At 42.7% G+C, this 57,671-nt stretch carries 56 protein-coding genes and 1 tRNA gene (1 of these 57 cut by a window edge); 54 read left to right on the top strand and 3 right to left on the bottom strand.

Translation table 11 applies throughout. The features are described from left to right. The 32 genes from PHV77_02520 to PHV77_02365 form a co-directional block, all read left to right on the top strand. On the top strand, positions 1 to 110 hold the 3' end of the coding sequence (locus PHV77_02520) for a PhoH family protein (protein MDD5504172.1). The gene continues 886 nt to the left of window position 1, outside the view; 110 of the gene's 996 nt are visible here — the last part of the coding sequence; its start codon lies beyond the left edge, outside the window; its stop codon occupies positions 108 to 110. Beyond that, complete coding sequence (locus PHV77_02515) at positions 107 to 2,362, top strand: HDIG domain-containing protein (GenBank protein ID MDD5504171.1); 2,256 nt, start codon at positions 107 to 109, stop codon at positions 2,360 to 2,362. The genes PHV77_02520 and PHV77_02515 overlap by 4 nt, the downstream gene beginning before the upstream one ends. Further along, positions 2,359 to 2,796, top strand: coding sequence for an rRNA maturation RNase YbeY (ybeY, locus tag PHV77_02510; protein ID MDD5504170.1), 438 nt, complete (start codon positions 2,359 to 2,361; stop codon positions 2,794 to 2,796). The genes PHV77_02515 and ybeY overlap by 4 nt, the downstream gene beginning before the upstream one ends. Further along, a complete protein-coding gene (locus PHV77_02505) occupies positions 2,793 to 3,524 on the top strand; it encodes a diacylglycerol kinase (protein ID MDD5504169.1) in 732 nt (243 codons plus the stop codon). The genes ybeY and PHV77_02505 overlap by 4 nt, the downstream gene beginning before the upstream one ends. A 34-nt stretch (positions 3,525 to 3,558) precedes the next feature. After that, positions 3,559 to 4,221, top strand: a complete 663-nt coding sequence (locus PHV77_02500) for a DUF502 domain-containing protein (GenBank protein MDD5504168.1) — start codon at positions 3,559 to 3,561, stop codon at positions 4,219 to 4,221. Next, positions 4,218 to 4,973, top strand: a complete 756-nt coding sequence (recO, locus tag PHV77_02495; GenBank protein ID MDD5504167.1) for a DNA repair protein RecO — start codon at positions 4,218 to 4,220, stop codon at positions 4,971 to 4,973. The genes PHV77_02500 and recO overlap by 4 nt, the downstream gene beginning before the upstream one ends. A 504-nt stretch (positions 4,974 to 5,477) precedes the next feature. Beyond that, complete coding sequence (locus tag PHV77_02490; protein MDD5504166.1) at positions 5,478 to 5,948, top strand: hypothetical protein; 471 nt, start codon at positions 5,478 to 5,480, stop codon at positions 5,946 to 5,948. Beyond that, positions 5,945 to 6,541 (top strand): hypothetical protein, encoded by a 597-nt coding sequence (locus tag PHV77_02485; GenBank protein MDD5504165.1) that lies wholly within the window; start codon positions 5,945 to 5,947, stop codon positions 6,539 to 6,541. The genes PHV77_02490 and PHV77_02485 overlap by 4 nt, the downstream gene beginning before the upstream one ends. Then, entirely contained in the window at positions 6,538 to 7,110 is a 573-nt protein-coding gene (locus tag PHV77_02480) for a hypothetical protein (protein ID MDD5504164.1), read from the top strand. Before PHV77_02485 ends, PHV77_02480 begins: the two co-directional genes overlap by 4 nt. 365 nt (positions 7,111 to 7,475) lie before the next feature. Then, positions 7,476 to 8,336 carry a glycine--tRNA ligase subunit alpha gene (locus PHV77_02475; protein MDD5504163.1) on the top strand — a complete coding sequence of 287 codons (861 nt, stop codon included), beginning with the start codon at positions 7,476 to 7,478 and terminating at the stop codon, positions 8,334 to 8,336. Continuing rightward, a complete protein-coding gene (glyS, locus tag PHV77_02470; protein ID MDD5504162.1) occupies positions 8,311 to 10,431 on the top strand; it encodes a glycine--tRNA ligase subunit beta in 2,121 nt (706 codons plus the stop codon). Before PHV77_02475 ends, glyS begins: the two co-directional genes overlap by 26 nt. A 54-nt stretch (positions 10,432 to 10,485) precedes the next feature. After that, positions 10,486 to 13,155, top strand: a complete 2,670-nt coding sequence (gene ppdK, locus PHV77_02465; protein MDD5504161.1) for a pyruvate, phosphate dikinase — start codon at positions 10,486 to 10,488, stop codon at positions 13,153 to 13,155. Positions 13,156 to 13,294: 139 nt separating this feature from the next. After that, a complete protein-coding gene (locus tag PHV77_02460) occupies positions 13,295 to 14,143 on the top strand; it encodes an RNA polymerase sigma factor RpoD/SigA (protein ID MDD5504160.1) in 849 nt (282 codons plus the stop codon). Further along, on the top strand, positions 14,140 to 14,658 hold the full coding sequence (locus PHV77_02455) for an adenine phosphoribosyltransferase (GenBank protein MDD5504159.1): 519 nt from the start codon (positions 14,140 to 14,142) through the stop codon (positions 14,656 to 14,658). The genes PHV77_02460 and PHV77_02455 overlap by 4 nt, the downstream gene beginning before the upstream one ends. 16 nt (positions 14,659 to 14,674) lie before the next feature. Next, a tRNA-Arg gene (locus PHV77_02450) sits at positions 14,675 to 14,750 on the top strand. A 576-nt stretch (positions 14,751 to 15,326) separates the two neighbouring features. Next, complete coding sequence (locus PHV77_02445) at positions 15,327 to 16,094, top strand: glycosyltransferase family 2 protein (protein ID MDD5504158.1); 768 nt, start codon at positions 15,327 to 15,329, stop codon at positions 16,092 to 16,094. Further along, positions 16,088 to 16,744, top strand: coding sequence for a histidinol phosphate phosphatase domain-containing protein (locus PHV77_02440; protein MDD5504157.1), 657 nt, complete (start codon positions 16,088 to 16,090; stop codon positions 16,742 to 16,744). The genes PHV77_02445 and PHV77_02440 overlap by 7 nt, the downstream gene beginning before the upstream one ends. A gap of 18 nt (positions 16,745 to 16,762) precedes the next feature. Further along, positions 16,763 to 17,140 carry a hypothetical protein gene (locus PHV77_02435; GenBank protein ID MDD5504156.1) on the top strand — a complete coding sequence of 126 codons (378 nt, stop codon included), beginning with the start codon at positions 16,763 to 16,765 and terminating at the stop codon, positions 17,138 to 17,140. 21 nt (positions 17,141 to 17,161) lie between these two features. Continuing rightward, on the top strand, positions 17,162 to 17,617 hold the full coding sequence (locus tag PHV77_02430; GenBank protein MDD5504155.1) for a hypothetical protein: 456 nt from the start codon (positions 17,162 to 17,164) through the stop codon (positions 17,615 to 17,617). Between the two features lie 256 nt (positions 17,618 to 17,873). Then, a complete protein-coding gene (locus PHV77_02425) occupies positions 17,874 to 19,184 on the top strand; it encodes a porin (protein MDD5504154.1) in 1,311 nt (436 codons plus the stop codon). Positions 19,185 to 19,777: 593 nt separating this feature from the next. After that, complete coding sequence (locus tag PHV77_02420; GenBank protein MDD5504153.1) at positions 19,778 to 20,116, top strand: hypothetical protein; 339 nt, start codon at positions 19,778 to 19,780, stop codon at positions 20,114 to 20,116. Further along, positions 20,113 to 20,586 (top strand): PilZ domain-containing protein, encoded by a 474-nt coding sequence (locus PHV77_02415; GenBank protein MDD5504152.1) that lies wholly within the window; start codon positions 20,113 to 20,115, stop codon positions 20,584 to 20,586. The genes PHV77_02420 and PHV77_02415 overlap by 4 nt, the downstream gene beginning before the upstream one ends. A gap of 22 nt (positions 20,587 to 20,608) precedes the next feature. Continuing rightward, positions 20,609 to 20,848: a transcriptional coactivator p15/PC4 family protein gene (locus tag PHV77_02410; protein ID MDD5504151.1), complete on the top strand. Its 240-nt coding sequence runs from the start codon at positions 20,609 to 20,611 to the stop codon at positions 20,846 to 20,848. Between the two features lie 35 nt (positions 20,849 to 20,883). Further along, positions 20,884 to 21,477: a sigma-70 family RNA polymerase sigma factor gene (locus PHV77_02405; protein ID MDD5504150.1), complete on the top strand. Its 594-nt coding sequence runs from the start codon at positions 20,884 to 20,886 to the stop codon at positions 21,475 to 21,477. Then, on the top strand, positions 21,467 to 22,054 hold the full coding sequence (locus PHV77_02400) for a hypothetical protein (protein MDD5504149.1): 588 nt from the start codon (positions 21,467 to 21,469) through the stop codon (positions 22,052 to 22,054). The genes PHV77_02405 and PHV77_02400 overlap by 11 nt, the downstream gene beginning before the upstream one ends. Before the next feature lie 17 nt (positions 22,055 to 22,071). Continuing rightward, positions 22,072 to 22,809: a glycosyltransferase family 2 protein gene (locus PHV77_02395; protein MDD5504148.1), complete on the top strand. Its 738-nt coding sequence runs from the start codon at positions 22,072 to 22,074 to the stop codon at positions 22,807 to 22,809. Then, complete coding sequence (locus tag PHV77_02390) at positions 22,796 to 23,983, top strand: glycosyltransferase family 87 protein (GenBank protein MDD5504147.1); 1,188 nt, start codon at positions 22,796 to 22,798, stop codon at positions 23,981 to 23,983. The genes PHV77_02395 and PHV77_02390 overlap by 14 nt, the downstream gene beginning before the upstream one ends. Then, complete coding sequence (locus tag PHV77_02385) at positions 23,980 to 24,924, top strand: radical SAM protein (GenBank protein ID MDD5504146.1); 945 nt, start codon at positions 23,980 to 23,982, stop codon at positions 24,922 to 24,924. Before PHV77_02390 ends, PHV77_02385 begins: the two co-directional genes overlap by 4 nt. A gap of 6 nt (positions 24,925 to 24,930) precedes the next feature. After that, the gene (locus PHV77_02380) at positions 24,931 to 25,932 is read left to right on the top strand and encodes a glycosyltransferase family 9 protein (protein ID MDD5504145.1); all 1,002 of its coding nucleotides are present in this window, start codon (positions 24,931 to 24,933) and stop codon (positions 25,930 to 25,932) included. Position 25,933: 1 nt separating this feature from the next. After that, complete coding sequence (locus PHV77_02375; GenBank protein ID MDD5504144.1) at positions 25,934 to 26,257, top strand: hypothetical protein; 324 nt, start codon at positions 25,934 to 25,936, stop codon at positions 26,255 to 26,257. A gap of 305 nt (positions 26,258 to 26,562) precedes the next feature. After that, positions 26,563 to 27,141, top strand: coding sequence for a nucleotidyltransferase domain-containing protein (locus PHV77_02370; GenBank protein MDD5504143.1), 579 nt, complete (start codon positions 26,563 to 26,565; stop codon positions 27,139 to 27,141). An 886-nt stretch (positions 27,142 to 28,027) separates the two neighbouring features. Further along, positions 28,028 to 28,276, top strand: a complete 249-nt coding sequence (locus PHV77_02365; GenBank protein ID MDD5504142.1) for a hypothetical protein — start codon at positions 28,028 to 28,030, stop codon at positions 28,274 to 28,276. A 461-nt stretch (positions 28,277 to 28,737) separates the two neighbouring features. On the opposite strand, the gene PHV77_02360 is transcribed toward PHV77_02365, so the two are convergent. From PHV77_02360 to PHV77_02350, 3 genes are read right to left on the bottom strand one after another with little or no spacing between them, the layout of a single operon-like run. Beyond that, positions 28,738 to 30,300, bottom strand: a complete 1,563-nt coding sequence (locus tag PHV77_02360) for a YifB family Mg chelatase-like AAA ATPase (protein MDD5504141.1) — start codon at positions 30,298 to 30,300, stop codon at positions 28,738 to 28,740. Positions 30,301 to 30,341: 41 nt separating this feature from the next. After that, the gene (locus PHV77_02355; protein ID MDD5504140.1) at positions 30,342 to 30,722 is read right to left on the bottom strand and encodes a YraN family protein; all 381 of its coding nucleotides are present in this window, start codon (positions 30,720 to 30,722) and stop codon (positions 30,342 to 30,344) included. Next, positions 30,715 to 30,978 carry a septation protein SpoVG family protein gene (locus PHV77_02350; protein ID MDD5504139.1) on the bottom strand — a complete coding sequence of 88 codons (264 nt, stop codon included), beginning with the start codon at positions 30,976 to 30,978 and terminating at the stop codon, positions 30,715 to 30,717. The genes PHV77_02355 and PHV77_02350 overlap by 8 nt, the downstream gene beginning before the upstream one ends. 243 nt (positions 30,979 to 31,221) lie before the next feature. On the opposite strand from PHV77_02350, the gene PHV77_02345 reads away from it, so the two are divergent. From PHV77_02345 to PHV77_02240, 22 genes are all read left to right on the top strand, one after another. Continuing rightward, on the top strand, positions 31,222 to 32,241 hold the full coding sequence (locus PHV77_02345) for a hypothetical protein (GenBank protein ID MDD5504138.1): 1,020 nt from the start codon (positions 31,222 to 31,224) through the stop codon (positions 32,239 to 32,241). A gap of 370 nt (positions 32,242 to 32,611) precedes the next feature. Next, positions 32,612 to 32,890 carry a GIY-YIG nuclease family protein gene (locus PHV77_02340; protein MDD5504137.1) on the top strand — a complete coding sequence of 93 codons (279 nt, stop codon included), beginning with the start codon at positions 32,612 to 32,614 and terminating at the stop codon, positions 32,888 to 32,890. Positions 32,891 to 32,941: 51 nt separating this feature from the next. Beyond that, positions 32,942 to 33,187, top strand: coding sequence for a hypothetical protein (locus PHV77_02335; GenBank protein MDD5504136.1), 246 nt, complete (start codon positions 32,942 to 32,944; stop codon positions 33,185 to 33,187). 84 nt (positions 33,188 to 33,271) lie between these two features. Next, a complete protein-coding gene (locus tag PHV77_02330) occupies positions 33,272 to 34,501 on the top strand; it encodes an outer membrane beta-barrel protein (GenBank protein MDD5504135.1) in 1,230 nt (409 codons plus the stop codon). A gap of 3 nt (positions 34,502 to 34,504) precedes the next feature. Then, positions 34,505 to 35,338, top strand: coding sequence for a polysaccharide export protein (locus PHV77_02325; protein MDD5504134.1), 834 nt, complete (start codon positions 34,505 to 34,507; stop codon positions 35,336 to 35,338). A 64-nt stretch (positions 35,339 to 35,402) separates the two neighbouring features. Beyond that, a complete protein-coding gene (locus tag PHV77_02320; protein ID MDD5504133.1) occupies positions 35,403 to 35,609 on the top strand; it encodes a hypothetical protein in 207 nt (68 codons plus the stop codon). A 175-nt stretch (positions 35,610 to 35,784) separates the two neighbouring features. Then, positions 35,785 to 37,440 (top strand): polysaccharide biosynthesis tyrosine autokinase, encoded by a 1,656-nt coding sequence (locus tag PHV77_02315; GenBank protein ID MDD5504132.1) that lies wholly within the window; start codon positions 35,785 to 35,787, stop codon positions 37,438 to 37,440. 403 nt (positions 37,441 to 37,843) lie between these two features. Continuing rightward, on the top strand, positions 37,844 to 39,118 hold the full coding sequence (locus PHV77_02310) for a hypothetical protein (GenBank protein MDD5504131.1): 1,275 nt from the start codon (positions 37,844 to 37,846) through the stop codon (positions 39,116 to 39,118). 56 nt (positions 39,119 to 39,174) lie between these two features. Then, positions 39,175 to 40,506: a polysaccharide biosynthesis C-terminal domain-containing protein gene (locus tag PHV77_02305; GenBank protein MDD5504130.1), complete on the top strand. Its 1,332-nt coding sequence runs from the start codon at positions 39,175 to 39,177 to the stop codon at positions 40,504 to 40,506. Continuing rightward, complete coding sequence (locus PHV77_02300) at positions 40,490 to 41,338, top strand: FAD-binding protein (GenBank protein ID MDD5504129.1); 849 nt, start codon at positions 40,490 to 40,492, stop codon at positions 41,336 to 41,338. The genes PHV77_02305 and PHV77_02300 overlap by 17 nt, the downstream gene beginning before the upstream one ends. Positions 41,339 to 41,346: 8 nt before the next feature. Continuing rightward, positions 41,347 to 42,501: a polysaccharide pyruvyl transferase family protein gene (locus tag PHV77_02295; protein ID MDD5504128.1), complete on the top strand. Its 1,155-nt coding sequence runs from the start codon at positions 41,347 to 41,349 to the stop codon at positions 42,499 to 42,501. A 638-nt stretch (positions 42,502 to 43,139) separates the two neighbouring features. Then, complete coding sequence (locus tag PHV77_02290; GenBank protein MDD5504127.1) at positions 43,140 to 43,289, top strand: hypothetical protein; 150 nt, start codon at positions 43,140 to 43,142, stop codon at positions 43,287 to 43,289. A gap of 194 nt (positions 43,290 to 43,483) precedes the next feature. Continuing rightward, a complete protein-coding gene (locus PHV77_02285; protein ID MDD5504126.1) occupies positions 43,484 to 44,662 on the top strand; it encodes a glycosyltransferase family 4 protein in 1,179 nt (392 codons plus the stop codon). A 250-nt stretch (positions 44,663 to 44,912) separates the two neighbouring features. Beyond that, positions 44,913 to 46,169: a hypothetical protein gene (locus PHV77_02280; GenBank protein ID MDD5504125.1), complete on the top strand. Its 1,257-nt coding sequence runs from the start codon at positions 44,913 to 44,915 to the stop codon at positions 46,167 to 46,169. Then, complete coding sequence (locus PHV77_02275; protein MDD5504124.1) at positions 46,166 to 47,284, top strand: glycosyltransferase family 4 protein; 1,119 nt, start codon at positions 46,166 to 46,168, stop codon at positions 47,282 to 47,284. Before PHV77_02280 ends, PHV77_02275 begins: the two co-directional genes overlap by 4 nt. A gap of 521 nt (positions 47,285 to 47,805) precedes the next feature. Continuing rightward, complete coding sequence (locus tag PHV77_02270; GenBank protein ID MDD5504123.1) at positions 47,806 to 48,378, top strand: WecB/TagA/CpsF family glycosyltransferase; 573 nt, start codon at positions 47,806 to 47,808, stop codon at positions 48,376 to 48,378. Beyond that, complete coding sequence (locus tag PHV77_02265) at positions 48,378 to 49,592, top strand: carbohydrate-binding domain-containing protein (GenBank protein MDD5504122.1); 1,215 nt, start codon at positions 48,378 to 48,380, stop codon at positions 49,590 to 49,592. The genes PHV77_02270 and PHV77_02265 overlap by 1 nt, the downstream gene beginning before the upstream one ends. A gap of 156 nt (positions 49,593 to 49,748) precedes the next feature. Next, entirely contained in the window at positions 49,749 to 51,443 is a 1,695-nt protein-coding gene (locus PHV77_02260) for an O-antigen ligase family protein (protein ID MDD5504121.1), read from the top strand. 234 nt (positions 51,444 to 51,677) lie between these two features. Next, entirely contained in the window at positions 51,678 to 53,132 is a 1,455-nt protein-coding gene (locus PHV77_02255) for a sugar transferase (protein MDD5504120.1), read from the top strand. 424 nt (positions 53,133 to 53,556) lie between these two features. Beyond that, positions 53,557 to 54,312 carry a FecR domain-containing protein gene (locus PHV77_02250; protein MDD5504119.1) on the top strand — a complete coding sequence of 252 codons (756 nt, stop codon included), beginning with the start codon at positions 53,557 to 53,559 and terminating at the stop codon, positions 54,310 to 54,312. Between the two features lie 7 nt (positions 54,313 to 54,319). Beyond that, positions 54,320 to 54,901, top strand: coding sequence for a hypothetical protein (locus PHV77_02245; GenBank protein MDD5504118.1), 582 nt, complete (start codon positions 54,320 to 54,322; stop codon positions 54,899 to 54,901). A 26-nt stretch (positions 54,902 to 54,927) separates the two neighbouring features. Beyond that, positions 54,928 to 57,671: right-handed parallel beta-helix repeat-containing protein (locus PHV77_02240; protein ID MDD5504117.1), on the top strand; the 2,744-nt coding region annotated here is incomplete at its 3' end.

Raw genomic sequence — 57,671 nt, 5'->3', positions numbered from 1 at the left:
ACGTGGTAAGGCATGAACTGGTCCAGAAGATAATCAGCGCTTATGAGCAGGCCAGATCTTTGCCCCGTAAGCTTGGGCGTTCGTCCATACCCGAGCAGGAACACACATGACACCTCTAATTAAAAAAACTCTCTTCAGGCTTAAGGAATTGCGCAGGCCGTTTGCTTCAGAGCGAAGCAAACGGAATAAAGCGCTGGCCCAGGGTTCCACGAGGGCCTTTACGGCTATTATAACCATATTGATTGCCGCGGGCGTCGTATTTTCTTCGCGCCTTCCAGTCCGGTTTTTATTTAACGAAGGAGATATCGCGTCGGAGGATATCTACGCGCCTTTTGATTTTTCGTACAGGGCGGGTATTGACGAAGCCAGGACATCGGCGCTTTTGCAGGCGGCTGAAAGCGCTGTTAATGAGGTTTATAATCTTGACGCGGATATTGCGCAAAACGCGAAAAAAGCAATGCAGCTTTTTTTGAGCGTTATCAAAGAGATAAAAAGTTTTCCCGTGCCTGACGAAACAGGCCGGGAGGTTAGGGAGAGCCTGCTTATCCAGCTTAATGAAGCGGTAAATCCCGCCCTAAGCAGTGAAGACTTTGACTTTTTGCTGAACATGGATGATATATCGGTTATTGAGTCCGGGCTTGATAAAGCTATAGACAATATTTACACGAGGCCCATCATCTCCGATGATGACTTGGCCCGGCTTTTATCATCCGGTGCGGCAATACTTTCCCTGTATGAGCCTTCTTCAAAAAAGAAAAGCGACATAAATATTTCCGACATAGATACAATTGCCGGCGCTCTTGAGCGCGCGCAGGAGAGCGCGGCAGAATTCGGCATAAGTGATAAAAAAGAAAAGGCCCTTGTTTTTAAACTTATATCCGCCTGGGCGTATCCCAACCTGATATTTAATAAAAATGAGACCGATTCCGCTCGCCTTAAAGCGCGGGCCTCGGTAGAGGCTGTGTATCTGAAAGCGGAGTGCCTCAAAGGTGAAGCCATTATCCGCAAAGGCCAGAAGATAAACAGGACGCATGTCATACAGTTTGACGCTATAAGCAGTAAGATTGCCCCTGAAGAGGCCTATTTTCAGCTCTTTGGCATCGCGGTCATTATCGCGCTTATGTTATTTTCCATGTTTGTCTTTGTAAAAATCTTTGAAAAACGTATTTACGCGCAGGAGAAGATGCTCGTTCTTATAGGATTGTTTATCATACTAACCGCCGCTTCCGCGAGAGGCATGGCCACGTCTCCTTTGCCGAGCCTCTTTTTGCCTATCGCTTCGGTCCCGATGCTTCTGACACTTCTTGCCGGAGGCACTGTTTCCATAGCAGTGCTTATCGTGATATCAGCCATCGCGGCGCTCGTAGCAGGCATACAATTTGACGTTTTTCTTGTTTCGCTTATTGGAGGCATTACGGCTATTTGCACCGTTCATAACGCGCGTTCGCGCACCCACATAATTAGGTCCGGAGCGCTGGTTGGCGCCATGAATTTTATAGTTATTTCAGCGATAGGGGTTATGTTTACTTTTGAGGCCAATGTGTTCTTGAGGCAGGCATTGTGGGGCATGGCAAGCGGCATTGTATCGGCCGCGATCACGATGATTTTTCTGCCTGTTTTTGAATTTATTTTTAAGATAACGACAAACATAAAATTGCTTGAACTTGCCGACCTTAACCATCCCTTGCTCAAAAAAATGGTGACAACAGCCACAGGCACTTACCATCATAGTATCATTGTCGGCAATCTTGCCGAAGCCGCGGCCGAGGCGATAGGCGCCAATTCACTGCTATGCCGTATCGGAGCGTATTACCATGATATAGGAAAAATTGAGAAGGCGGAATATTTTGCCGAAAACGTCCAGGTCCCTGCCGAAAGCCACGAAGGACTGTCTCCTTCAATGAGCTCTCTTGTAATTACCAATCACGTTAAAGACGGCGATGAACTTGCCGAAAAATACAAGCTCGGTTCGGCGATAAAAGACATAATAAAACAGCATCACGGCACAGGGCTTATGACTTTTTTTTATCATCAGGCGCTGGAAAAAAAGAAAAAAGACGAGGAAGTTAACGAAGAGTCTTTCAGATACCCCGGGCCGAGGCCGCAATCGCGCGAATCGGCCATTGTTATGCTCGCTGATTCCGTTGAGGCGGCGTCAAGGCTTGTAGAGGATCCGACCCCGCAAAAACTGAAAGAACTTGTCCGGAAAATCATTAATAACAAGTTCCTTGACCATCAGCTTGACGAATGCGACCTGTCCCTCAAAGACATAAGCAGGATCTCCGAAAGTTTTGTGAAAATATTGACGGGAACATACCATTCCCGCATTAAATACCCGGACATGAAAACGGGCCAGGCATGAAAGTCATACTGCATAACGGCCAGAGCTTGTGCCCTGTGCCGTTAAAGGCCTCAAGGAGACTTGCCTTAAACACGCTTAAAAGGCTCGGTGTTGACAAAAACGGTTTTATCAGCGTGAGTTTTGTGGATACGGCGGTTATTAAAAAACTGAACAGGAATTTTTTTAAAAAAGACCGCCTGACAGACGTTATAGCTCTGGCATATAAGCGGCAACGTAGTGGTTCCTGCCGGCCGCTTTATGACGGTTATTTAGGCGATATATTCATATGCCCTGTCCGTGTCAGAGAAAATGCCGCGCGGTATAAACAACCCTATCCCTGCGAGCTTTCTCTGTGTATCGTCCACGGCATACTGCATCTTTTAGGCTATGACGACACGAAGCCGGGGCCTAAAAAAAAGATGTGGCAAAAACAGAACTGGTTGATTAAAAAATGACGGACAAGTTGAATTCCCCGAAGACAGGAAGAAGCATAGCGGACAGTTTTAACGCCGCCATAGAAGGATTTTTGTTTGTGGTAAGGACCCAGAGAAATATGAGGGTGCATTTTCTCGCGGCCCTTTTTGTGATACTGTTGGGCATATACCTGAATTTTTCCCGCATTGAAATGATAGCGCTTGTTTTTACGAGTTCGCTGGTGCTTGTCGCGGAGATGATAAATACGTCAATTGAAATAGTTATGGACCATGTGGAATCTTCTCATTCACGGTGGGTAAAGGCGGTCAAGGATGTAAGCGCCGGGGCCGTATTTATCGCCTCAATAAACGCGATGGTAGCCGGATATTTCCTTTTTTTTAAGGATAACGTATTTGACAGATTATTCAGATCCGAGATATCAAAGCTTAGTTCCTCGGATTGGCATATATATGTTTTTATTTTGATCACGCTTATCGGAATTGTTATAATTTCCAAAGCCGTCCTGCGCAGGGGCAGGCCCTTAAGAGGCGGCATGCCGAGCGGGCATTCGGCAGTGGCGTTTTCCGTATGGATGATTACCGCTCTATTATGCGATAATACGCTTATTGTTTTTATGGTATCGCTTCTTGCTTTCATGGTCGCGCAGAGCAGGGTGCGAAGGAATTATCACACGGTGCCGGAGGTTGTGATAGGCGGCCTGCTGGGCATCTTTCTTACGCTTTTTTTATTCAGGTTATTAACGGCTTAGCTGTCCCGTCCGGGAGAGGATAAAGGGGTGCGGCATGTTTAAAAAAATATTCAAATTTTTCAGAGATAATTTTATCGCGGGAATAATCGCGATACTGCCTATCACTATCACGGTTTTTGTCATAAGGTTCTTTGTCATCAGCCTGAATGCTGTCATGCTTGATCCCTTTACAAAATGGCTCAAACCCTACCCGCTTTATGAGGACCAGAGGCTGTTTCTGGCAAAGGCCCTTGTGTTTTCCGCCGCGATGATATTGATCGCCATGGCGGGTTTTATGACAAGGATACTTTTTTTAAGGCAGTTCTTTTCTTTTTTTGAAAGTATCCTGTTAAGGCTTCCTATGGTAAACAAGATCTACGGCTCAATAAAGCAGATAAGCGGCGCGTTGTTTAACAAAAAAAGAAGCGCTTTAAAAAAGGTGGTGCTTATAGAATACCCGAGAAAAGGCCTTTACGCTTTAGGTTTTATAACGTCGGAGGATGCCCCGGCCATGCAGGAATCCCTCGGGGAAAGCAATCTGATCTCCGTATATGTGCCTACCACGCCGAACCCTACAAGCGGTTATTTTGTGCTGTTAAAAAAGGAAGAAATACATCCTGTTGATATGAGTATTGAAGACGCGCTTAAGGTCATCATTTCCGCCGGCGCGATATCGCCGGCAAATTTAAACAAACCGGCGCCGGAAAATCCAGAGTGAGTATACAGAAGACCCGTGCTATATTGCTTTATAAAAGGGACATAAGAGAGACCAGCGTTATAGCGTCGTTTTACACAAAGGATTTCGGCAAGATAAAAGCCCTTATCAAGTCTGCCCGCGGGCCCATGGCCAGATGCGGAACTTATCTGCATGAATTTGCCGAGTTTGACATAATCTTTTATGAAAGGCCCAGGGCCGATACACATATGGTTACCCAATGCGACCTTGTGGAGCCATTTGGGAAAATAACCCAGGACCTTGATAAAAGGCTTAAGGCTTTTTATGTCCTTGAGCTCGTTGACAAATTCACGGTTTTGTGCGATGATAACCCTGATATATACAAGCTTCTTGAATGGATACTGCGCAGGTTAGACGCCGAGAAATTTACGGAAAAAGCGCTGATTGTTTTTAGGATCATGCTCCTTGAATACACCGGTTTTTTGCCCCAGATTGATTCCTGCATGAATTGCGGCAAGAGAATTGAAAGGCAGAATGCCGCCTTCAGCCTAAGGTTTTCAGGGCTCTTGTGCCAGGAATGCCTTAAATCGGACATGCAGGTAATGCCGTTGTCAAAAGGAGCTGTCGCTTCAATAAAAATGATAAGAAGGCAGGGCTGTGAAAAGCTTGCAAGCGCCATGGTAACAGTCGCTCTTATGGCTGAATTGTCTAATATGCTTGACAGGCTGATAGATTATCATCTCGGGGAGCATCTCAAAACCCTGGATTTTATGAAAAAGAGTTTATCGCAGTGATATCGCAATATCGAATATCGCAGGCGTCCTATTTGGAGACACCCTGCGTGCTCAACGGGAAGTATCCCGCCTGTCATCCAGAGCGGCAGGAGTCGGGGTAAGCGTCATGCTCCTGTCATCCAGAGCGGAACCGGCGAGGCAAGAGTCGTTAGCGAAGGATCTGGAAGTGAAGCCAGTATTAGATTCTTCGTCGCGCCTTCGGCGCTCCTCTGAATGACAAAGTTGACCCATGTGTCATCCAGAGCGACAGCCAAGCAAAGCACGCCTCGGTCGCGAAGGATCTGGGAGTGAGACGAGTATTAGATTCCTCGCTTCGCTCGGAATGACAGGTGTACTTCACCTGTCATCCAGAGCGGCAGGAGTCGGGGTCAGAGTAGGCCGCGAAGGATCTGGGATTGACCCGTATGTACCGTCCGGAATGACAGATGTAGCGCTTGGAGTGACAGGCGTTTTGCCCCAAATAGCGGGCGGGGTTATAATCAGACTGACAAAATTGGAGGCAATATGAAAACTCTTCCAACAATAATAAATATTTTATCAGCCGTCCTTCTTATATTACCGGTTTTTTTATGCGGCTGTGGTAAAAAATATGACCCCCAAAAAACAGTCGCCAGAATTAACGACTATTACATGACCGTTGAAGACTATAAGTCAGAACTTGACACAACATATATGGGTAAAAAAGGCGTATTAAGCGGCGAGCAGATGTTGGATGATATCATAGCAAACGAAATACTTGTCCAGGAGGCGCAAAGGCTGGGCCTTGACAAAGAAAAAACTTTTATGAAAACAATAGAGCGCTACTGGAAGCATGCCCTAAGAAAAGAGCTTTTAGACAGGAAAGACCGGGAGATATCCGGCAAACAAGGCCTTTCTGACAGCGAAAAAGCCAAGATGATGCAGAGTTGGTATAATAAGCTGTATAAAAAAGCGCGCGTAGATAAGTTTTTGCGCGTATTGGAGGACGCGAAATGATAGGTCAAAAAGACTCCAGAAGAAAAAATTATTTTATCAAAAAGAAATTTCAGGGCATATTTATATTAAGGTTCTGCCTGCTTATGGGTATAGGCCTGGCGGTATCGGCATTGGGGCTTTATCTGTATTCCAGGTCAAGCACTACAACATCATTTATCCATTCACGCCTTTCCATAGTCAATACATCCGATTATATCTTACCGGCATTAATCTGGGCGGTCCTTTTGGTGCTTTTTGTAATGGGCATCATAACGACTCTTGTGGTAATGTATATGAGCCACAGGATAGCAGGGGCTATGTTTAATATAGAACACCGCCTGAACCAGATAGGAAACGGCGACCTTACGGCTTATATAAAATTGCGCTCAACAGACCAGGCGCAGGATATGGCTGAAGGCGTCAATAGTATAGCAAAAGTTTTATCGGAAAAGCTGTCCGAGATGAAAAAAATAATGTCAGGCATTAATGATGACATATCAAAGATAGATAAGAATAATCCCGGCAATTTTCTGGAAAACGGGCTGGGTAATTTAGCCGGCAGAATAAAAGAACTGTCTGAAAAATTAAATTATTTTAAAACCGACGGTAAATGATTAAAACGACGGGGATCGCGATATCTCTTTGCCTGGCCGCCTGTCTTTTGAACGTGGGCATTTGCCTTGGGCAGGATACAAATTCTGAAACCTTAGCGCAATACATTGACGGCAAATATGTAAGGCTTATTGTAGGCGCTGATGTCAATAAGGAAAAAACTTTTAGGCGCATAGCTTCATCGGGTGACTCATTGTTTGGATTGTTCGGCTCATCAAAACCTTATACAGACAAAGGCTTTGCCGATGAATTTGACAGCCTTTTCTTAAAGGCTTGCAGAATATTGGATATGTATCCGAGAAATGTCAAGATTGATATAAGGATATTAAAAAATCAAAAACAGCTTAATGACAACCTTGTCCGGATTGGTAAAAAAATAGAAGGCCAGGAACTGGTATCTTATTATATACATGCTCTCAAAACAATATATACCTGCGAAAGCACCATAGCGCGCGGTATCATGGCGCATGAGCTGGGCCATGTTATCACCGAGCATTATTTTATTACCAAGGTGCCGTATCAGGTTGGCGAGCTTATGGCGCAACATGTTGAGACAAGTATTGATGAGTAAGGCGAGTATTAGATTCCTCGCTTCGCTCGGAATGACAGACGTACTCTGTCTGTCATCCAGAGCGGCAATAAGCGGGGCATGAGTCATATTATGTCATCCAGAGCGGCAATAAGCGGGGCACGAGTCATATTATGTCATCCAGAGCGGCGGAAGGCAGAGCACGCCTTGGCCGCGAAGGATCTGGTACTGCCCCTTGCGTAGCGGGCAGACAAGTATTAGATTCCTCGCTTCGCTCGGAATGATAGACGTACTCTGTCTGTCATCCAGAGCGGCAGGAGGCGAGGCCAGAGTAGGCCGCGAAGGATCTGGTACTGCCCCTTGCGTGACGGGCAGGCGAGCGCAAGAAATAGCACAAGGACATTATGATATATTTTCATGATATTATAGAAAGGCTTAACGGATTCTGGAAACAGGCCGGCGCGGTAATAGCCCATGGCTATGATATTGAAATCGGTGCAGGCACATTTCATCCTTTGACTTTTTTCAAAAGCCTTGACGATAAACCATGGCGTGTAGGCTTCGTCCAGCCTTCGCGCAGGCCGGCTGACGGAAGGTTTGCCGATAACCCTTTAAGGATGCAGAGATACTATCAGTATCAGGTCCTGATAAAACCCGCTCCTTGCGATATACAGGAATCATACCTTGCCAGCCTGCGTCATATCGGCATAGACTGCAGACAGCATGACATAAGGTTTGTCCAGGATGACTGGGAATCGCCTACGCTTGGAGCCAGCGGGCTTGGCTGGGAGGTCTGGCTTGACAGCCTTGAGATAACGCAATTTACATATTTCCAGCAGATGGGCGGAATTGAGCTTAAGAATGTTTCGTGTGAGATAACATACGGGCTTGAGAGAATAGCCATGTTTTTACAGCGTAAAACCGATGTTTTTTCCATACAATGGAACAAGGATACTACATACGCGGATATGCATTATCAACAGGAAAAAGAAGGCTCCGCGTACAATTTTGAACAACTTGATCCCGTAATGGCGGCAGGGCTTTTTGATATTTATGAGAAAGAATCAGCCAGGCTTATAAAAACCGGGCTTCTGCTTCCTGCTTATGAATATATGCTTAAAACATCACATACCTTTAACCTTTTAGATGCCCGCGGCGCGGTCTCGGTTACCGAGAGAGCTTCTTATATAGCCAGGGTGCGCGAACTTGCCCGCGCCTGCGCCAGGCTTTACATGGAACAAAATGAGCACAACAGATCTGATACTTGAAATAGGCACAGAGGAACTGCCGTCCCATGACCTTGACGCGGCGCTTGAGTCGCTGGCTTTTCGTAAAGGCAGTCCCATAGAGGCTTTATTTCTCTCAAACAATATAAAATACAGCAAGGCATCCGCCTACGCGACGCCGCGCAGGCTTATACTGCATATAAGCGATATACCGCTTTGCCAGGATATGCTTATTGAAGGCCCGCCTGTAAGGATAGCCTATGATGAGCAGAACAGGCCGACCAAGGCCCTGGAGGCGTTTCTTAAAAAGAACAATGCCGCTATAAGCGACATTATAAAGCCTGCCGCCGCCGGCTCCGGAGATTTGAGGGTTTCAATCAAAAGACAGGATATATCAAATGCCGGAATACTGCCTTCTGCGCTTGCCAAAATAGCAGGCCTTATGAATTTTGCCAAAACAATGAGATGGAATGGCACAGGGGCGGCTTTTTCAAGGCCCATCAGATGGATTGTGGCCCTGTTCGGAGACAAGGTATTGTCGTTTGAATATGCCGGCATAAAATCGTCAAATGCCACCCGCGGCCACAGGTTTCTCGGCAGGGATTTTATAAAAGTAAAAAATCCCTGCCATTATTTTAAAACTCTTAAGAAAAATCATGTTGTCTGGGACAATAATGAGCGAAGAAAGATCATTCTTTCTTTCCTTGAGAAAAAACGCTGGCATCCAAATGACGAATTGCTTTCCGAGGTGGTCAATCTCGTTGAAAAGCCCTGTTTTATAGAAGGCTCTTTTGACAAAAAATATCTTCAGATACCGCGCGAGGTCCTGCTTGCCGCCATGTCCAAACATCAGAGGATATTCTGCCTTGAAGATAAAAATTCAGCCCTTGCCAGCCGCTTCGCAGGGGTATTGAACGGGGCCAAAAAAAACACAAAACAAATAATCAAAAACTTTGAAAACGTTCTTGAGGCAAGACTTAAAGACGCGCTGTTTTTCTATAAATCAGACACAAAAAAGCCGCTTACGGAATGGGCACAAGGCCTTGACGGCATAGTTTTTTACAAAGGCCTGGGGACAATTCACGATAAGGCGCAAAGGATAAAAAAAATAGCGCTCTTTATATCGCGGAATTATTATCCCGGCATTGATGAAAATGATATTGCCAAGGCCGCGCCTTTGCTTAAGGCAGACCTGCTTACGTCTATGGTCAGAGAATTCCCGAGCCTGCAGGGAATTATGGGCATGTATTACGCCAAGGACAGCGGATATCCAGACGCTGTTTCCCGGGCCATATCCGAGCACTATCTTCCGCGTTTTGCCTCGGACAAACTGCCTTCCACGGATATGGGTTCGCTGTTTTCGCTTGCCGATAAATTTGATAATATCGTGTCTTATTTTAGCATAGGCAAATCCCCCAAAGGTAATTGGGATCCATACGCTTTAAGGCGCCAGGCAATAGGAATAATTTTGATCCTCATGGAAACTAAAAAATCATTGTCTTTATCAGGGGTCATTGACTTCTGCCTTGAGCAGTATGCCGGCTCTGAAACAAAATCCAAATGCCGGCAGGCAATACAATTATTTTTAAAAGACAGGCTTGTATCAATCCTGAAAGCTAAGGGGCAATACCGCCATGACCTGATAGAATCCGTAATGGCAAGCGGAGCGGATGATATATATAAAACTTGCTTGAAATTAAATGAGTTAAATAGTATAATCAATAGTCCTGAATTTGAACAGGCGCGTGTTATTGTTGAAAGGACACACAATATCGTCGCGGCGGCGGGCATAAGCCTTCCGGAGATAGACGAAAAATTGTTTTCCCAGGAACAGGAAAATAAGGTCTTTGGCGGGTTTAACAACACAAAAGACGAATTTATGGCTCTATGCAAAGAGGGCCTTTTCTCCAAAGCGACGGATAATATTGCAGCGGCGCTATCCGGCGATCTTGGGGATTATTTTGATAAAGTGATGGTAAACGTTGACGATAAGCGTGTCAGGGCCAACCGTTTGGCCTTGTTGTCCGCTATCAATAAGCTTTATACGGACAATATAGCGAATTTGTCATTGATAGCGGTTGAAAATAAAGATAATTCACGCAAAGGCCCTGCTGTAAAACCGCGGCAGGGTAAATAAGGCGAACTGTTTGCTCTAAAAGGCAAAGGCGCTGATTTAAAGGAGGAAGAGTAAATGGCAGTTGCAGTCGCATCAAAGAAAAAGGCGGTCAAGTCCGGCAAGAAGTTAAAATACGTTTACTTCTTCGGAGGCAATAAGACCGAGGGAAACGCGTCTATGAAAAATCTTATCGGCGGCAAGGGCTCTAATCTTGCCGAAATGGCGCTTATGGGCATACCTGTGCCTCCGGGATTTACCATAACAACAGAGGCGTGTATAAAATTTTATGAAAACAATAAAAAGTACCCCCAGGGCATGATGGAGCAGGTGGAAAATAACCTGCGCAAGCTGGAATCCGTAATGGGCAAGAAACTCGGCGATCCTAAAGACCCGCTTTTGGTATCGGTGCGGTCAGGCGCCAGGGTGTCTATGCCGGGTATGATGGACACGGTGCTTAACCTTGGGTTAAATGATACATCCGTTAAAGGGCTTGCCGAGAAATCCGGTAATGAGCGTTTTGCCTATGACGCCTATCGCAGGTTCTGCCAGATGTTCGGCGATGTCGTTCTTGACGTTGAGCATGCCAAGTTTGAAGAGATACTGCATGCGAAAAAGGTCCAGAAAAACGTCAAGCTTGACACGGAACTTGATACGAATGACTTAAAAGATATCGTATCTAAATATAAGGCGTTGATAAAAAAGGAAAAAGGGTTTTCTTTTCCAGAAGATCCCATGCGGCAGTTGAAGATGGCCATAGACGCCGTATTCGGCTCATGGAACAATGACCGCGCGATAAAATATAGAAACTTAAATAATATACCGCATACCTGGGGGACAGCCGTTAATATACAAACCATGGTTTACGGTAACCTCGGCGAAGATTCAGGCACCGGTGTCGCTTTTACAAGAGACCCCGGCACAGGCGCTAAAAAGTTTTATGGCGAATATCTGATGAATGCCCAGGGAGAAGACGTTGTTGCCGGTATAAGGACGCCGCATCCGATAGATGACCTCAAAAAGACCATGCCGAGGGCGTATCTTGAGCTGGTTTCCATATACAAGAAACTTGAGCGCCATTACAAGGACATGCAGGATATAGAGTTTACCATCCAGGAGAAAAAGCTTTATATGCTTCAGACCAGGAATGGCAAGCGCACCGCGCAAGCGGCCCTCAAGATTGCTGTTGACATGGTATCCGAAGGCCTTATTACAAAAGAACAGGCTGTTTTAAGGGTCCAGCCAAGCCAGCTTGATCAGATGCTTCATCCGATGATAGACCCAAAGGCGAAGGTAAGCCCTATTGCCAAAGGCCTTCCGGCTTCACCGGGCGCTGCTGTCGGCAAGGTCGTGTTTACCGCTGATAGGGCCGAAGAATTGGCAGGTAAAGGCGAAAAGGTCGTGCTTGTAAGGCTTGAGACATCCCCTGATGACATAGGCGGTATGGCTGTGGCACAGGGCATATTGACGGCCTTTGGCGGCATGACATCGCACGCCGCTGTTGTAGGGCGCGGTATGGGTAAATGCTGTGTGGTAGGCTGTAACGGCATATCTGTTCACGTAAAGGACAAATACTTTATCGCCAAAGACAAAAAAATAGTTGAAGGCGATTATATAACGCTTAATGGAAATACCGGCGAGGTCATACTCGGCCAGGTAAATCTTATTGAGCCTAAGGTAACGGGCAGTTTCAAGATACTGATGGATTGGGCTGATAAAGTCAGAAAGCTCAAGGTCAGGACCAATGCCGACACGCCCCTTGATGCCGAAGTGGCCGTTAATTTCGGCGCCGAAGGCATCGGGCTTTGCAGAACAGAGCATATGTTCTTTGGCAAAGAAAGGATACCTCTTGTCAGGGAAATGATACTTGCCGAAGACAAGGAAAGCCGTGAAAAGGCGCTTTCCAAACTTATGCCTTTCCAGAAAAACGACTTTAAAGGCATATTCAAAGTAATGAAAGGAAAACCTGTGACAATCAGGCTTCTTGACCCGCCGCTTCATGAATTCTTGCCCAATACAGATAAAGACGTAGATGAGATGGCAAGGATGATGAAGGTTGACAGGAAACAAATATTGACAGTATGCCAGAAACTGCACGAGCTTAATCCCATGCTCGGCCACCGCGGATGCAGGCTCGGTATCACGTATCCCGAGATATACAGGATGCAGGTGCGGGCCATAATGGAAGCGGCATGCGAGCTTGCCAAGAACGGGCAGAAAATAATACCCGAAATAATGATACCTCTTGTCGGCCATGTCAATGAACTTATATTCACGAAAAAACATGCCGAAGAAGTATGCCAGTCGGTTTTGGCCAAGCATAAAGTGCGTATGCAGTATCTCATAGGCACCATGATAGAGATACCCCGCGCCGCGCTTACAGCCAATGAAATTGCCGCCGAGGCAGAGTTCTTTAGCTTCGGTACCAATGACCTGACACAGATGGGTTTTGGTTTTTCAAGGGATGATGTAGGAAAGTTTTTGCCCTCTTATATACAGGACGGCATACTTGAAAATGACCCGTTTGCCACGATTGACACGGCAGGCATAGGCCAGTTCATGAAAATAGGCGTTGACCGCGGCAGGTCGGTTAAGCCGGGCCTTAAAATCGGTATCTGCGGTGAACACGGCGGAGATCCAGCCAGCGTTGAATTCTGCCACAAGATAGGCCTGGACTATGTAAGCTGTTCGCCATACCGTGTGCCTGTGGCAAGATTGGCCGCGGCGCATGCTGTTTTAAAGAAATAACGTCTATTGTTCAAGCGTGATGGTGCCTCCGGGCAAAGCTTTTTAAAAAAGCCTGCCTGGAGGCGTAAATACGTTTGATACCTTGAAAGATATTGATTTGGACAACAAGTAAAACTTTTTTTGAACAGGAGACTACAATATGCCCGATAAGAGTGTCCTGATGCTTTATTTTAAGGACATAGAGAGTTTTCCCCTGTTAAGCCATGACGAGGAGATAAAACTTTCTACGCGTATCAAGAGGAATGAGCTCCGCGCGACAAGGCTTATGATACAGTCCAACTTAAGGCTTGTGGTAAGTATCGCGAAAAAATTTATATATACAGGGCTTCCTCTGCTTGACCTTATTGAAGAGGGTAATATGGGCCTTATGAAGGCTGTAAAGAAATTTGACCCCAAAAAAGGTTACAGGTTTTCCACATATGCCGCCTGGTGGATAAAACAATATATGATGAGGGCCATCTCAAACCAGGCAAAGACTATCAGGGTGCCTGTATATATGAATGAACTGATAGTGCGTTATAAAAAGGCTATAGAAGAACTCAACCATAAGCATTCCCGCACGCCTACTGCCAAAGAAATAGCCAGAAAGATGCGGCTGTCTGAAAAAAAGATAAACAAGATAGCCCGGATAGCCAATGTCCAGCCGACATCAATAGAAACCCCTATAGGTGATGAAGACACGGGTAAATTTTTAGAGCTTATTGAGGATGAGTCGGCTACATTACCTGATGAGAGATTGGCTGAAACTTTCAGGGATGAAAGAATACAGAAACTGCTTACCTGTTTGCGCGATAGAGACAAGAGGATACTGCTTTTGAGATTTGGTATAGACGGCAACGATATTCTCACACTGCAGGAAATCGCCAAAAAACTTAAAATAACAAAAGAGCGGGTTCGTCAGATAGAGTTTAGGGCCATCAAACAGCTTAAGGAGCTTATCATTGAAGACGCTATCAAAAACGGCTCCGGAGAGGGCGTGTCTCTGTGACAAACGATTTTAAGCAATGGATACGGGATATAAAAGATTTTCCAAAGGAAGGGATAATATTCAGGGATATTACCACCCTTTTATCGCGAGGCCAAAACTTCAAAGATATTATTGACGTATTCGCCACGCGATATGCCCAAAGCGCGATTGATAAGGTAGTTGCTATTGATGCCAGGGGTTTTATTTTTGGCGGAGCGATTGCCTATAAACTTGGCGCCGGTTTTGTGCCTGTTCGTAAAAAAGGCAAACTGCCATATAAAACCGTATCAGTCCAATATGAGCTTGAATACGGCACGGATACACTGTGTATTCATGAAGACGGCCTTAAAGCTAATGAGCGTGTTTTGATAGTTGATGACCTTTTGGCAACAGGCGGGACCGCCAAAGCAGTATGCGATTTGGTGAATACCCTTAATGCCAAGATTGTTGAGCTGGCATTCGCGATTGAGCTTAGCGACCTATGCGGCAGGCAAAAATTGCAGGGCTATAAAGTTTTTTCACAAATAATATATTGAGATTTTGATTCTAATTGCCCCTATAGCTCAGATGGATAGAGCAGTGGTTTCCTAAACCATGTGGCCGTGTTCGAGTCGCGGTAGGGGCACCATCTTTAATTGGAGTGACTCGTACTTGTCGTTTGAAGTGAGAGTACTAGATCCCTCGCTTCGCTCCCAATGACAGACGTTGCCCATGTGTCATCCAGAGCGGCAGGCTGCGAGGCCAGAGTAAGCCGCGAAGGATCTGGACGTGACCCCTGTGTCATCCAGAGCGGTATCAGCGAGGTAAGCTTCGTTAGCGAAGGATCTGGGAGTGAAATGAGTACTGGATTCTTCGTCGCGCCTTCGGCGCTCCTCTGAATGACAGGGGGTAACCCACGTGTCATCCAGAGCAGCGGGGGGCGGGGCCAGTGTCATGCGCCTGTCATCCAGAGCGGCGATAATCGGGGCAAGAGTGAGCCGCGAAGGATCTGGACGTGACCCTTATGTCATCCAGAGCGGCAATAATCGGAGCAGGCGTTGGCCGCGAAGGATCTGGAAGTGATTTGAAATTTTCTTAATTAATACACTAACCGTATCATAAATTATATTGGCTTTTATCTTTTAATCTGTCCGGAACCGTATCGTTGCTATTTGCTGTAACCGTATCATTAATTGAACAATCAGCAACATAAATAAGAGGGACTATGAAAAAATACCCATTATCAGTTGTTACATTGACTAAGAATTCCGCTGATAAGATTATTGACTGTCTTGATAGCGTGATATGGTGTGATGATATTGTTATTGTGGATGACTTTAGCAAAGATAATACACTTGAGCTTGTGAAAAAATACACATCCAATATATGTCAGCGGAAATGGGATAATGAAGGCATACACAGAAATTTTGCTTATGATTTGGCCAAAAATGAATATATACTTAGCTTGGACAGCGATGAAAGGGTGACGCCTGAATTAGCCCAAGAAATAATTTCTTTAATTGAATCCGGTTTCAAGCACAATGGATACGATATTCCCCACAGAAACTATATAGGAGGGTATTGGATACAATACGGCGGATGGTATCCCAATGCCAAAACAAAACTTTTTAAAAAATCGGAATTCAGATACAAAGAAGAAGAATATCATCCGCCGGCTGTTATGGCAGGAAAACGCATGCGCCTTAAAGGAGAGCTGATTCATTTGGCTTATAAGGACATTGCTGATATGGTTAGTAAGGTAAACCATCAGACCAATTTTGAGGCCAGGAAATGGTTTCGCGATAAAAGAAAGATGTCTCTGGCGCGGGCTATACGCAAGACTATAGATAGGTTTATTAAGGCATTTGTGCTCAAGCAAGGCTATAAGGACGGTTTTACAGGCTTTATGCTTGCGTTAATGGGCGGTTTTTATCAGATACTTGCCTACGCGAAATACGCGGAACTTAAAGAAAAGAGCGAAAAGACATGCTGATTGATTTCCATTCGCACAGCCTGTTAAGTGATGGTGTTTTATTGCCAAGCGAACTTATACGTAGATATGCTGTAGCGGGTTTTGACGCGATAGCCATTACCGATCATGCCGATTCGTCCAATATTGATAATATAGTGGCTTCACTTGTTAAGGTATGCCGGGAAATTAATAAATACTGGGCAATACGCGCTATACCTGGCATAGAACTTACGCATATCCCGCTTGAACAATTTGCTCCTTTGGTAAAATATGCCAGAGAAAACGGCGCGAAGATTATCGTTGCCCATGGGCAAACGCCTGTTGAGCCGGTTATTGAAGGCACAAACAGGGCGGCTATTGAGGCGGGGGTTGATATCCTGGCTCATCCGGGAAAAATCTCTGTTGAGGATAGCCTGCTTGCTAAAAATAATAATGTCTATCTTGAGATAACTACAAGAAAGGGGCATTGCCTGGGTAATTGTCATGTCGCGCGGGTAGCTGTCAATACAAAAGCCTCTCTTGTTATAAATACCGATTTTCATGAACCGCGCAATATGCCAAGCAGGCAATTATTCGCGCGCGTAGCAAGGTCTGCAGGGCTTTCTTCCAAAGACATAGCCGCAATAGATGCCAATAAGGAGCGCTTATTGAATAAAGCGCTTGGCATATAGTATCGCGGGTATCGAGTATTGCAAGCGTCCTATTTCTGGAGTGAGACGAGTATTAGATTCCTCGCTTTGCTCGGAATGACAGGCGTTCTTCGCCTGTCATCCAGAGCGGCACAAGGCGAAGCACGCCTCGGCCGCGAAGGATCTGGGAGTACCCCACCTGTCATCCAGAGCGACAGCCAAGCAAAGCACGCCTCGGCCGCGAAGGATCTGGGAGTACCCCACCTGTCATCCAGAGCGGCACAAGGCGAAGCACGCCTCGGCCGCGAAGGATCTGGGCGTGAAATGAGTACTGGATTCCTCGCTTTGCTCCCAATGACAGAGCCGCTTGAAATAATAAACGTTAGGCATTTATCCAATTATGCTGTTGACAATTCGTTGGATATTTTATATTATTAGATAAAAAGGGAGGGATCGTAAATGATAAAGCATATCGCGTTATTGGCAGTTGCGGCAATTCTTTTTTCCGGTTGCGCGAGTTCAGGTTCCTATAAAAGCAGTGACAGTACTGCCTATAAGAGCCTTGATGTTGCTACTGCCTTGAAATTTGAGGATGTGCCCGTGCCTACAGGATTCAAAATTATCGGCCAGCAATCCTTTACCTTTGAAAATGATGCTTTGCGTGTTGGTATCCTGAAATTTTCCGGCAGGATCAATCCTGACCAGACAGTGACATTTTATAAAGACCAAATGCCGCTTTACAATTGGCACTTTGTTAATATAGTTGAATATGGCAAGCGTATAATGAGTTTTGAAAGAGACGACCAGAATTGCACAATACTCATTGAACCTTCAGGCATGAGCACATTGCTTACAATTTCCGTTGCCCCGAAAGCCGGTAGAGCGGCTACGTATAAACCCATTAAAAAAGAATAGGGGTTTTGTAGATATTGCCGCGCTAAATATGTTATATATTAATGAATATAATTATTGACACAACGCGCTTTGTTTGTTATTATTAAAGTAATTTAAAACGGCTCAGACGCCATAGATGATCTGAATAAGGCAAAGAAAGGGGTGAACTCAAAAAGCCGCAGGGTCATCAAATATATGGTGAGTAATATAGCAAACAATAAGGGCCTAAGTTAGATAACATAGTGCCCATTTAAAATAAAAACAAGGAGATTCACGAATGAGATTATTCACAGTATTATGCGTAGCAGCATTAGTAGTTGCTTTTGCTGTTCCGGCATTTGCTGAAACACAGAATATTAAAGTATCTGGTGACATCAAAGCCGCTTATGTGTATCAGAAGAACCTTGATTACACAGACAACGACAAGAATAACCAGAACTTCTTTGTTCAGCAGGTCGGTTTAAATGTAGAAGCAGACTTAACAGACAATGTATCAACATACGTTCGTCTGATTAATGAAAGGGATTGGGACGGTATCAATTCATCAAGCACAAATTTTGACATCATGTTGGATGAGGCCTACGTAACATTAAAGGAAATGCTTTATGCTCCTTTAACCGTTAAACTTGGCCGTCAGAATATTTGGCTTGGTAAGGGTTTTGTGATCGGTAATGCCGGCGTTTCGCAGTGGGCATTAGGATCACTGCCTTCAACAGTTAGGGAATTAAGCGACTTAACAGCATTTGATGCTGTCAGAGCCACATTAGACTATGATCCCTGGACAGTTGATTTGATCTATTCCAAGATCATTGAAGATGACGTTGCTTCATATGAAGATAGGAATCTTTATGTCGCGAACGTAGGCTATGATTTTACAAAATATGACGCTGAAGCTGAAGCCTATTATATATATGTTCACGACAAGCAGAACCGCACCATAACGGGCAAGACCAATAACCTCCATACTATCGGTTTGAGAGGCAGTTTGGTTCCCTTTGACAACATGAATCTATGGGCAGAAGGTGCTTATCAGTGCGGCGAATATCGCACATCATCGGTTAACGAAACACGCAAGGCCGGTGCGGTTGATGCTGGTATTGATTACACATTTGCTGATGTAAAATGGACACCGAAGGTCGGAGCAGAGTGGACATGGCTTTCCGGTGATAAGGAAGGTACAAACAAATACGAAGCCTGGGATCCTCTCTTCAGAGGTAAGTTTGACAGCTATATTTCTGATTTCAGAAATATTACAAAACTTGCCACACAGGGCGGTAGTATTGCTGCAGCCAATGATTATGGCATGACAAACCAGCAGTCAATCGCACTATTCGGTTCAATTGCGCCTATGACAGATATCACAATGGACGCAAGGTGGACATATCTGTGGCATGATCAGAAGCTGACTTCATCAGGCGATGAAAGCAAGAGGCTTGGCCATGAAATTGATGGTAAGGTCGCTTATGATTACACAGAAGATGTGGAATTCAATGTTATGGGTGGCGTATTCTGGCCAGGTAAGTACTACAAGTCACCTGATAACAAAGCAGCTTCACAGATAATCGCAGGTGTATCAGTAGACTTCTAATAAATTTCTTAGAAGTTAGATATAAAAAGAACCCCCGGGTCAATCCGGGGGTTCTTTTTTGTTGTTGCAAATGTCCTGTTTTAAGGCATCCTTCGTACTATGCCATCCGAAGTAATCCGTATGTGCCGTTCGGAGTGAGAGTATTAGATTCCTCGCTTCGCTCGGAATGACAGGCGTACTTTGCCTGTCATCCTGAGCGGGAACGGCGAAGCAAGTTTCGTTAGCGAAGGATCTGGAAGTGAAATGAGTACTAGATTCTTCGTCGCGCCTTCGGCGCTCCTCTGAATGACAAGCGAGGCGCTCCCAATGACAGAGTGGAGCGCCCGGAATGACAGGCGTTCTTTGCCTGTCATCCAGAGCGACAGCCAAGCAAAGCACGCCTCGGTCGCGAAGGATCTGGGGGTGACCCTTATGTCATCCTGAGCGGAACCGGCGAGACAAGAGTCGTTAGCGAAGGATCTGGGAGTAAAATCAGTACTGTATCCTTCCTCCGCGCCTTAGACGTTTATTTTAAATTGAATTTAATACTACTAATCAATTGACACTCCTATATGTATAGTATTATAATTAGTATAAATAGAAAGGGGTAATTAATGAAAACTTTATATACGTGCCTTCTATTAGGGTTGCTGGTATTTACGGGATGCGCCGGTTTGGAAGCTCCTTCGCCACAGCGTTTTATTCCGCCATGGAGCGGCGCCTCACCTCTGCATTTAGGCGACAGCAAGGACTATGTCCGCGAGCAGTGGGGAGAGCCGGAGTATATTAAAGATTTAGGCCATGACGAAGTAGGCCTTGTTAAAGAAGAATGGGTCTATGCCGGCAGAAAACTGCCTGTCATTGAAATAGAGCCTAAGATGCTCGTTAAAGGCGACAACCTGATATTCGCAGGCCGCGCGCTTGTAGGCTACAAGGAAAAGGACGCGGAATGAGAAATATCCTTTCATTTCTTGTTATTGTAATTACATTTTCAAGCGTTATTTTTTTGCTTTGGCGCCAACGGGTCAGAAATTTTTCTCAGGTAAAAGCAACACTCGGCGGCTATTGGGATGATTCGGAAGAAAAAAGGAGGTTCCGCAGGTTTAAAAAAGAGCTTAATGTGAATTGCAATATACCGGGTAAATCCGGATACACCTATAAAACCTTTACAAAAAACGTTTCGGGAGAGGGCATATGCCTGTCTGTCCCGGAAATGATACCCCAGGGCGGAATAGTTGAGCTGGAGATTGGTATTCCGGACAACAGATATATCAGGCTTACCGGTGAGACTGTCTGGGTCAATGAAATACAGCAAGGCGAAAACGGCATTGAGCGCGTATTCAATGCCGGTATCAGATTTTTAAAAATCAGCGATCAGGACAGGGTTGTATTAAATAATTTTTTAAATGAGATCGCAAGGTAATATATAAATAAGGAGGTAAGGTATGAATGAAACAATCGCCACGTTTAATAAGAATAAGTTTGAGGAGATAAGAATAGGCATAAAAGAATATAAGGGTTTTGACCTTATAGACCTTAGGGTCTGGGTTGATTCAAAAGAGGCCGGTTCAAAGGTACCGACGGCAAAAGGCCTTTCTTTGAACATTGAACTGTTCCCGCAGTTTAAGAAGGCTGTGATGAGCCTGGAAGAGGCCTTAAGAAAAAACAACCTACTCGCTGAATAACCCCCGGCCTCGCGCTGTAAAGAAAGAGGCGGGTTATGCCTGATGAGACAAAAGACCTTGAGCAGATTTTCAGGCTTTGCGCGCAGGGAGATAATAATGCCTGGGCTTTGTTTGTTGAGATGTTTACCCCATTGGTCAACAGGGCCATAAGGCACAAGGCATTGTCTCTTTTTATGCGGCTGTCGTCGGATGACGCAGATGAGATATACCAGCAAACGTTTACCAATATCTGGCGCAGGAAATCGCTTGAGCGCATAGCAAAGGCCAAGTCCATCCCGGCATACCTTACGGTAATTGCTCAACATGCTACGATAGATTTTTTCAGGGAAAACATACACCAGGATAATACTAAACAGGCATGGCGGCAAAACCAGCTTTATCAGCCTCGGCCTGGCATTGGGCCCAGGGATATCGCGGAAGATAATTGCCTTAGCGAAACCATCAATGAATTCATAAAAGGCCTTACCGAAAAGGAACAGCGCGTAATGAGCCTTGAGCTTGTGCATCAATTGAAACACCGCGAAATAGCGTTTATAATGGGTATTCCCGTTAATACGGTCTCAACGATAATATCGCGCTTAAAACAGGCCCTGCGGCAAAGGCTTGAGGAAAAAGGTTATGGGATATGACAGCGAAGAGATAAACCGCAAGGCAGAAGACATTTTACGAAAATCTTTTTTACCTGCGCGATGCCAAAAGGATGCCGGCCCCTGCCCAAGCGATATTGAAATGGCGGATTTCATCAGTAATAATATGGCGCCTGAAGTCCGGGAAAGGATATCGGAGCATGTTCTCTCCTGCGCCAAATGTTTTAATACCGTCGCCATAAGCCTTAAGGCGCTTAACGGAGAAGATTACCCTGTCTATGGCCTGTCCGCGCCTTCGGTCTTGGCCAGAAAACGGGCGGCCGGACTGGCCCGGGCAAATAAGGGAGGCCGTCTTAAGGCTTTCTTAAAACGCAATAGTTTTATGGTTATAGGTTGTATTTTTTTGGCATTATCATTTGCATTTAAAAAATATTTTATGCAATTACTGCTTGTTTCCGGCATATGCGGCATAAAATGGGTAATGGATACCGGCAGTACGAAGGCGCTGATTATGATATACGATACGTGGAGAAACCGTAAAGAATATACCCGTGATGATGATATGGGCGGCAAAGACAGCCGCGGCGCGTATCGGCCGGGGTCAAAAAACAGGCTTTAAAAAATCATCTTAAAAAAATGACAACCGATCGTATATCCATTTCGCTGGTAATACCGGCATATAATGAAGAAAAGGTAATTGCCCAAAACTTAAAAAAAATACTGGCGTATTTTACCGCCAAGAAAATTACTTTTGAAATAATAGTTGTTAATGATGCCAGCTCCGATAAAACCGGAGTTATCGTGGCGGATTTAGCGCGTAGATTTTGTCAGATAAGGGCCATATCAAGCCCGGTCAATAAGGGTAAAGGTTTTAGCGTTAATTGCGGTATGCTTGCCGCGTCTGGGGATTATATCGCCTTTTGTGATGCCGATCTTTCAACCCCCATTGAAGAGCTTGACAAGATGCTTGCCTTGACGGCCGATAATTATGACATTATTATCGGCGAAAGGACGGCAAAAGGGTCTGTAATATTGAACCAGACTGTTATGAGGCGCGGCATGGGAAGGGTCTTTAATTTTATTACGCGCCTGCTTGGCCTGACAAAATTTCATGATACCCAATGCGGATTCAAACTATTTACCCGGAGGGCGGCGCATGACATTTTTAAAATGCAAAAGCATATGGGTTTTTGTTTTGATGTAGAGATTTTGTATCTTGCCGGCCTTTTGGGCTATGCCGTAAAGCCGGTCCCTGTGGTATGGCTGAACAGGAGAGATTCCAAGATAAGGGTTATCAGAGATTCATTAAGAATGCTTTTGGGGCTTTTCATCATTAAAATTAGGGCAATTACAGGCCAATATGAAAAAAGATAGGGCAGTCTATATTGCCGTGTTCGCGTTGATTTCACTGATACTGCTATGCCAGTATCAGGTTCGCGCGCCAAAAAGAGGTTTTTCGGATTACCGCGTATATTATGACGCCGGAAAAGACATGCTTGAAGGCAGAAGTATCTATGAATACAATGCCGATGAGATAACCCCTTTTAAATACGCTCCGGTATTCGCGGTATTTATGGCGCCTATATCGGTATTTAGCAAACCTGTCTCGGCAGGAATATTTTTCACCCTTAACATGTTATGGCTTTTTTTGATCTTTGAGATCTCGCGCCGGATGATATTTTTTGAAAAAATGGCTTCAGGGCGCCAATATCTTGTTTTCGCGGCGGTTTTTTTGATATCATTCAGGTCAATTCTTCATTGCCTGCACAGCGGCCAGGTAGGTATTTTAATAGTCTTTTTGGTTTTATACGGGCTGTTTCTTATAGGCCGCGGGCGTGATATAGCGGCAGGTTTCTTGATAGGTTTTGCCGTTATGATAAAGTATATGCCATTTGTGTTTGTTTTATATTTTTTGGCAAAAAAGAAAATAAAAGCGGCATGCGCCGTGATAGCGGCCATGGCCTTTTACGCTTTTTTACCGTCGGTTATCACGGGTTTTAAGGCCAATATCACGCTTTTGGGGCAATGGCTTCCGCATATCACGTCAACATCTCTTGACGGCGGGTCTTTTCTTGATATTAAAAACCATTCGCTTTGGACCATAACAAGAAGGCTGGCAGGGGCAGGAAACGAGATGCCTGCCTTGATAGCAACAGTTGTTATCTTCATATTGACATTTTATTTAATCTTGAAACCGTCGCCGAAGGATAAGCAAAATAACGGCAAAACGCTTTTTATCCAGAGCGTTGATTATGCCATGCTTTTTATAATCATGGTGCTTTTTAACCCCAATGCCTGGCTTCATAACTTCGCGGCAATGGTATTTCCCCTGACAGTAGTTTTTTATTATCTGTTAAAAGGGGGTTTTAAGGAGCGGGGGGTTCTTTTTCTGCTGATTGCCTCGTTCGTGCTGTCATCGTCGGGAAGTTATTCAATAGCCGGCAAAGCGGCCCAGGCAATGTTTGAATATTATGGAGCGATAATATGTTCAAGCCTTTTGCTGTTCTGGGCGCTTCTAATCATTAAATCAAAAGGATGTGACGCGTGAAAAAAGATATAAAGGTTATTGATGCATCATTTGAAAGTTATTACTGTGTTTTTTTAACACTCTCGTGCACTTTAAGCTGTGAATATTGCGTGCAAAAGATATCCTGCCCGGCGGTCGCTGCGGCGAAATATCCCGTAAGGCGGGGAGCTGATTGGGTTGAGGCATTAAACAGCCTTGCCAACAGGAGAAAAAAGCGTTTTTTAAGGAGAGCCAAACGCAAAAAAATTTCCATAACCGGCGGCGAGCCGACGCTTCATCCTGATTTTGCCTTTATTGTCAATAATCTTGACAGGGACTGGGCCATTACCGTGACATCAAATTTATTTTCACCCTTTTACAGAAATAATTCGTCCATTAAAAGCATAAGCCGGCGCTCGGGCCTGAAATTTAATTTTTCACACCATTTTTTGTATACACCCGTTGATAAATTCATAGATAACCTTAAAAGAGTAAAAGACGGGGGGCTGTATGTCCATATTATATTTATCGTTGCCCACCCTGACCATATTGACGACGTCAAAAGATACCGTGACAAACTGCTAAAGGCTCATCCGCTGGTAAAGCTCCAGCGCTTTACGGGCTATTACAAAAATACCCTGTATCCTGTTGAAAACGGTTACGATATTGAATGTCAACAGCAGGACGGGATACGCAATTATGCCGATTACAGGCAGGGATTCAGCCAAAAGAACAAAGAAGATATGTTTTGCCGCATGGGCAAGGTATTGTTTGCCCCAAACGGAGATATATATAATTGCCATTACAAGCTTTATACCGCGCACAATGATAAATTTGGCAATATATTCAGCAAAGGATTAAACATCAGCATGCCTTCCGATTTTTTCCTCTGTCATGATTATGGATTTTGCAACCCATGTGACTCGGAAGGGCACGCGTTTAAAAAACCCGGCGCCAAAGAAGCCTTTAACATATCTTTTTAGCCTTGTATGAAAAATATACTGATTATCGGGCATTCCAATATCGGCGATGTTTGCTATAATATGGCCGTTGTGCGGCCTTTGAAAGATGCCTATCCCGGCGCTGTGTTGTCTTTTGTGACATCGCCGCGCTGCCGCGAACTCGTGGAAGGATACAGAGGCATAGATAATGTGATAATCTATGACAGGAGCGGCGCGGACAAAGGTTTTATAAACCAGGCCAGGTTTGTCATGGGTTTAAGAAAAACAAACTTTGACCTGGCAATCGCGCTCAAAAGCTCTGCCAGATATGTTTTTTTGCGCTCACGTTCGGTATGGAGCGTTGGGAACAATAAAAATGCCCATATACACCCTGTTGATAGATATCTTGCCCTGTTAAGGCAAAATGGGATAAATTGCCCTTCGGCGCGTTTTGATTTTGCTCTCGCGCGAAAAGACGAAGATTTCGCCCTTGATTTTTTTAAAAAAAATAATATCAGGCAAGGCGAGGCCATCGCCGGTATAATGCCTTTGGCGGCATGGACGCTCAAAAGCTGGCCTGTTGAAAGATGGAACAGCTTAGCGGACAGGTTAAAGCGCGAAAAAGGCTTGAAAGTAATCGCCCTTGGCAAGAGTGACGGGAGTAAATTCTCAAGCACCGTATTGTCATCGCTTTCGGCCGATATAATAAGGGCGGGCCAGACTACTTTAGAACAGGCCATCGCCTTAATAAGTAAGTGCAATGTCTTTATCGGGCCTGATTCAAGCCTTTTACACATTGCCAGCTGTATGGGCATCAATAGCATAGGCCTATACGGCCCGACATCTATTGATTGTTTTTATCCGTATTTTCACCGCCATAACATAGTAAGGGCCGCAAAAACTTTGCCATGCATGCCGTGCTGTCCGGGGATGAATGTAGTTTGCAACAAAGACGTGATAAGGCATGATTTTGGCCCGTGTATGCAGGAGATAAGGGTTGATGAGGTTTTTGATAAAATCATGAAAATAACAGAAAGGGCACGCGGATAATATGAAAATACCCGCTATATTATGCGTAATGATATTGATATTTGCTGTCAATACCTGCTCTTTTGCCGAGGACAAACCGCAAAATCAAAGCGTGGGTCCCAAACCGGGTATGGAATTTAAAAAGGTAGGTTCTGTAAACCGGCTTGTGCCGGAAGGAACGCAAGTAACTGATGTTAATGGGCTAATAATATTTGAAAGTATTGATGAGTTTACTGCCCGCAGGTTTCTTGAGACAAATTCTCGCCTTGAAAACATAGAAAACCGCCTTGACAACTTTGATTCCCGCCTTAAGGATATTGAAAACTGTCTAAATGATAGGTCATAACGCGGCTTAAAAGGCTATAGGGGTGGCTCATGTGTCATTCCGAGCCTCGCTTGTCATTCCGAGCGTTACCACTGTCATTCAGAGGAGCGCCGAAGGCGCGACGAAGAATCCAGTACTCATTTCACCCCCAGATCCTTCGCTAACGACTCTGGCTTCGCCGGTTCCGCTCTGGATGACACATGGAGTACGCCTTGTCATTCAGAGGAGCGCCGAAGGCGCGACGAAGAATCCAATACTCGTCTTACTTCCGCAAATAGGACGCCTCCAATACCGCGCATATAATTCACTTGACAAAATAGACAATTATGGTAATTTATTACCATAATTATGGTGAAAATATGATATCTTTTCGTTCTAAAATAACAATAAAATTGCTGGATTATTTTTTTCTTAACCCCGATGCCCAGGCTTACATTAATGAGTTGGCCAGGATTTTAGAAATTGACCCTAAAAATACCGAAACCAAGCTTAAGGAATTGGAAAAAGGAGGCCTCTTAAAAAGTGAGTTTCGTGGAAAGCAAAGATATTATTTCCTTGCGAAAAATAATCCGATTTTGGAGCATTATCGCCAAATATTCTTAAAAACCTACGGTATAGAGAAAAAACTTAGCGATATGGTTAATAGGATCAAAGGGCTTCAGGAAGCTTATTTATTCGGTTCATACGCGGCTAACAAAATGGATTCTTCAAGCGATATAGATATTTTAGCTATTGGCACACATTCTGTTTTGGAATTGCAAAGAGCCATCGCTATATTACAGAAAGATACAGGCCGCGAATTTAATGTGATAAACTTAAGCGATAAAGAGTTTGAGAAGAAAAAAAAGGGTAAGAACCCTTTTCTGAACAATATTTTTAAATCTAAAATCATAAAGCTTAAATGAGACAAGATCGTTTGTCATTCCGAGCATCCCTATTGTCATTCAGAGGAGCGCCGAAGGCGCGACGAAGAATCTAGTACTCTCACTCCGGACGGCACACGGAAGTCACACCCAGATCCTTCGCTAACGACTCTTACTTTGCCGGTTCCGCTCTGGATGACAGGCGAAGAACGCCTGTCATTCCGAGCGAAGCGAGGAATCCAATACTGACTTTCAGGCGGGTCACCCTCTGTCATTCCGAGCACCACTTCTGTCATTCCGAACGTCACCACTGTCATTTAAGAGGAGCGCCGAAGGCGCGACGAAAAATTCAGTACTCATTTCACTCCCAGATCCTTCGCGGCTGACGCGTGCTGCAATTATCGCCGCTCTGGATGACAGGCGTATGACGCTTGCTCCGCCTTCGGCCACTCTGGATGATAGGGGGCATTTCCATTGAGCACATAGGGTGTGTCCAAATAGGACGCCTGCAATACATATACTGACACATGGGTCAGCCCAGACGTAACCCCGTTTTAAATAGTTCTTGATATATATAATCTTTTTTGATAATATATATCCACATGAAGAAGAAAAAAATATCTGCTGGTGATCAAATTATTGCGCAGACTTGTTATTTTAGTGATATAAAAGGTTATAAATACAAGCTGTATCCTGATACTTGTAAACATATCCGATTAATGCACCCAGAAATTGAAAACCCGGTTACATTTATACAAAAAGTTTTTGACAAAACATTTGCTATATATGAAAGCACGAAGAGTAGAGAAATTTATCTTTATTACAATATAAAAAGTAAGAGCCTTTATCGTGTGGTCGTGGCAAACATTATTAATAGAGTTATAAAAACTGCTTATATTAGTGATAAATTGAAGAAAGGTGATTTAATATGGATAGACAAAAGCCTTTTGCTCCACTAAGAATGGCCTACGATAAAACAGCGGATGTGCTTTATTTGTGCTTAGGCGTTCCTAAAAAAGGAATTAGTGACATGGATGAAAACGGTATTATAATTAGAAAAGACCCTATAACTAAAAAAGTTTTTGGGTTAACCATAGTGGACTTTCAAAAAAAGTTTTCATCTAACAAGCCCAGAATGATAAATAAGCATTTGATGGGTATATTCCAAATGGCTTAACCCGCATCTGTAGCACCATAAGTAGCTTCTTCTTAAGAGGTTGCTTTTTTTGCCGCTCTGAATGACAGATGGCAACTTCTGTCATTCCGAGTACCACTTTTGCCATTCCGAAAGTCACCACTGTCATTTAAGAGGAGCGCCGAAGGCGCGACGAAGAATCCAGTACTCGTTTCACTCCCAGATCCTTCGCGGCTGACGCGTGCCGCAATTATCGCCGCTCTGGATGACAAGTGGGGCACCCGTTGTCATTCCGAGCGAAGCGAGGAATCTAGTACTGATGCTCTGGATGACAGAGGGGTCACACCCAGATCCTTCGCGGCTGACTCTTGCCTCAATGATCGCCGCTCTGGATGACACACGTATGACGCTTGCCCCGCCTTCGGCGGCTCTGGATGACAGGCGTATGACTCCGGCCTCGCCTCGTGACGCTCGCAAGGGCAGAGGGGGCCTTCGGCAAGATATTAAAGCCATGCGCGGGTATCAAGACTGCGATAGCTTACGGCTTCAGCAATATCCTCAACATCAATCACAGGCCTTGCCGCGATATCAGCTATGGTTCGTGCCACCTTGAGAAGTTTGGCATATCCTCTAGCGCTTACAAACAATTCATGCATAGCTTGTTTCAGTATAGAAGAGGCCTCTTTTGTGAGCGCGCATACTTTTTCTATATCCTTATATGAAATCCGCGCGTTCAGGGCATATCTATTTCCGCGATAACGCGCGCTCTGTATGGCCTTGGCATTGTCAATTCTTGATTTTATCGCGGAAGATGACTCAATGCCTGATTCCGACGATAACTGGTCGTAATCAATCGGGCTTATCTCAACATGCATATCTATGCGGTCTAAGAGAGGGCCTGATATTTTAGATAAATACTTGTGGACCTGATGGGGTGTGCATACGCAGGTCTTTTTGGGGTGTGTCAGATATCCGCACGGGCAGGGATTCATGGCGGCAACAAGCATGAAATCGCATGGATATGTGACTGATTTGCCGGCGCGTGTGATGCGGATAACCTTGTCCTCAATAGGCTGTCTAAGCGCCTCAAGGACATCGCGCCTGAATTCCGGAAGCTCATCAAGAAAGAGCACGCCATTATGGGCAAGGCTTATCTCGCCGGGGTTTATATAATTTGACCCGCCTCCGAGCATGCCGGCATCGGATGAAAAGTGATGCAAGGCCCTGAAAGGCGGCCTGGTAATCAAGCTTTTGTTATTAAGTAAGCCCTGGATACTATAAACCTTGCTCGTCTGGATAGACTCTTCATTGGTCAGGGCGCCCATAATGGTAGGGATACGCTGGGCAAGCATTGTCTTGCCGGTGCCAGGAGGGCCTATAAACAATATATTGTGGCCGCCGGCTACGGCAATTTCTACAGCCCTTTTAGCGTGATAATTACCTCTAATATCGGAAAAATCCATATCATTATTTTCATTATTATCAGCCGGCAAAGCAGGCCAAACTCTTGGCTCGGGCAATGTGCCATTGGCGATATAGCTGACGGTTTCAGCAAGGCAGGAAACAGGCATTAATCGGGCATTATTTATCGCGCGCGCTTCGGGCATGTTTTGCCAGGGCAGGATAAGTTCCGTATCAGGCGTTTCTTTAATATCATCTGCCACGCAAAGCATACCGTTTACCGGCCTAAGGCTTCCGTCAAGAGAAAGCTCTCCGCAAAATACCTTGCTGTCCAAGGCCTTCTGGCTGATCTTGGACTCGGCAGACAATATTGCTATGGCAATGGCAAGGTCAAACATCGCGCCTTCTTTACGCAGATGGGCAGGAGCGAGATTGACGGTTATTTTTGAGCATGACATCTTAAAACCTGAATTTTTTATAGCAGACATGACTCTTTTGGCAGATTCGCGGCAGGCGGCATCAGGAAGGCCTACTATGGTAAATGACCGTATGCCGCTTGAGATATCAACCTCAACGTCTATGTGGCGTGAACTTGTTCCGGTTATTGTCCTTGATTGGCATTTGGCAAGCATCTGCAGGCTCCTCTGGCAAAGGTTTCTGGCCATTTTTTATATAATTGATAGGGCTGTTGGCTGTCTTTTTAGCTTTAAAAGGCATCCTGAATATGTGTTATGGTGTATCTTTTCCCGAAAAAACGTTTATTATGAATGATTCCTATGGCGTCAAAACGAACGGGGACATTATCAATACGATTGTTCATAAGCCATATCTGCGCAAGGGTCTTAATGCGTTCAATTTTTAGAGGAGTAATTGAATCCAGCGGGTCTTCAAAAAAACCCTCCCGGATGCTTCGCACTTCAACAAAGATAAATATCGGGCCTCTTTTGGCAATAATATCAAGCTCCCCTGCCCGGCAGTAATAATTGCGCCCGATTATCTTGAATCGCTTACGCCTCAAATATCTAACGGCAATGCCTTCGGAAATTTTGCCAAGAGAGAGCCTATTGGCAAACTGTCTATCAGTCATCCTGGAAAGCAGAGAGCACCAATTCGCTCAATTTGTCTTTTAAGGAGTCATTATTAACAGAAACCCTATTATGCCATTTGCCGTCTTTGCCTAATTCCTGCGGCATGCTGACAAATAAGCCGTTTTTGCCGGAAACTATTCGTAACCCTTTTACAATAATACAGTTACAGATAGAAATATCAGCAAAGCCTTTTAATGCCCCATCGCCCTCAAGTTTATACAACCTTTCCACGTTTACATTAATATTTTGATCCATGTTCCCCCCTTTCTTTAGAGGTTTTGCTCCATCCCGGCAAAGAGGAGGAAGCGGTTTTGATTTGTCTTTATTTGTATTGACGCAGGTTTAATAAATTTTCTTTCAGATATTTTAGATATTTTCATAAAAAACGTTGACAATTTTTGAAATAATGATATATTTGTAGTAAAGTATAACTATTTAATAAGATTTTAAAAACCATCTGTCGTTTGAAATCTCCAAACAAACGGCCAAAGGGTAGTTATGTTTATAAGAAAAATAAGCTTAATACTTGTAATATTATACGCGATAGGATGCCAGTCCGGCTCGACCTATGCCCAGGATAATAAAATCAAGGGTTATAAAAATCTGTGGAAAAATAATGACTATCTTTATAATAAGATGGCCATAGATCTGGTAAACGGCAAGGCCAATACAATCTCCGTTGACAAGATGTCGCAACTGCTTAAAAAATATAATATTGTCCAGTTTGATAATCAAATAAATCCTTCGGAAATGAGGGTAATCACCAATGAAATAGCTTATGGTATGATAAAAGATTATTATCTGCCTCGTTTTGAAGACAAGATAAAGGTATATAAAAAATCACTTGAATTATCCAAAGTAGCTGACCCGGTAGTTATAAACCATGCCAATATTGCCAGAAATGCCTATAATTATAACGCGAGCCTGATTGTGCCTGTCAATAATGCCACCATAACACAGGATAAGCATATTGACGCAATGCACTGGCCCGGTATGCAGTCACAGGTATCTTCGGCTATTGAAAAATTATGGATAGGCAGGATACAGGCGCTTTCGCCCGCGGCGGCAGTAAAGATCTATGAAAACACGGGCCTTACATCAGCGCTTAGCGCTTTGAAAAAAGTATATGACGGAAGCAGCTATGCCGGCGTGGAACCCGCGTTCAATATTAGCAATACCAAACTTGATAATGCTATTAACAGTGTGTTTGAATCGTGGCAGTCAAGGGGTATAATAAATCCGGAAAAACTGCCCTCTCTGGCAGGCCTTCTTAAACGCTATATCATATTAAGCAGTGGCGAGGACATAAATAAATTAGCCAAAGATATAAGAAAGTTTGAAGATTTGGACTCACTCCATAAAGCGCTTATAACAAAGATAAATATGGTTAGCCAGAATATTAAGCAATACAACCCGTCGGATTACGCGGCAGTGGCAATGCTCCAGGGCGTATTAACAGACATATCATATGAATCGTCATTGATATCCAGCCAAGACGCAAAATTAGAGCGGCAGTAAGCGGGGCTAGAGTAGGCCGTGTGTCACAAGAGTGACTCATGTGTTACGGTCGGACGAGTATTAGATTCTTCGTCGCGCCTTCGGCGCTCCTCTGAATGACAGGCGTTGTCCGCATGTCACAGGGGCACTCGGAATGACAGAGGGTGACCCGTGTGTCATCCAGAGCGGCGGACGGCGGGGCAAGCGTCATACGTGTGTCATCCAGAGCGGCAATAATTGAGGCACGCGTCAGCCGCGAAGGATCTGGGAGTGAAATGAGTACTGGATTCTTCGTCGCGCCTTCGGCGCTCCTCTGAATGACAGGCGTTGTCCGCGTGTCACAGGGGCACCCGGAATGACATGGGTGTGAAACAGCAGGGGATGTCAACAAATGAAACAATATTTTGTTTACATCATGACGAATCATTCCAAGACATTATACACCGGCGTTACAAACAATTTAGAAAGACGAGTGCTTGAGCATAAAAATAATTCAAACAAAGGTTTCACTAAAAAGTATAACATAGACAAATTGGTATATTACGAAACAACAGATAATATAGAAGACGCTATTACCAGGGAAAAGCGGATTAAGGGCTGGAGCAGAGAGAAAAAAATAGCTTTAATAGAAACGCTTAACCCTAATTGGCATGATTTGAGTAAGTATTAGATTCTTCGTCGCGCCTTCGGCGCTCCTCTGAATGACAGAGGGTGACCCCGTGTGTCATCCAGAGCGGCACGAGTCGGGGCAAGCGTCATACGCCTGTCATCCAGAGCGGCAATAAGCGAGGCCAGCGTAGGTCGCGAAGGATCTGGGAGTGAAATGAGTACCAGATTCCTCGCTTCGCTCGGAATGACAGGCGTTCTCCGCCTGTCATCCAGAGCGGCGATAAGCGAGGCCAGAGTAGGCCGCGAAGGATCTGGGATTGACCCGCGTGTCATCAAAAAAATTATTTCGTTTTTTTAAAAAAAATTATTGACTAATTCATGCTTATCTGATAAAATAAATAAACTTTTTAAATACCGCAAAAAACCTTAAAGGAGAAAAACAATGACTAAACGATTATCTATAATATTAACCACTGTCATATTAGTTGCCGCTTTTAGCGCAACCGCCTGGGCGCAAATGCTTTCGGCGGATCTTCCCGACATCCAGGGCCTTAAAATAGGCGATACCAACGCGCGCCTGCATGTCGGCATGAAAACAAGCTTAATCTACGATGATAATATATACCTGTCAAAAGATAATGAAAAAGACGACCTTATAACAGTCCTTGAACCTATGGTTGCTGTTGTAGCGCCTTTTGGCGATAACCGCTTTATCGCGGAATACAAATTCAGCCAATATCTCTATGCTGATTACACCAAAGAAGACCACCCGGATCATTTGGTAAAGGGTTTGATTGAGATAAATATGACTGATTATCAACTCACCCTTGCCGAGCAATATCAGCGCTTTACAAACCGCGCCAATATGGAAGATTCCTCGCGCATAAGACAGCAAACCAATAACTTCAGGGCGGGTATTGCCACAGTCAATGAAAACAGGCTTGGCTTTGACATAGGCTACCGCAACAGGGTAGAGGATTATATCAGCAATCAGATAATCACCGGTAATATGAAATATGACGACAAGGACAGGATGTATCATATAGCTGATATTCAGTTGCTTTACAGGTTTGCCCCAAAGACATCATTAATACTTGAAACAGACCTCGGCTGGATACGTTATGACAATGACTACAACTCCGATTCATTCTATGTTGAACCTCTAATCGGAATCAAAGGCGAGATCACCAATAAGATAACAGCTAATATCCGCGGCGGTTACAGGCAGCAGGAATACGAGACATCAAGCCTTGTTATAAACGAAGATTTTGAAAGCGCTGTTGTCCGCGGCGGCATTGACTTCCAGATGACAAAAGACGATATGCTCAACCTGGCAGTTGAAAGAAGCGCCTATGAATCAACATACAAGACTATAAATTACTACGAAGGCACATCCGGCATCCTAAAATATACTCACGCTTTTTCCAAGAAGCTGTCACTGTCGCCATACGGCACATACCAGTGGCACCGTTACCCTAAGGAAACCACCGAGGACTCCGATACCAAAAAGAGGCGGGATAAGATATTTGGAGGCGGAGTTTCCCTCAAATATCTTATGCGTGAATGGGTAGCGTTTGAGGCAAAATACGACTACAAGGAAAAAGATTCAAATTTTGACAAATTTGATTACAAGGACAATGCCGTCACGGTATCAGCTACAATAGGCTTCTAAAACATGCGGCGTATAACGGTAATCATTCTACTTTTGTCTTTAGGCGTTGTCCCATGCCTGGCGCAGAGCCCTGAATACAGGCTCCAGCCCACCGATGTCCTCAAGATAACAGTCCACGACCAGGTGGATCTTGATACAACCACCCGTATCACAGCCGAAGGATATATCACGTTTCCCCTTATAGGAAAGGTCAAGGCCGAGGGCCTTACCGTGCGCGAGCTTGAAGCAGAGATAAAAAGACTGCTTGAGCTTGATTATCTTGTCACGGCACAGGTCCTTATTTTTATACAGGGCTATCATACAAGGCAGGTATCTGTCCTCGGCGAGGTCAATCTGCCGGGTAAATACGATATGCCCGAGGAAAAGACTGTAACACTATTGCAGGCAATTGCCATGGCAGGGGGCTTTACCAAGGACGCCCTGACCAATGAGACACAGGTCATGCGCGAAAAAAACGGCCAGACGCAGACAATGATAGTGCGCGTAAATGATATTACTAAACGAGGCATGACCGAAAAAGACATGGCAATAGAGCCCGGAGACGTTGTATTTGTTCCGGAGAGCTTTTTTTGGGTATCGGTTATAGGTGAGGTCAATACTCCGGGTAAATACAATATACCGGAGGAAAAAAGTATAACACTGCTTGAGGCAATTGCCCTTGCCGGCGGATTTACCAAGGACGCGGATATTAACCAGACACAAATTATGCGCGTCACAGACGGGCAGACCAAAACCATTATCGTAAGAGTATCCGACATTACAAAGAAGGGCCAGAAAGACCAGGACATAGCTATAGAGCCGGAAGATGTGATATTTGTTCCGGAGAGTTTCTTTTGACATTTATGCCGGGTGGCAGTACTAGATTCCTCGCTTCGCTCGGAATGACAGCGGAGTGACCCGCGTGTCATCCAGAGTGGCGGAAGGCGGGGCAAGCGTCATACGCCTGTCATCCAGAGCGGCGGAAGGCGGGGCAAGCGTCATACGCCTGTCATCCAGAGCGGCGATAATTGGGGCCAGCGTTAGCCGCGAAGGATCTGGGCGTGACCCGCAGACCGTCCGGAGCATCAGTACTAGATTCCTCGCTTCGCTCGGAATGACAGCGGAGTGACCCACGTGTCATCCAGAGCGACAGAAGGCAAAGCACGCCTCGGTCGCGAAGGATCTGGGCGTGACCCACGTGTCATCCAGAGCGACAGAAGGCAAAGCACGCCTCGGTCGCGAAGGATCTGGGCGTGAAATAAATTGACCCGCAAACGACCAGCGCCTTATAACACAGGACAGTCATGGATACACAACAAGTAGAACAAGAAATACGCCTTAGCGATTATTTTGTCATACTGCGGCGCAGGTTTGCCATAGCGTTTCTATTCTTTTTTATCGTTGTGGCGACAGTGACAACGGTAAGCTTCATGATGACTCCCATATACCGCGCCACGGCCGTATTACTAATTGACCTTGAAAGCCCCGATGTCCTGACGTCCACAGGCTCGGTTGAACTGCAATCACAAAACTACTATTCCTACAAAGACTATTTCCAAAGCCAGCAGCAGATAATTACCTCGCGCGCCTTGATAAATAAGGTATTTATAGAATCAGGCTTAAACAATTCTGAAAAATACCTTAAATCTACCGACCCATTAAATAAATTCCTTAAAACCATAAAAGCGGAACCGATACGCGATACCAGGCTTTTAAAGCTTTCTGTTGACAATGAAAACCCTGAAAGAGCCGCCCGTATCGCAAACCGCATAGCAGAGCTCTATGTCCTGCGTAACCTCTATTATATCTCCCGCGACGAGATAATGAACCTTTTGAAGAATGAATATCTAAAACTTGAGGCAAAGCTTGCGGAATACAGTAAGATGTACAAGAACAAACACCCGAGAATGATACGCCTTAAAGAGGAGATAGATGAGCTTGTTAAGAGGATAGAAGGGGTAAAGACATATGATTTTAGCTATGACACTACAGACGACGGCGCCGGGCACGAGACAAGGCATGCCCTGCAGGGCCTTAAGGCCAATAATGTAAGCATCCAGGACCCGGCAAAAATACCTATAGAGCCAGAAAAGCCTAAGAAAATGCTTAATATTCTGATGGCGATTGCTATAGGCATGTTTGGCGGTATCGGCATGGCGTTTTTCATTGAATACTTAGATGATGTAGTCAGAGACTACGAAGACCTGGAGCGGATTGCGCAATGGCCTCTGCTTGGCGGTATCCCCAAAATTACCGCCCAGGGCGAGAGGCTTTCAGAGTTTAAAAGAGATAAGTTTGCCCATCTAAAGCCCAAAGAGCCCGCTTCAGAGGCATATCGCTGTATCAGGACAAGCATATTTTTTACATCCACCCAGGAAAATCCAATAAGAGTTTTGCTTGTTACAAGCCCTGGCCCGCAAGAAGGCAAAACAACTACCCTGTGTAATCTCGGCATTGTTATGGCGCAGGCAGGCAAAAGAGTGCTGTTAATTGATGCTGATATGCGCAAACCGCGCCTACACGGCATCTTTAAGCACAAAAACACAAAAGGCCTAAGCGACATCTTATCCATGCAGGCGAATATGGATGATACCATACAGCAATCGGAGATACCCAATATCAGCTTTATAACGGCAGGCACAACGCCTCCCAATCCTTCGGAGCTTCTTTCAAGCCATAAGGTGAAGGAACTCATAACATTAGCCAAGAAGAGCTTTGACGTTATCATATTTGATACCCCGCCTACAGCGGTAGTAACAGATGCTATAATACTTTCGCGCGTGGTAGACGGCATTGTTATGGTAGTGGAAAGCGGAAAGACCTCCAAGAGGGCATTGCCGCGCATATTCAAGGTCCTGCAGGATTCCAAAGCCAAGGTTATTGGCGTTATCTTAAACCGTCTTTCCCCTGCCTCAAGCAATTACTATTATTACCACTCATATTATTACGGAAAAAAGTGACCCGCAGACCGTCCGGAGCAACAGTACTAGATTCCTCGCTTCGCTCGGAATGACAGCGGCGTGACCCGCCTGTCATCCAGAGCGGCACGAAGCGAGGCCAGAGTCATACGCCTGTCATCCAGAGCGGCACGAGGCGGGGCAAGCGTCATACGCCTGTCATCCAGAGCGGCAATAATCGGGGCCAGAGTCAGCCGCGAAGGATCTGGGCATGACCCCCTGTGTCATCCAGAGCGGCAATAATCGTGGCCAGAGTCAGCCGCGAAGGATCTGGGCATGACCCCCTGTGTCATCCAGAGCGGCACGAGGCGGGGCAAGCGTAGGCCGCGAAGGATCTGGGTGTGAAATAGGTAACTGCTCTTTTACAATTGATATCCCAAAATAAGCTGTGTTATAATAGTTTCAAATGGCACATAATAATATCCCCGCGGCACTATTGGCCGCGGCATTGTCATTTACTTTTATCGCGCCTGCCAAAGCCGGCTCACTGGGCGATACCCAAGTTTCTTTCTCAACCGGCAAAAGGTCCCAGACAGACGGCACGGATGAACGCGACCTAAGCGGAGACTACAGCTTTTACCAATACGCCCTCACTGCCAAAGCCACCCCCTCGGATGATATATCCTATAAGATAAGTTTTAAGGACTATCGCAAAGAGTTTGACCAGTCCGATGATTCTCTTGACAACAGAACGCTCCAATATAATGCCCGTTTTGCCATGCCATTACATAAAAAAGAGGATCTGTCATTAAAATTTGCTATAGACTATAATCTGCGCCTTAAGAGATATAAAAACAATCCAAACCAGGAATACGATAATAACACTATCTCCGCGGCGCTTGGTATCAAGACTTTTAAGCATTATTCACTGGGTATATCGGCAGGAATCAATGACTATGACTATGCCAAAAAATCATCCCAAGACCAGCGCAAGGCTTTTTTTAAGGTAAGCCCCTCTGCCAAGTTCTTTGATGAAAGGCTGGCGCTGTCGGGTTATTACCGCAGAAACGAGGTCTGTAATTCCGGTAAAAGAGACGATTATTCGGAAGATATTATGTCATTAAAATCGTCTATGAAGCTAAATCTTCCGTTTTTATATAAAATAGGCGGTAGTTTTTCCTATGGCAGAAATGACACCCGAGATGACGAGGAAGACAGAGAGGATGACCTTAGATTTGAATATAAAAAATGGGACATCAGCACATATCACAGGCTCTCTAACAGGATAGATTCGCGCTTGACATACGGCCGGCAAGACAGGCGATATTTAACGTCCTCTGACAGCTATGACAACTGGCTGATAAAAAACAGGACGAGATTTGGCCTGGTGAAAAAAGGCTTGTTTCATACGGACATGATATTAGGATACGAGCACAGAGAAACAAGCTTTTTAAGTAACAATTCACTTAGCTATAATAAGAATGGCTATAACGCGGGCCTGGCATTTTCGCAAATGGGGCAGTGGTCAGTCAAGCCGGCAGTCACTTTTACAGATTACAAATACCGGCCGCTGTCTCCAAGAAATGAAAAACAGTATAAGGCTGAAATATCATGTAGTAAGTATATCGGCTCAACAGATAATACCCTTGAGCTTGACTATTGGTATAAATGGAAAAATTACGAGTATAAGCCGAACATAGAACAATGGGCTGTAAATATTTCATATAGCGCGAGGTTTTAACGCCGCGTGAATCCTGCTATGTTCATATATTAATGTAACTATTTTATAAAAAGTATATGTATAATAATAAAAATAGTTTTGCATATCAAAGTGCTCACACGTTTTTAGCAAGAGTTGTTGTTGTGGGAGCGGTTTTTTTATCGGGGCTTATCATCGCCAGACTGTTGGGACCCGATGGGAAAGGCATAGTATCACTATTTCAGGCATTGACCGCGATAGTATTGCCTCTTGCTGAATTAGGGATAAGACAATCAACAGCTTTTTTTATTGGTAAGAAAGAATATCCTGAAAGCGATATTTATTCAAATATGCAAGGCATCTACTCAACCGCTTCAATTACATCAGTAGTATTGCTTTGTATCATGTATTGGAATTTAGGATATTTTCAGAAATATAATTTTTTTGTGTGTATTCCGTTCATATTAATAGCTCCTTTTACCCTTTTTGAAAGTTATCATAACGGAGTTTTTATAGGCAATAAGATGGTTGACAAAATTAACTACGCGGCGCTTGCGGATAGATGCTCTACGGTTTTTTTGCTGGTGATATTCATATGGTTTTTAAAATTGGGCATATTAGGCGTAGGCATTAGTTATCTCGCAGGTAAACTTTTTGGTTTTGCAGTTATATTTTATTGGTTGATAAGAAGGATATCATTTAGTCCAGCCTTTAACGTATCGCTATGGAAAGGGCTTATCGGCAAAGGAGTAGTTTTCGCTGTCGCTTTATTTGTCATTCAGATCAATTATCGCCTAAATACTATTTTATTAGGGTATTTCAAAGACGCAGGCAATGTCGGCATATTTAGCATTGGGGTTAATTTTGCAGAGGTATTAAAAGAGATCCCCCTGGCTCTTGGCCTTGTCCTGTTTTCGCGCTCGGCAAACTGGAACGCTGACAGCGCCAAAGAAAGCATCAACAAAGTTATGGTTTTGGCAAGAATATTGCTGTTTCTTATGGTATTCATCTCTATTATATTAGGAATAGCTGTTTATTTTTTGATACCATTTTTATATGGCCAAGAATTCACTCCCAGTGTTACCGTTACGCTGTTCTTACTGCCTGGTATTGTCATGCTGTCTGTTTTTTTAATATTAAATCTATTTATGGCAGGCCAGGGAAGGCCAGATATCGCCATCAAGGTTTTTATTCCTGCAATACTCATAAACCTGTTTATAGGTTTTTGGATTATCCCTTTATGGAACGCTAATGGCGCCGCGATAGCTTCTTCAGCGAGTTATTGTTGCGCGGCAATATTTTACGTATTTATATTTTGTAAAATGTATAATGTGCCTGCCAAAGATGTCCTTATATTACAGCCGTCGGATATTCTGCGCATTAAATCATATTGCAAAAATAACAAACAATTAAATGAACATTTTACATAATCAATTAATGTCCAACTACACGACTTTGCGTATAGGAGGCCCTGTAAAAAATCTTTATATACCAGAAAATGAACAAGAATTAATTAATCTGGTTAAAGAACTTGATTCTAACAAAACTTTGTATCGCATAATTGCTAATGGGTCCAATATACTTGTTAACAGCAAAGGATTAAAACGGGATATTGTTTGCGTCACAAAAGCCTGTAAAACAATAGTTGTAGACAATCAGAATGTTTACGCGGGCTGTTCCGTCAATTTACAGGCCTTTATTAATATGTGCGTAAAGCATAACTTGTATGCTTATGAATTTCTTGCATCCGTTCCGGGAAGTATAGGCGGAGCTGTATATATGAATGCCGGTAGAGGCAAGTGTTATGGAAATAGTATTTCCGACTACATTTCATTTGTGCGGGTTTTTGACGGCCGCGGCATTACTGATATCCCAAAAGAACAATGTGGTTTTTCATACCGAAAATCTGTTTTTCAAAATAGGAATTGGATTATCCTTGGGGCAATGTTCACTCTTAAAAAACAAGACGGCGGATATAGTCAAGATAAAATTAAAGACAGGCTTGCATACGCGCGCCGCTATCAGGATCACGGTATGCCAAATGCCGGTAGTATATTCAGCAAGGGTAATCGTGGAGTTTTTTCCTTGTTAAAAGGATTCCGGTATGGAGGAGCGCAATTTTCCAAAAAAACAGCCAATTGGATCAATAATATTAATAACGCCTCATCGCCAGACGTGTTGTTCCTGATTGCTGTTGCAAGGCTACTAAATTATATGGTATTTTGCAAAACATCTGTAGAAATAAACTATTGGCCCGATTAACATAATATATGAAAAAAAAGATAGGTATTCTTACATATCATCACGTTATCAATGAAGGCGCGGTATTGCAAGCATACTCACTGGCCCAAAATCTAAAACGGCTTCTACCTGACGATACCGTAGAGGTTATTGACTACCGGCCATTTTCCGTAGAATTATATTATTTATTAACTTCTTTTATCGCACGCGATTTCAGCTATGTATTTGATAAAATAAGACGTTATATTTTAATAAAGCGTTTCATCAAAACCATGCTCCCGTTAACCAACACTAAATTAATTTCTAATAATTACTCCAAAGCTATTAAATTTATCCGATCTCATCGCTATGATTGCATTATTGTAGGCAGTGATGAAATATGGAAAATCGGAAAATTCGCGCCTTACAGGCCATTTCCAAATGCTTACTGGCTAAATAAGGATTTATCGTGTTGTAAAATCGCTTATGCCGCATCTGCAAATCGCACAGCCTACAAAAAGCTTACACCCGAACAAATACAGTTTATTCGTGAATCGCTGGGCGTTTTTACAGCCATTACCGTAAGGGATGAGCACACAATTAAAATGCTCGCAAAATTCGGGCTTACAAATCAGAAAAATATTTCGATAGCGCCTGACCCGACTTTTATGCTTGATATACCTGATATGGATTTAAAGCAAAAACTTTCCCGTTTAGGAATTGCGTGCGATAAGCCTCTGGTTGGTATTGTTGTTACAAAAAAAGATATAAGTGATTTGCTTGTAAAATATTTTAAAGAAAGAGGATTTCTAACTTTAGCCATTTCCTGTAGCATTAAAAAAGCCGATTTTAATCTATCCGGTAAGCTTGATATATTTGAATGGGCAAATATCTTTAAATATATGTCATTTTGCGTAACGGAAAGGTTTCATCCAGCTATTTTTAGCATGCGCTTTGGAACCCCATTTTTAGCGATTGATTATGAAAAGCATTATAATGATTACGGAAGTAAAATAGGGTATTTATTAAGTAGCATGTCCTTAAACGATCATTATCACAATTTGCTGGGATCAGGGGAATGGAGAAACGATATTATCAAGAAATTGAGTTCATTATTAAAACATGCTGATAGAAACATTTTATTGGAAAAGTTTAACAAACAGAAAATAACCGCCATAGATATTGTTTCAAATTTGTTTTTATAAAATTTACTATAATATAATTATATAAACCGTATCTAATAGATATTTAAGGGAATTATATTTATATGAGTAACAATAATCCAAAAGTAAGCGTTATTGTGCCTACATACAAAAGATCCGAATATCTTGCGCGGGCATTGGAGAGTGTATTTAATCAAACATAATCAAATCTTGGTGTTGTCTTGTTTGATGGCAATGACTCCGCAAGTCCAGAGCATACAGAGGTGGAAAAAAACAAGAGCTTTTAAAATAAAAAATAGTCTAATTTATGTTATGTCAAGTATGATATGAACAACTGTGATTACGCTACTTTAAATACAGGCATGTATAAGTTATAGCTTATATCTTATTAAGCGGAGTATCACGCGAGTCTTTAGAGGCTGATACATTGAGTACTCTTTTTGCTATCTAATACGGGATACATTATTGCAAAAAAAAACAAATAACTCTATCGGATCTAAAGAATCTACTTAATTGGTCAAATTAACAATGATACAATAAACGGAGGCAACTGCTGACCATAATAAACACTTCAGAGTATATATTGCCTGTATTAATATAGGCAAGGTTTCGGTATTTTCTATTATGGCATTTGTTGAAGTACTGGTTGTGATATATATACCACATAGAATTGTAGGGCTATGTTTAATATAGAACAATACTTAAACAAGATTGCAGAAGGAGACCTTACAATAACTAAAAAACTGTGCTTAGCAGACCATATACAGGAGATGGCAAAAGGCGTAAAACGTATAGCAGCTGGTCTTGCAGACCGAATTTCATTTGCATGAAAGCAGAGTTTGATTTTAAGTCAGAGCTCGATAAGCTCGAGATAAATATAGGCCATGTAAATATAAAAGACAAAACAAAGGTTTATTTAGTTAAAGTTGATATTCTGCCTCAAAAGTTGGGTTATTGTAAGACAACATAAAAGAGTAATCGCTTAGACCTGTATATAATGGATTAGATTGGCTACTTTTTGAAAATGAAAATTCTTCTAGTAAATACACTATACAAACCTTATGCTATTGGCGGTGCAGAGGAATCCACACGTCTTTTAGCAGAGGGTTTATTAGATCTTGGCCATAAGCCTATAGTTCTTACTTCATATGAATATGATGATGAGAGAGTTATTAATAATGTACCTGTTCTTTATGTTCGAATGCCGAATATATATTGGTGGTTTCATTCTAAAAAATATCAAAAATCATACAGAGCGTTATGGCATATAATCGATGCATGGTCACCTTTTTCTGGTAAGATAAGAAAAATAATAAGAAAACATCAACCCGATATTATTCACACTAATAATCTTCTAAATATGACTGTGAATATTTGGAAGCACGGGGTAGCAACGGGCACGCCAGTTATCCATACCCTTAGGGATTATTATTTGATGTGTTGGAATTCAGGTATGTTTAAAGATGGAAAATCATGTAGAAAACAGTGCAATATCTGCAAATTACATTCTCTTAGAAAGAAGAATATGACTAATTCAATTGATGCCGTTATAGGCATAAGTCAATATATTTTAGATAAGCACTTATCAGAAGGCTATTTTAAAGATGTCAGGAAAAGAAAAGTTATCCCTAATGCTTTCAACATTATTGACAATTCCTCCCATAGCCTAAAGATGGCCGAGAACAATGAATTTATTTTAGGGTATGTTGGCAGATTGATGCCGGCAAAAGGCATCGAATGGTTTTTGGATGTAATAGATACATTAGAACAAAATATTAAAGTACATATTTATGGCTCGGCAGTTGATAATCAGTATGAAAAATATTTAAAAAATAAATACAAAAGCCCTAAGATTATATTTATGGGATATTGTGATAAAAAAGATATATATAAAAATATAAATTTATTAATTATACCATCCTTATGGGAAGAGCCTTTTGGGAGGACCTTAATAGAAGCAAATGCGTATGGGGTCCCAGTATTAGCAACATCTGTTGGGGGATTAAAAGAGTTAATCAAGGATGGAGTTAATGGATATTTAATTCCCCCAGGTGATGTAGATAGATTGAAAAGTATGATAAAATATTTTAATAATAACCGCAACTGTTTAAACATGAGCGATGGATGTATATCGCGATCTTTACGTTATAGTATAAGAAATACAACATTATCTTATATAGACATGTATGAAAGCATACTTTGAATCATGCTTCATTATCATACGGGTTTGTTTATAATTATTTTTTCGTCTAATTAAATGTTTCATATATAAATTTCTGCAAAATATTTTTAATGTAATTGTTGTTGGTAATAACTTATGTTTGAATGTAATATTGTTTTAAAATCGCAATTTTACTGAATAATTTTTTAGCGGTCTTGATCGCAAGTGGATGGTTAATTGACTGTGCAGCTTCAAGTCACTAGCGCTAAAATAAAGAAAGCAGAGGCTCAAAATGCTTGCTTTTTTGCAAGTTCTTTTAGCTATTCTTATTAGTTCAGTTTTGCTCCAAGATTTTATAGGGATTTTTTTCTTTAATTTAGGTGTACCAAAAATTGTGTTGCAGCTTTTCTTAGCATTAAAAGACATTCTTCTTGTAGTAATAATATATTTGTCGTTGGTGGCAAACGTAATATTGAAGAAAAGAATACGATTAACTTCAACGGGTTTTTTTCTAATTTTTTATGCAATTATAATTTTTGTTTATTACACTGTATTTTATAAGTCAAGAAGTTTAATGGATTTAAGAGCGTTGATTTTCCCTGTATTGGCTTATTTGGCAGGGTTTTTGGTAATTATAGTGCAGAAAAAAACAATATTAACTTGGATTGAAAAGATAGGCGCGTTTTCTGTTATCTTATCTTTACTTTTTTATTTTTCAGGTCCGTCTTTTTTCATTAAAATGAGAACATTAGCATTCACTGAATATATTAGGGGATTCTATGGCCTTGTAAACCGCGGGTTGCCAAGCACATTTTTTTCTAAGTTTGGAGGAGTACAAATTTTTCGATTAGCGGGCCCCATACTTAACCCCATCGGTACTTCTTTGTTGTTTATTTTTATATTTTCATTAATTTATGGCTATTACCGATATCAGCAGTGGAGTTTAATGAATAGGTGCAGTAAAACGTTACTGGTTTTGACATTATGTGCAATTTTGTTAACACTATCGAGAGGGCCAATAATTGGTTTTTTTTTAGGATACTTTATTTTAGAAAAATTTATTATGCCGACGAAGCGAATGAATAAATGGGTTATTATTGTTGGGTTTATTTTTGTAGCGCTCTCATTTACAACATTTAAAAATATGGTTATGGATACAATAGAATTACGAGATGGTTCATCAATTGCACATGCATATGCTTTGGAAAACTCATGGAATTACATAAAGACAAATTGGCTGGGAGCAGGAATAGGTGCTTCAGGTAAATGGGTGAAACTGGATGCAGATGCTGCTGGTGAAAATTCCTATGCGATGATAATTGGGCAGGTGGGCATATTTTCTTTTATTTGTTTTTTGTGTGCTCTGATTTCAGTATTTATTACGCTGGTAAGAAACAGACATCATTTTATGAGTTATGGTTTATTATTATTTTTTATTTGCATTGTATTTAATAGCATGTTTTCCGCATCGTTTTTATCGGCTACTCCAACGATTTTATTTTGGTTTTTTATTGGTTATTTTGAAAAAGAGAATGCATGTTATTTATGAGAGTTGTTCATATCACTAGACAATTTTATCCTTGTATCGGGGGCGTAGAAAATGTTGTTTTAAACATAGCGCGCAGGCAGTCATTGTTTGGCTATGATGTAAGCGTTCTAACACTAAACAGGAACTACTTAAGCAATTCATTGTTGCCCTCAGATGATAACTATAATGGCATAAAAATAAAGCGTATATCATTTTTTGGGTCTAAACGCTATCCAATAGCCTTATCCGTTTTGAGTTATATTAAAGATGCGGATATTTTACATATTCATTGTGTAGATTTTTTTGTTGATTACTTAGTTTTACTTAAAACCATTCATAGAAAGAAAATCATTTTGCATACCCATGGAGGTTTTTTTCATTCAAAATGGGTGTATTTTTTTAAAAAAATTTATTTTAACACAATTACTCGAATAATATTGCACGGTTGCGACAAAATTATAGCTGTTAGTAAACATGATTATGAATTATTTAACAGAATCAGTAAAAATATAATTTGTATTAATAACGGAGTTGATATTGAGAAATATGGTAGTATTACCAAGAATATTGATTATGGTACACTATTATATGTTGGTAGAATCGATGAGAATAAAAAAATTCATAATTTAATAAAGGTAACTGCTTTATTAGTTGAACGAGAATATAAAATAAAGCTAAAAATTGTTGGTGCTGATTGGAAGGACTTAAAGCCAGAACTTCAAAGATTTGCTGAGTACTTAGGAATTAAAGACAATATTTCTTTTTTAGGTCAAGTCAGTGATGATGATTTAATGAACGAAATGTCTAAAGCGCATGTTTTTGTTTCCGCATCAGAGTATGAAGCTTTTGGTATTTCTTCTATTGAAGCTATGGCTTCAGGAACTGTATGCGTTTTAAACAATATTAGTTCATTTAGACAGTTTATAGTAGCAGAAAACTGTGGCATTCTCACCGATTTCAATAATTTTAAAAATGCTGGTGATGCTGTTAGCAAAGTATTAGATATGACTAAAGAAGAATATTTTAATATGGGCGCGAATGCTAAAGAAATCGCAAAACAGTATTCATGGGATGCAGTTGCCGAAAGAATATTTTCGCTATACAAGAAAGTCTTGCTGAACAATGAAGCTTCTTAGTTTAATAGGATATTGAAAAATGGATATAGTACATATTTTCAACATAAAAATTGATAATCTTCATATAGATGAGGTAATTGAAAAAACTGTTCAATAAAAATCACAAGATAATATGGCAATATTTAGGAGTGCGCATAATAGCGTCTGGGCTAAGTTTTTTGACTGACAGCTTAGATGCCTTACCATTTATTTCGTACTCATATTTTATACTAGTGGGATTACTATTATATTTTCAAAAAATATTAAAGTCATCGGAAACATTTTAATTTTAAGAGTTAATTATTATCAATACGACCTTACTTCAAACAAATGGTGATATAATGAATCTTGCGCAATATCAACTTTTGGGCATCCCTGTAAATAATTTCTATCGGGACAGCTTGTTGGAGTTTATAAAACAAGGGGTATCACAAAACAAGAAATTTACAGTAGCTTCCTTGAACTTACATAGCATCTTTTTGGTTTCAAAATACCCTTTTTTGAAGGCGATTTATTCATTAGGAATAAATCGTATTGATGGAATGTCGATAATTTATATGAGTAAATTGTTGGGGCATAACTTAAATAAACAACACAGGATAACATGGGTGGATCTCATAAAACCACTTATGGATATGGCAAAGATATGCGGTTTCTCTGTTTTCTATCTTGGGTCAGATGAAAGCACTATATCAAAAGGCATTTCTGTTCTAAAACAGTTGTATCCAGGTATTGTTTTTGAATATAGAAATGGTTTTTTTAATCCCGAAAAAAAATCGCCTGAAAACACGCAAGTTTTGCAACAAATTAACTTATTTAAGCCGAATATACTCTTGGTGGGTATGGGTATGCTGCGACAAGAGAAATGGATACTGGAAAATTTTAATCATTTGGATTGTAACGCAATTATGACATGCGGCGCGGCTATTGAGTATATCGCCGGAAAAGTAAACACGCCGCCAAGATGGATGGGAAGAACGGGCCTTGAATGGGCATATAGGTTTTTTGAAAATCCAAAAAGATTTTGGTGTCGGTATCTTGTGGAGCCGTGGTTTGTTTTGGGTTTATTCATGAGGGATATTTGCAAAAAATATATATTGAGGAAACCTCTTTAATGCGATTAGTAGTAAAGTTAAAAATATGCTTCAATATAATTAATATATTTTTATTTGCATCATTATGCATCATTATCAGCACTCCTTTTATTGCTAAGCTATATGCAGAAAAAGCGCAAGCCTTTGAGGCAAACTACAGGTGGGGAAACGCTGATAAGATGTATAAACGCGCAATCGCTCTGGATCGATTTAATGCGATTTATATAAACAAATATGGATCTTTTTTATCAAAACGCGCGAGATGCCAAAAAGAACAGTTGGCAGGCCTGGAACAGTCTTTGCATATGCATAAAAGGGCATTGGCATTATCCTCAAAAAACGCTGAATATTGGTATCATAGCGGCAAGGATATACTTGATATTTATAAGCAAAGCAGGGCCATTGGAACAAAAAAACAAAGCCTTGACAGCGCTATATATTTTTTTAAGCAAGCGATTAAATATGATCCATGGAATTTTCAAAACAACTATCTTATTGGCTGGAATTTACTTAAAATCTATAATGATATAGGCGCGGCAGGGCAGGAATTTGCTATGGATTGCCTAAAACGAGCATTGGAAATCAGGCCCGGGAAAGGGCCTCAATATATATACCCAATGGTAATGCACTACACTCGTAATTTTGACATAATTATCCGCATAACACCAAATTCATTATCCGGATACAATAATTTGTATTCTTATATAAAGAAATATAATTTGTGGCAATATCGTAAAAGAGTTATAGACAAATTAGAGTATTATCACGAAAAAGAAGATCTCAAATCTTTTATTGAGAACGCGCAAATTAGAAATAAAAAAATGGAAAATATTTCAAAAGCTTATAATTCATGGCAAGGAGTTGCGGATAATAGCAAAAATGAATATAAAGATGGGAATATGTATTGGTCTGGGGCCGCGCATTTAGCAGTTGATATACCCAATACTCCATCAAATATCACTATCAAGGCCAGGGGAAGTAAAGCAAAAGATATATGGCCCTATATGATTGTTGAACTTGACGGCGAAGCTATAGGTGAAAATTTTGTAAATTCTAAAGATTGGACAGAATACACTTATGAAGTCAAAGGTAGCAAAGGTGTTAAGGTGCTAAGCGTGACATTTCCGAATGACTATTGTAATACTATTAACGGGGTTCGTGAGGATAGGAATTTGTATATTGGGGGTGTAAGAGTAGAAAGTATTATAGAAAGCGACAGAGAGGGGCAGGATTAATTTCAGTATTAGATTCTTCGTCGCGCCTTCGGCGCTCCTCTGAATGACAGTGGCCGCGAAGGATTGGGGAGTGACCCGTGTGTCATCCAGAGCGGCAACAATCAGGGCCAGAGTAGGCCGCGAAGGATCTAATATTACCACTCTGAAGGATAACGCATGAATAGCCTTTATAACATTATAATATATTTAGGCATAACAGCTCTAATGGTATTTACGCCCTTGGCAAGAGGGGCTACTACTACACGATTATGGGCGATTACTATTGTGATGCTATTGATGAATACTATTGTTTTTGCCGGAATAATGAAAAAGATAGGTAGTTTAAGAGGAGGAAAGGACGGGAGTACCAGATTCCTCGCTTCGCTCGGAATGACAGAAGGAGCCCGCCTGTCATCCAGAGCGACGGAAGGCAAAGAACGCCTCGGTCGCGAAGGATCTGGGGGTGAGACGAGTACTGGATTCCTCGCTTCGCTCGGAATGACAAAAGTGGCGCTCGGAATGACAAAGGGGGCGCTCGCAACAGCAGTCGGTGGGTTTATAATAATCGCGGTAATTTCTTTCGTGTTTTCTATTTATAAATATGATAGTTTTTATGCACTGTTGAGGTTTTTAGGATATATAGGTTTATTTTATACTATTGTTAGTAATTACAGCAGACAGATAATGCGGTATTTGATAGGATTAGCTATTTGCCTTGGAACAGGGCTTGCGGTATACGGGTTATTTCAGTATTTTGGAATATTACCGCATGAATGGTGGAGGCCTAAAGACTTTCTGGCAGGGTCGTATGTGAATCATAATCATTTCGCGGGATATATGGAGATGGTGATACCAGTGACAATAGGGGTTATTGTTGGGAGTATTAGATTCCTCGCTTCGCTCGGAATGACAGAGGGTCGCGAAGGACCTGGGGGTAACTCGTGCGGACAGAGTACTAGATTCCTCGCTTCGCTCGGAATGACAGAGGGGGCGTTAGGAATGACAGAAGGGGCCCGCCTGTCATCCAGAGCGGCGGAAGGCGGGGCACGCGTCGGCCGCGAAGGATCTGGGCGTGAAATAAATACTGGATTCTTCGCGGCACATTCGGCGTTTCTCGTAATAGCAAGTGTTTTGTTATTAATAACCGGCTTGATTATAATGATTGCCGCGGTCATATTCGCGCAATCAAGAGGGGCATGGATAAGCCTTGGGATATCGCTTTTGGTTATGAATATTATATTAATACGCAGAAAGTTTCTAAAGATTTATAGCTTGATTATACTGATAGCTCTTGCTGTAGGTGTATTTGGATACTTTTATCACAGTAAAGGCCTTGTATCAAAACGGATTGAAACAATGCTTGATATTGAACAGGGTGAGGCGTCTATGGAATCACGCTTTAGCATTTGGCGCGGAACTATTAATATGATCAGGGACTATCCCTGGGCAGGAGTGGGGATAGGGTGCTTTGAGTGGGGTTTTCCAAAATACAGGCCGCAATCTATGGGGCGGTGGGGTATAAGGCCGCGATATGCCCATAATGATTACCTGCATATGGCCGGTGAGATTGGCATATTAGGAATGATATTTATGATATGGGTATTATATTTAGTAATTGGCAGAGCATTATCATATAAAAATAGCTGTAGTGATAATTGCGGACAACACATTACTAACAGTGTAATATTAGGGTGCGGTATAGGGATGCTTAGCCTGGCAATACACGGAATGGTTGATTTTAATTTTCATATTCCGGCTAACATGGTATTGTTTATAATATTGGCAGGTATTGCGGAAGGGGAAAGGCGGTATTGCGGGGAAGCGAGACGAGTATTAGATTCTTCGTCGCGCCTTCGGCGCTCCTCTGAATGACAGTGGCCGCGAAGGATTGGGGAGTGCCCCGTGTGTCATCCAGAGCGGCACGAAGCGGGGCCGGAGTCGGCCGCGAAGGATCTGGGGGTGAAATGAGTACTAGATTCCTCGCTTCGCTCGGAATGACAGAGGTGGCAGTTGGGATGACAGAGGGGTGACCCGCCTGTCATCCAGAGCGGAACCCGCGAGGCCAGAGTAGGCCGCGAAGGATCTGGGAGTGAAGAAAGTAAAAATATGCTAAAAGAAAAAGAGACGGTAATAAGAAAGGCAATGATACTTTTGGACGGCCTGGTAGTATGCGGGGCATTTTTGCTCTCTTATTATTTGGGCAGGTATTTCCACGTCTTCTACAAGGAAAGTAGTCTTCCATTCGCTGATATCGTAAATTATCTGCCATCAAGCATTGAACAATATATCATTATATTGTTATTCGCCATGCTCCTTTGGCCTGCCATGCTTTATATAAACGGGGCTTATAAGGCCATCAGGACAGAGTCTTTCTTTGCAATGGTATGGACAGTAGCAAAGTCGGCTGTATATATGGTGTTTGCCTTCGGTTCGCTAATATTCTTTCTTCAATTCAAATTCGTAAGCAGGTTATTTTTTATAAATTTTATCCTGATAAGCGCCTTTTTGATTATTATTGAGAAAATAATTGTTTTTTATGTGGTAAAAAATGCCAGAAAAAAAGGCCATAATTTTAAAAGATTTTTGATAGTAGGCACTGGCAAAAGAGCGGATAGTTTCATAGCAAAAATAAATAATCACCCGGAATGGGGCTTTAAAATAGAAGGTGTGATAGATTATGAAAAACACCCTGCCGGCAAAAATATAAAAGGCATTGAAATAATAGGCACTCTGGACAACCTGCAAGACATATTATGCGATAAGGCCATTGATGAGGTGGTCTTTTTGGTGCCGCGTTCTGCCCTGGGAAAAATTGAAAACGCCCTCTATGTTTGCGAGAATTTGGGTATCAGGGCAACACTTGCCATTGACCTGTTTGACTTTAAACTGGCGAGGTTTCACCAGACAGAACTTGACGGGACACCTCTTTTAAGCTTTGAGACAACTGTTGCCGATGAATTAAGGCTTTTTATTAAAAGAGGTATTGACATTATGGCCTCTCTTATCGGCTTAATAATATTAAGCCCTGTTTTTTTAATTACAGCCCTGCTTATTAAGCTAACATCAACCGGGCCGGTATTTTTTCTGCAAAAAAGAGCGGGGCTAAACGGCAGGGAGTTTGTGCTTTATAAATTCAGGACAATGTATAATGATGCTGATAAAAAACGCGGGCAAATGGAAAGCCTGAATGAGATGGACGGGCCTGTATTTAAGATAAAAAATGACCCGCGTATTACCCCGGCAGGAAAGATGCTTAGAAAATTGAGCATTGATGAATTGCCGCAATTGCTGAATGTCCTCATAGGCAATATGAGCCTTGTAGGGCCGAGGCCCTTGCCTGTGTATGAAGTGGGAAAATTTGAACCCTGGCAGAGAAGGCGTTTATCCATGAGGCCGGGGATTACCTGCCTGTGGCAGGTAAGCGGCAGGAATAGGATACAGAGCTTTGATGATTGGATGAAGCTTGATCTGGATTATATAGATAAGTGGCACCTGCGGCTTGATTTTTTTATACTATTTAAAACAATACCTGTTGTTTTGTTTGGAGTTGGGGCGTATTAAGTGACCCCTGTGTCATCCAGAGCGGCACGAAGCGGGGCCAGAGTAAGCCGCGAAGGATCTGGAGGTGACCCGTGTGTCATCCAGAGCGGCATGAAGCGGGGCCAGAGTAAGCCGCGAAGGATCTGGGAGGGAAATGAGTACTAGATTCCTCGCTTCGCTCGGAATGACAGATGGGGTCTTCGGCGCTCCTCTGAATGACAAAGTGGACGCTCGGAATGACAGGCGTTGCCTTCGGCGCTCCTCTGAATGACAAAGTGGACGCTTTGAATGACAGAAGTGGCGTTCGCAATGACAACAAAAATCATAGACGGGTTTTGCGAAAATTTCCCTTGACAATTCTCTATTTTAGGCGTATATTAATTCAGATATTTATAAAGTTTTTATCCCTTAATATCCCTTATTAAAAAAACAGGAGGCATAGGAAATGACAGTAAAAGGTATTAGTATTATTTTTTTATGCATTATGGCAATAGCCCTTGTATTGCCCGTCACAGGCACATGCAGTGCCCTTGAGCCAATAACGTCTAAAGTTTACATCACTGCTATAACAGGCGAAAAGGACGTTCAGGTATTAAAGGTATCCACAATAGGCTGGGCCCAGGCAGAGGCTGGCATGGTATTATCCGAAGGCGACAGGATAAAAACAGGCGCTAATTCAGGCGCGAGCATCAGATATGATGACGGCGCTGTAATTGATATCGCTAATTCCGCCAATCTTGTACTTACCCAATTGCGCGATACGTCAAATTCAGGCAAAACACAGAATAAACTTGTCCTGGAATCAGGCATCATGCACGGACTTTTTGAAAAAGTAACGCCTGGCGAAGCCTCAAGGTTTGAAATAAAGACCCCTACGGCTGTCTGCGGTGTGCTTGGAACAAAAATATACATTGATACCACAACTAATACGGTATATGTCCTGGAAGGCTCTTTGACTGTTGTCAATATGGAGACCGGCGAAACCTACACTGTTGATGCCGGTAGCAGTATCGCTATCAATACTGACGGCTCCACATCAGGCCCACAGCCGTATTCAGAAGCGGAGATTCAGGAAGTAGCAGAGCAATTTGAGGCCATGGAAATTGATGTCCTTGGATATACGCCTCCGGCTGATACAACAGACCCTAATGCCGAAATTCAGTTTACTCCTGAAGTAGAGGAACCTGCCAGCAAGATATAAGGCTGTTTTGCGAAAAATACACGTATTAACAGTATTTTTTTGTATATTAACGGTTTTGGGGTTGATATGTATTACCTATCTTAATAACATATCAGCCCCAAATCTTTCAGAAACAGAGCGCCCCGCGGACGGCTTTACGCCAAAAAGCCTTTTGCGTAAATCCGGGTATATCTTAAAAGATTTTAGTTTTACAAAATTTGACAAAGACGAAAAAGTATTTATCTTGTCGGGGTCAAGGCTTGAAACAAAGGGCAGTAAGTTTGGCATATTCAGATTTAATCCCAAAAAAATAGCTGAAATACAGAACATTCAAATCCTTTTCTTCAATAATAATAAACCCGCTTCAAAGGCAATAGCGCCTTTTGGAATATTTGACCCTGTTTCAGGAAAGATAAGCCTGCTTAAGGGGGCGAGGTTTGAAACGATTGACAGAAAAAAACAATTGACATCAGATTCGCTTAGTTTTAACTGTAAAGACAGGCTTATAATATCAAAAAAAGCCTGTATTTTAAATATCAGCGGAAAAATCACAGAAACCGGTTCAATCAGATGCGATATGGATTTTGAAAATTTCGCGGACATTAAATAAATTGTATCAATAAAAATGGGGGATTTATGAAGTTAAGATCGGTTATCTCGGGTGGTTTACTATCTCTTGCGCTGATATTTTCAATAACAGGCCCCTGCCTCGCGGAGGATCCGGTTACAGCCGCCGGATGGGTAGAGCAGGGCAAGCAAAACCTTATAAATAACGGCAATCTTTCGGGCGCTCACAGCGATTTCCAGCAGGCCCTTATTTTAGAACCCAATCATCCGCAGGCAAATTTTTGGCGTGCCATAACCCTTGTATCAATGACCATACAAGACCAGGGTGTTGTTGATACGCTTAACGCGTTTGGTATAACCAATAATCCGGCCGAAGGCGACCCGCGGCCTCTTGTGCCCGGCGATCTAAACGATATCATGGCCCTGGGCGAATCCGTAAGCCTTCCTGAATCAGGCCTTGATGATAACTCTCCGACGCTTACTGATGTGCAAACTCTTTTAGACAGCGTGCTTTTGCCTAATATCATATCAGCCCTTAATGACCATATCCAGAAAATTTCAGATAACACGGAATACAGCGACACTATCACAATTGACGAAGAAACCCTGACTATCGGTTACGCGGAAGTAAAAGCGCTGGAGGCAGGCCTAAACGCTTTGGCAGGATTTATAAATTTACTCTGCGCGTATAATACGGACAACTTTGATATAGATAGTTTTTATAACAGCGTTGATTCAGGGTCAACGCCTGCCATAAACGATATTCTAAATAATTACCCAAATATTTTAACACTTAAAGACGCCGAGCGGCTTACCGATGCAAAAGGCTATATGCAGTCGGCAGTAGAAGGCGGCCTGACAGTAATTGATCTCTTAAATACAAGAGGAGATGACGGAGAATATTTCCTCGGCTTAGACCCCGAGGACCAGGATACAACGCAAATCGTTACTGATAATCTTGAAGCATTACAGCAGTCCCTGGATGAAGGGATAAGTTTTGACCTGTCGGCGCCTGCCGATACCTTTCCCCAGATGGATGACTTCTACTCAAATGTAGCTTTTAATTTTTCTTCATTATTTGACTCGCCTAAAAATATCAGGGCTCTTTTGCCCGAGTTTGATGCCAATAATGAAATACTAAAAAGCAGTTTCCCCGACCCTACCATGGCGGGCTTGTTTCCTGATATGACACAGGAAGACCTTAATCATTTTATCGGCGTAGGCCCTGAATATAACCAGATATCCGTTGACTGGAACAGCTCTCCAGCGCCGCAAATAATACTTTCATGGGAAATGGATGAATCAGCGGATTTTAACAGTTACAGAATAGCGCGCACGACTACTCCCGATGATAACTCTTCATGGCAGTGGATATGCGACCCGATTACCGATGCCTCTATCACGACACTGCAGGATGCCGACATTGATGAAGAGGCAAACAACATATATTATTACCGCCTTTACGCATATTACAACAGCGGCGCGGAGTCAACATATTCAAATACGGGTGTGGCTATTTTGGCAATGTATATTGATATTGACAGCATATCGTCCGAAGAAGACGGCACCAAAGACAATCCCTTCAAATCCATAAGCGGCGTGATAAATGACTTTGAGTTAAGAGGCGCTAAACTGCGCGTGGCGCAGGGAGAATACAATGAATCAACGCGCACAGGATTATGGTTTGATAGTGAATCAAGCGTTATCCTGGAGGGCGGTTACGAATCAGCGAATTGGACAAGAGACGTTAACGCGTATATGACGAACATCAATGCCGCGGGGCTGGAAGGAAGCGTGATATCTATCCCGTCTAATTCAACAATTGACGGGTTTATCATAACAGGCGCGCTAAATGATCAGGGTTTTCCCGGAACAGGCATTGATATCTATCAGCGTTCTTCGGTTACCATAAAAAACTGCATGGTCATAAGCAATCAGATAGGCATAGCAGTATCTGATTCTTCCGGGGTATCAATAGAACACTGTATAATAGGCGATAATTCCCAGTGCGGGCTCAATGTCTACAACACGCAAAACATGTCAATTACCGATTCGTTTATTGTCGGTAATATCAACACCGGCATCAATTGCGGGGGAGCTTCGTCAGATGTGTCCTTGTATAATAACGTCATAGCGAAGAATACAGGCACCGGAGTAAATGCCGTATCTATTAGTAAACTAACTATTGTCAATAATACTGTAGCGCATAATGATTCTGACGGGCCGGTAGTTTTTGCAAACGGCATATATTATTCCGGTATCGCGGACTTGACAATAGCCAATAATACGGTTTTTGCAAACAATAATTACGGCATTCTCGGTGACGGCACGGCGGGGACAATAACTGCCAATAATTCATACGGCAATGGCGACGGAAACTTCACCAACTGCGGCACTGCGGAAGGCAGTGACGATAATACCTGCCAGGACCCTTTGTTCCTTGACCCGGATAATGTAGCCGGCGATGACAATACCCCATGGACATCCGATGACGGGTATATGCTGACCAGTAACAGCCCCTGTATAGACAAGGGTGGTGATTCTTTGCCCGAAAGTATTACCGAGGACATAATAGGCAACAATAGAATCAGCGGCAATAGCGTTGATATGGGAGCATATGAGTATCAGCAAGAGGATGATGACTATGAGCCGATATTGACAGCCGACATTGATGGTAATGGAATAAAAGACCTTGTAATGGATTTTGGCCAGGATTCTTCAAGTGCAAAAACCGGTTTATGGGTACGTTATAATAACAGTGCTTCATGGAAACATATTGCGCTAGATAGCGTGTATGAAATGCTGGCATCTGA

Source organism: Candidatus Omnitrophota bacterium (assembly GCA_028716165.1).
Lineage (GTDB): Bacteria > Omnitrophota > Gorgyraeia > JABMRG01 > JABMRG01 > JAQUQI01.
This window is presented reverse-complemented; position numbering and strand designations above follow the sequence as displayed.

What these genes read in the sequence shown, in the direction of transcription:
- PHV77_02515 (MDD5504171.1), top strand. Translation starts at nt 107, where the DNA reads ATGACACCTCTAATTAAAAAAACTCTCTTCAGGCTTAAGGAATTGCGC.
- ybeY (MDD5504170.1), top strand. Translation starts at nt 2,359, where the DNA reads ATGAAAGTCATACTGCATAACGGCCAGAGCTTGTGCCCTGTGCCGTTA.
- PHV77_02505 (MDD5504169.1), top strand. Translation starts at nt 2,793, where the DNA reads ATGACGGACAAGTTGAATTCCCCGAAGACAGGAAGAAGCATAGCGGAC.
- PHV77_02500 (MDD5504168.1), top strand. Translation starts at nt 3,559, where the DNA reads ATGTTTAAAAAAATATTCAAATTTTTCAGAGATAATTTTATCGCGGGA.
- PHV77_02490 (MDD5504166.1), top strand. Translation starts at nt 5,478, where the DNA reads ATGAAAACTCTTCCAACAATAATAAATATTTTATCAGCCGTCCTTCTT.
- PHV77_02485 (MDD5504165.1), top strand. Translation starts at nt 5,945, where the DNA reads ATGATAGGTCAAAAAGACTCCAGAAGAAAAAATTATTTTATCAAAAAG.
- PHV77_02480 (MDD5504164.1), top strand. Translation starts at nt 6,538, where the DNA reads ATGATTAAAACGACGGGGATCGCGATATCTCTTTGCCTGGCCGCCTGT.
- glyS (MDD5504162.1), top strand. Translation starts at nt 8,311, where the DNA reads ATGAGCACAACAGATCTGATACTTGAAATAGGCACAGAGGAACTGCCG.
- ppdK (MDD5504161.1), top strand. Translation starts at nt 10,486, where the DNA reads ATGGCAGTTGCAGTCGCATCAAAGAAAAAGGCGGTCAAGTCCGGCAAG.
- PHV77_02460 (MDD5504160.1), top strand. Translation starts at nt 13,295, where the DNA reads ATGCCCGATAAGAGTGTCCTGATGCTTTATTTTAAGGACATAGAGAGT.
- PHV77_02445 (MDD5504158.1), top strand. Translation starts at nt 15,327, where the DNA reads ATGAAAAAATACCCATTATCAGTTGTTACATTGACTAAGAATTCCGCT.
- PHV77_02440 (MDD5504157.1), top strand. Translation starts at nt 16,088, where the DNA reads ATGCTGATTGATTTCCATTCGCACAGCCTGTTAAGTGATGGTGTTTTA.
- PHV77_02430 (MDD5504155.1), top strand. Translation starts at nt 17,162, where the DNA reads ATGATAAAGCATATCGCGTTATTGGCAGTTGCGGCAATTCTTTTTTCC.
- PHV77_02425 (MDD5504154.1), top strand. Translation starts at nt 17,874, where the DNA reads ATGAGATTATTCACAGTATTATGCGTAGCAGCATTAGTAGTTGCTTTT.
- PHV77_02420 (MDD5504153.1), top strand. Translation starts at nt 19,778, where the DNA reads ATGAAAACTTTATATACGTGCCTTCTATTAGGGTTGCTGGTATTTACG.
- PHV77_02415 (MDD5504152.1), top strand. Translation starts at nt 20,113, where the DNA reads ATGAGAAATATCCTTTCATTTCTTGTTATTGTAATTACATTTTCAAGC.
- PHV77_02410 (MDD5504151.1), top strand. Translation starts at nt 20,609, where the DNA reads ATGAATGAAACAATCGCCACGTTTAATAAGAATAAGTTTGAGGAGATA.
- PHV77_02405 (MDD5504150.1), top strand. Translation starts at nt 20,884, where the DNA reads ATGCCTGATGAGACAAAAGACCTTGAGCAGATTTTCAGGCTTTGCGCG.
- PHV77_02400 (MDD5504149.1), top strand. Translation starts at nt 21,467, where the DNA reads ATGGGATATGACAGCGAAGAGATAAACCGCAAGGCAGAAGACATTTTA.
- PHV77_02395 (MDD5504148.1), top strand. Translation starts at nt 22,072, where the DNA reads ATGACAACCGATCGTATATCCATTTCGCTGGTAATACCGGCATATAAT.
- PHV77_02390 (MDD5504147.1), top strand. Translation starts at nt 22,796, where the DNA reads ATGAAAAAAGATAGGGCAGTCTATATTGCCGTGTTCGCGTTGATTTCA.
- PHV77_02380 (MDD5504145.1), top strand. Translation starts at nt 24,931, where the DNA reads ATGAAAAATATACTGATTATCGGGCATTCCAATATCGGCGATGTTTGC.
- PHV77_02375 (MDD5504144.1), top strand. Translation starts at nt 25,934, where the DNA reads ATGAAAATACCCGCTATATTATGCGTAATGATATTGATATTTGCTGTC.
- PHV77_02370 (MDD5504143.1), top strand. Translation starts at nt 26,563, where the DNA reads ATGGTAATTTATTACCATAATTATGGTGAAAATATGATATCTTTTCGT.
- PHV77_02365 (MDD5504142.1), top strand. Translation starts at nt 28,028, where the DNA reads ATGGATAGACAAAAGCCTTTTGCTCCACTAAGAATGGCCTACGATAAA.
- PHV77_02360 (MDD5504141.1), bottom strand. Translation starts at nt 30,300, where the DNA reads ATGGCCAGAAACCTTTGCCAGAGGAGCCTGCAGATGCTTGCCAAATGC.
- PHV77_02355 (MDD5504140.1), bottom strand. Translation starts at nt 30,722, where the DNA reads ATGACTGATAGACAGTTTGCCAATAGGCTCTCTCTTGGCAAAATTTCC.
- PHV77_02350 (MDD5504139.1), bottom strand. Translation starts at nt 30,978, where the DNA reads ATGGATCAAAATATTAATGTAAACGTGGAAAGGTTGTATAAACTTGAG.
- PHV77_02345 (MDD5504138.1), top strand. Translation starts at nt 31,222, where the DNA reads ATGTTTATAAGAAAAATAAGCTTAATACTTGTAATATTATACGCGATA.
- PHV77_02340 (MDD5504137.1), top strand. Translation starts at nt 32,612, where the DNA reads ATGAAACAATATTTTGTTTACATCATGACGAATCATTCCAAGACATTA.
- PHV77_02330 (MDD5504135.1), top strand. Translation starts at nt 33,272, where the DNA reads ATGACTAAACGATTATCTATAATATTAACCACTGTCATATTAGTTGCC.
- PHV77_02325 (MDD5504134.1), top strand. Translation starts at nt 34,505, where the DNA reads ATGCGGCGTATAACGGTAATCATTCTACTTTTGTCTTTAGGCGTTGTC.
- PHV77_02315 (MDD5504132.1), top strand. Translation starts at nt 35,785, where the DNA reads ATGGATACACAACAAGTAGAACAAGAAATACGCCTTAGCGATTATTTT.
- PHV77_02310 (MDD5504131.1), top strand. Translation starts at nt 37,844, where the DNA reads ATGGCACATAATAATATCCCCGCGGCACTATTGGCCGCGGCATTGTCA.
- PHV77_02305 (MDD5504130.1), top strand. Translation starts at nt 39,175, where the DNA reads ATGTATAATAATAAAAATAGTTTTGCATATCAAAGTGCTCACACGTTT.
- PHV77_02300 (MDD5504129.1), top strand. Translation starts at nt 40,490, where the DNA reads ATGAACATTTTACATAATCAATTAATGTCCAACTACACGACTTTGCGT.
- PHV77_02295 (MDD5504128.1), top strand. Translation starts at nt 41,347, where the DNA reads ATGAAAAAAAAGATAGGTATTCTTACATATCATCACGTTATCAATGAA.
- PHV77_02290 (MDD5504127.1), top strand. Translation starts at nt 43,140, where the DNA reads ATGTTTAATATAGAACAATACTTAAACAAGATTGCAGAAGGAGACCTT.
- PHV77_02285 (MDD5504126.1), top strand. Translation starts at nt 43,484, where the DNA reads ATGAAAATTCTTCTAGTAAATACACTATACAAACCTTATGCTATTGGC.
- PHV77_02280 (MDD5504125.1), top strand. Translation starts at nt 44,913, where the DNA reads ATGCTTGCTTTTTTGCAAGTTCTTTTAGCTATTCTTATTAGTTCAGTT.
- PHV77_02275 (MDD5504124.1), top strand. Translation starts at nt 46,166, where the DNA reads ATGAGAGTTGTTCATATCACTAGACAATTTTATCCTTGTATCGGGGGC.
- PHV77_02270 (MDD5504123.1), top strand. Translation starts at nt 47,806, where the DNA reads ATGTCGATAATTTATATGAGTAAATTGTTGGGGCATAACTTAAATAAA.
- PHV77_02265 (MDD5504122.1), top strand. Translation starts at nt 48,378, where the DNA reads ATGCGATTAGTAGTAAAGTTAAAAATATGCTTCAATATAATTAATATA.
- PHV77_02260 (MDD5504121.1), top strand. Translation starts at nt 49,749, where the DNA reads ATGAATAGCCTTTATAACATTATAATATATTTAGGCATAACAGCTCTA.
- PHV77_02255 (MDD5504120.1), top strand. Translation starts at nt 51,678, where the DNA reads ATGCTAAAAGAAAAAGAGACGGTAATAAGAAAGGCAATGATACTTTTG.
- PHV77_02250 (MDD5504119.1), top strand. Translation starts at nt 53,557, where the DNA reads ATGACAGTAAAAGGTATTAGTATTATTTTTTTATGCATTATGGCAATA.